General features: G+C 70.1%; 49 protein-coding genes and 2 tRNA genes (2 of these 51 cut by a window edge). 8 read left to right on the top strand and 43 right to left on the bottom strand.

All coding sequences use genetic code 11. The features are described from left to right. From OG254_RS09280 to OG254_RS09330, 11 genes are all read right to left on the bottom strand, one after another. Positions 1 to 739, bottom strand: partial view of a Pro-rich N-terminal domain-containing protein gene (locus OG254_RS09280; protein WP_405579356.1) — the 5' portion only. 164 nt of this gene lie to the left of the window's left edge; only the first 739 of its 903 coding nucleotides appear in the window; it begins with the start codon at positions 737 to 739; its stop codon lies off the left edge, out of view. Positions 740 to 936: 197 nt separating this feature from the next. Then, positions 937 to 2,028: a 3-dehydroquinate synthase gene (gene aroB / locus OG254_RS09285; protein ID WP_405579359.1), complete on the bottom strand. Its 1,092-nt coding sequence runs from the start codon at positions 2,026 to 2,028 to the stop codon at positions 937 to 939. Beyond that, positions 2,025 to 2,543, bottom strand: coding sequence for a shikimate kinase (locus OG254_RS09290; protein WP_405579362.1), 519 nt, complete (start codon positions 2,541 to 2,543; stop codon positions 2,025 to 2,027). The genes aroB and OG254_RS09290 overlap by 4 nt, the downstream gene beginning before the upstream one ends. Next, a complete protein-coding gene (gene aroC, locus OG254_RS09295; RefSeq protein WP_351196975.1) occupies positions 2,540 to 3,724 on the bottom strand; it encodes a chorismate synthase in 1,185 nt (394 codons plus the stop codon). The genes OG254_RS09290 and aroC overlap by 4 nt, the downstream gene beginning before the upstream one ends. A 184-nt stretch (positions 3,725 to 3,908) precedes the next feature. Continuing rightward, entirely contained in the window at positions 3,909 to 4,307 is a 399-nt protein-coding gene (locus OG254_RS09300; protein ID WP_351196977.1) for a hypothetical protein, read from the bottom strand. 52 nt (positions 4,308 to 4,359) lie between these two features. Then, positions 4,360 to 5,199, bottom strand: a complete 840-nt coding sequence (locus OG254_RS09305; protein ID WP_405579366.1) for a shikimate dehydrogenase — start codon at positions 5,197 to 5,199, stop codon at positions 4,360 to 4,362. Beyond that, positions 5,180 to 6,895 carry an endolytic transglycosylase MltG gene (gene mltG / locus OG254_RS09310; protein WP_405579369.1) on the bottom strand — a complete coding sequence of 572 codons (1,716 nt, stop codon included), beginning with the start codon at positions 6,893 to 6,895 and terminating at the stop codon, positions 5,180 to 5,182. Before mltG ends, OG254_RS09305 begins: the two co-directional genes overlap by 20 nt. Positions 6,896 to 7,019: 124 nt before the next feature. Then, positions 7,020 to 7,484 (bottom strand): Holliday junction resolvase RuvX, encoded by a 465-nt coding sequence (gene ruvX, locus OG254_RS09315; RefSeq protein ID WP_351197175.1) that lies wholly within the window; start codon positions 7,482 to 7,484, stop codon positions 7,020 to 7,022. A 35-nt stretch (positions 7,485 to 7,519) separates the two neighbouring features. Beyond that, complete coding sequence (gene alaS / locus OG254_RS09320) at positions 7,520 to 10,192, bottom strand: alanine--tRNA ligase (protein ID WP_405579372.1); 2,673 nt, start codon at positions 10,190 to 10,192, stop codon at positions 7,520 to 7,522. Further along, a complete protein-coding gene (locus OG254_RS09325) occupies positions 10,192 to 10,539 on the bottom strand; it encodes a hypothetical protein (protein ID WP_405579374.1) in 348 nt (115 codons plus the stop codon). The genes alaS and OG254_RS09325 overlap by 1 nt, the downstream gene beginning before the upstream one ends. Positions 10,540 to 10,555: 16 nt before the next feature. After that, positions 10,556 to 10,993 (bottom strand): DUF948 domain-containing protein, encoded by a 438-nt coding sequence (locus OG254_RS09330; protein WP_126898339.1) that lies wholly within the window; start codon positions 10,991 to 10,993, stop codon positions 10,556 to 10,558. 164 nt (positions 10,994 to 11,157) lie between these two features. Here OG254_RS09330 and OG254_RS09335 point away from each other — a divergent pair, with 164 nt between their 5' ends. Beyond that, positions 11,158 to 13,314 carry an ATP-binding protein gene (locus tag OG254_RS09335; protein ID WP_405579378.1) on the top strand — a complete coding sequence of 719 codons (2,157 nt, stop codon included), beginning with the start codon at positions 11,158 to 11,160 and terminating at the stop codon, positions 13,312 to 13,314. Between the two features lie 29 nt (positions 13,315 to 13,343). On the opposite strand, the gene rpsD is transcribed toward OG254_RS09335, so the two are convergent. The 5 genes from rpsD to OG254_RS09360 all read right to left on the bottom strand — a co-directional run bounded on the left by rpsD (position 13,344) and on the right by OG254_RS09360 (position 18,537). Next, the gene (gene rpsD, locus OG254_RS09340) at positions 13,344 to 13,958 is read right to left on the bottom strand and encodes a 30S ribosomal protein S4 (protein ID WP_147997166.1); all 615 of its coding nucleotides are present in this window, start codon (positions 13,956 to 13,958) and stop codon (positions 13,344 to 13,346) included. A 309-nt stretch (positions 13,959 to 14,267) separates the two neighbouring features. After that, positions 14,268 to 15,623 carry a replication-associated recombination protein A gene (locus tag OG254_RS09345; protein WP_351196990.1) on the bottom strand — a complete coding sequence of 452 codons (1,356 nt, stop codon included), beginning with the start codon at positions 15,621 to 15,623 and terminating at the stop codon, positions 14,268 to 14,270. Positions 15,624 to 15,703: 80 nt separating this feature from the next. Continuing rightward, the gene (locus OG254_RS09350) at positions 15,704 to 16,360 is read right to left on the bottom strand and encodes a vitamin K epoxide reductase family protein (RefSeq protein WP_405579381.1); all 657 of its coding nucleotides are present in this window, start codon (positions 16,358 to 16,360) and stop codon (positions 15,704 to 15,706) included. Between the two features lie 196 nt (positions 16,361 to 16,556). Continuing rightward, positions 16,557 to 17,819, bottom strand: coding sequence for a histidine--tRNA ligase (gene hisS / locus OG254_RS09355; protein ID WP_405579384.1), 1,263 nt, complete (start codon positions 17,817 to 17,819; stop codon positions 16,557 to 16,559). A 10-nt stretch (positions 17,820 to 17,829) separates the two neighbouring features. Next, positions 17,830 to 18,537 (bottom strand): MBL fold metallo-hydrolase, encoded by a 708-nt coding sequence (locus tag OG254_RS09360; protein ID WP_405579387.1) that lies wholly within the window; start codon positions 18,535 to 18,537, stop codon positions 17,830 to 17,832. A gap of 180 nt (positions 18,538 to 18,717) precedes the next feature. Between OG254_RS09360 and OG254_RS09365 the strand changes: the two genes are divergently transcribed. Next, complete coding sequence (locus OG254_RS09365) at positions 18,718 to 19,566, top strand: peptidylprolyl isomerase (RefSeq protein ID WP_405579390.1); 849 nt, start codon at positions 18,718 to 18,720, stop codon at positions 19,564 to 19,566. Between the two features lie 135 nt (positions 19,567 to 19,701). Next, entirely contained in the window at positions 19,702 to 20,931 is a 1,230-nt protein-coding gene (locus OG254_RS09370) for a DUF349 domain-containing protein (RefSeq protein WP_351197000.1), read from the top strand. A gap of 100 nt (positions 20,932 to 21,031) precedes the next feature. Here the strand turns inward: OG254_RS09370 and relA are convergent, their stop codons facing one another. From relA to pgsA, 15 genes are all read right to left on the bottom strand, one after another. After that, a complete protein-coding gene (gene relA, locus OG254_RS09375) occupies positions 21,032 to 23,563 on the bottom strand; it encodes a GTP pyrophosphokinase (RefSeq protein WP_405579393.1) in 2,532 nt (843 codons plus the stop codon). 568 nt (positions 23,564 to 24,131) lie between these two features. After that, entirely contained in the window at positions 24,132 to 24,671 is a 540-nt protein-coding gene (locus OG254_RS09380) for an adenine phosphoribosyltransferase (protein ID WP_351197004.1), read from the bottom strand. Beyond that, positions 24,668 to 25,792: a protein translocase subunit SecF gene (gene secF, locus OG254_RS09385; RefSeq protein ID WP_405579397.1), complete on the bottom strand. Its 1,125-nt coding sequence runs from the start codon at positions 25,790 to 25,792 to the stop codon at positions 24,668 to 24,670. The genes OG254_RS09380 and secF overlap by 4 nt, the downstream gene beginning before the upstream one ends. Position 25,793: 1 nt before the next feature. Beyond that, a complete protein-coding gene (gene secD / locus OG254_RS09390) occupies positions 25,794 to 27,545 on the bottom strand; it encodes a protein translocase subunit SecD (protein ID WP_405579400.1) in 1,752 nt (583 codons plus the stop codon). A 132-nt stretch (positions 27,546 to 27,677) separates the two neighbouring features. Continuing rightward, positions 27,678 to 28,175, bottom strand: coding sequence for a preprotein translocase subunit YajC (gene yajC / locus OG254_RS09395; protein ID WP_405579403.1), 498 nt, complete (start codon positions 28,173 to 28,175; stop codon positions 27,678 to 27,680). A 198-nt stretch (positions 28,176 to 28,373) separates the two neighbouring features. Then, the gene (gene ruvB, locus OG254_RS09400; protein ID WP_147997153.1) at positions 28,374 to 29,444 is read right to left on the bottom strand and encodes a Holliday junction branch migration DNA helicase RuvB; all 1,071 of its coding nucleotides are present in this window, start codon (positions 29,442 to 29,444) and stop codon (positions 28,374 to 28,376) included. Positions 29,445 to 29,517: 73 nt separating this feature from the next. Further along, complete coding sequence (gene ruvA, locus OG254_RS09405) at positions 29,518 to 30,123, bottom strand: Holliday junction branch migration protein RuvA (RefSeq protein ID WP_405579407.1); 606 nt, start codon at positions 30,121 to 30,123, stop codon at positions 29,518 to 29,520. Continuing rightward, on the bottom strand, positions 30,120 to 30,662 hold the full coding sequence (ruvC, locus tag OG254_RS09410; protein WP_405579410.1) for a crossover junction endodeoxyribonuclease RuvC: 543 nt from the start codon (positions 30,660 to 30,662) through the stop codon (positions 30,120 to 30,122). Before ruvC ends, ruvA begins: the two co-directional genes overlap by 4 nt. A gap of 141 nt (positions 30,663 to 30,803) precedes the next feature. Beyond that, positions 30,804 to 31,556, bottom strand: a complete 753-nt coding sequence (locus tag OG254_RS09415) for a YebC/PmpR family DNA-binding transcriptional regulator (protein WP_351197015.1) — start codon at positions 31,554 to 31,556, stop codon at positions 30,804 to 30,806. Positions 31,557 to 31,604: 48 nt separating this feature from the next. Then, positions 31,605 to 32,213 (bottom strand): pyridoxal 5'-phosphate synthase glutaminase subunit PdxT, encoded by a 609-nt coding sequence (gene pdxT / locus OG254_RS09420; RefSeq protein ID WP_405579413.1) that lies wholly within the window; start codon positions 32,211 to 32,213, stop codon positions 31,605 to 31,607. A gap of 13 nt (positions 32,214 to 32,226) precedes the next feature. Further along, positions 32,227 to 33,132, bottom strand: coding sequence for a pyridoxal 5'-phosphate synthase lyase subunit PdxS (pdxS, locus tag OG254_RS09425; RefSeq protein ID WP_147997148.1), 906 nt, complete (start codon positions 33,130 to 33,132; stop codon positions 32,227 to 32,229). Between the two features lie 127 nt (positions 33,133 to 33,259). Continuing rightward, entirely contained in the window at positions 33,260 to 33,802 is a 543-nt protein-coding gene (locus OG254_RS09430; RefSeq protein ID WP_405579417.1) for a hypothetical protein, read from the bottom strand. A 109-nt stretch (positions 33,803 to 33,911) separates the two neighbouring features. After that, the gene (locus OG254_RS09435; RefSeq protein ID WP_405579419.1) at positions 33,912 to 35,087 is read right to left on the bottom strand and encodes a glycosyltransferase family 4 protein; all 1,176 of its coding nucleotides are present in this window, start codon (positions 35,085 to 35,087) and stop codon (positions 33,912 to 33,914) included. Beyond that, positions 35,084 to 36,013 (bottom strand): phosphatidylinositol mannoside acyltransferase, encoded by a 930-nt coding sequence (locus tag OG254_RS09440; protein ID WP_405579422.1) that lies wholly within the window; start codon positions 36,011 to 36,013, stop codon positions 35,084 to 35,086. Before OG254_RS09440 ends, OG254_RS09435 begins: the two co-directional genes overlap by 4 nt. Beyond that, on the bottom strand, positions 36,010 to 36,762 hold the full coding sequence (pgsA, locus tag OG254_RS09445; RefSeq protein WP_405594911.1) for a phosphatidylinositol phosphate synthase: 753 nt from the start codon (positions 36,760 to 36,762) through the stop codon (positions 36,010 to 36,012). The genes OG254_RS09440 and pgsA overlap by 4 nt, the downstream gene beginning before the upstream one ends. Positions 36,763 to 36,981: 219 nt before the next feature. Between pgsA and OG254_RS09450 the strand changes: the two genes are divergently transcribed. Together OG254_RS09450 and OG254_RS09455 are read left to right on the top strand one after the other, a co-directional pair. After that, a complete protein-coding gene (locus OG254_RS09450; protein ID WP_405579425.1) occupies positions 36,982 to 39,180 on the top strand; it encodes an elongation factor G-like protein EF-G2 in 2,199 nt (732 codons plus the stop codon). Positions 39,181 to 39,385: 205 nt separating this feature from the next. Then, a complete protein-coding gene (locus OG254_RS09455) occupies positions 39,386 to 41,047 on the top strand; it encodes a hypothetical protein (protein ID WP_405579427.1) in 1,662 nt (553 codons plus the stop codon). Between the two features lie 227 nt (positions 41,048 to 41,274). On the opposite strand, the gene OG254_RS09460 is transcribed toward OG254_RS09455, so the two are convergent. Beyond that, positions 41,275 to 41,823, bottom strand: coding sequence for an HIT domain-containing protein (locus tag OG254_RS09460; protein ID WP_351197029.1), 549 nt, complete (start codon positions 41,821 to 41,823; stop codon positions 41,275 to 41,277). Between the two features lie 78 nt (positions 41,824 to 41,901). Between OG254_RS09460 and OG254_RS09465 the strand changes: the two genes are divergently transcribed. Next, on the top strand, positions 41,902 to 42,561 hold the full coding sequence (locus OG254_RS09465) for a potassium channel family protein (protein WP_405579431.1): 660 nt from the start codon (positions 41,902 to 41,904) through the stop codon (positions 42,559 to 42,561). 35 nt (positions 42,562 to 42,596) lie between these two features. Here OG254_RS09465 and thrS read toward each other — a convergent pair whose 3' ends face one another. From thrS to OG254_RS09480, 3 genes are all read right to left on the bottom strand, one after another. Then, positions 42,597 to 44,573, bottom strand: coding sequence for a threonine--tRNA ligase (thrS, locus tag OG254_RS09470; protein WP_405579433.1), 1,977 nt, complete (start codon positions 44,571 to 44,573; stop codon positions 42,597 to 42,599). Positions 44,574 to 44,694: 121 nt separating this feature from the next. Continuing rightward, positions 44,695 to 45,924 carry a hypothetical protein gene (locus tag OG254_RS09475; protein ID WP_405579436.1) on the bottom strand — a complete coding sequence of 410 codons (1,230 nt, stop codon included), beginning with the start codon at positions 45,922 to 45,924 and terminating at the stop codon, positions 44,695 to 44,697. Next, complete coding sequence (locus OG254_RS09480; protein WP_147997138.1) at positions 45,921 to 46,487, bottom strand: DUF4365 domain-containing protein; 567 nt, start codon at positions 46,485 to 46,487, stop codon at positions 45,921 to 45,923. Before OG254_RS09480 ends, OG254_RS09475 begins: the two co-directional genes overlap by 4 nt. 168 nt (positions 46,488 to 46,655) lie before the next feature. Between OG254_RS09480 and OG254_RS09485 the strand changes: the two genes are divergently transcribed. Further along, complete coding sequence (locus tag OG254_RS09485) at positions 46,656 to 47,381, top strand: 3'-5' exonuclease (RefSeq protein WP_351197037.1); 726 nt, start codon at positions 46,656 to 46,658, stop codon at positions 47,379 to 47,381. A 40-nt stretch (positions 47,382 to 47,421) separates the two neighbouring features. Here OG254_RS09485 and OG254_RS09490 read toward each other — a convergent pair. Next, positions 47,422 to 47,493 (bottom strand) — tRNA-Val (locus OG254_RS09490). A 39-nt stretch (positions 47,494 to 47,532) separates the two neighbouring features. Then, positions 47,533 to 47,991: an SRPBCC family protein gene (locus OG254_RS09495; protein ID WP_405579440.1), complete on the bottom strand. Its 459-nt coding sequence runs from the start codon at positions 47,989 to 47,991 to the stop codon at positions 47,533 to 47,535. Positions 47,992 to 48,091: 100 nt separating this feature from the next. On the opposite strand from OG254_RS09495, the gene OG254_RS09500 reads away from it, so the two are divergent. After that, entirely contained in the window at positions 48,092 to 50,527 is a 2,436-nt protein-coding gene (locus tag OG254_RS09500; protein ID WP_405579443.1) for an SCO7613 C-terminal domain-containing membrane protein, read from the top strand. A gap of 89 nt (positions 50,528 to 50,616) precedes the next feature. Here OG254_RS09500 and OG254_RS09505 read toward each other — a convergent pair whose 3' ends face one another. The 6 genes from OG254_RS09505 to OG254_RS09530 all read right to left on the bottom strand — a co-directional run. Further along, positions 50,617 to 53,352: a Tat pathway signal sequence domain protein gene (locus tag OG254_RS09505; protein WP_405579446.1), complete on the bottom strand. Its 2,736-nt coding sequence runs from the start codon at positions 53,350 to 53,352 to the stop codon at positions 50,617 to 50,619. Positions 53,353 to 53,458: 106 nt separating this feature from the next. Continuing rightward, entirely contained in the window at positions 53,459 to 54,058 is a 600-nt protein-coding gene (locus OG254_RS09510) for a hypothetical protein (RefSeq protein WP_405579448.1), read from the bottom strand. Between the two features lie 13 nt (positions 54,059 to 54,071). Then, complete coding sequence (locus tag OG254_RS09515; RefSeq protein WP_351197046.1) at positions 54,072 to 54,968, bottom strand: carbohydrate ABC transporter permease; 897 nt, start codon at positions 54,966 to 54,968, stop codon at positions 54,072 to 54,074. Then, positions 54,965 to 55,966 carry a carbohydrate ABC transporter permease gene (locus OG254_RS09520; RefSeq protein ID WP_405579451.1) on the bottom strand — a complete coding sequence of 334 codons (1,002 nt, stop codon included), beginning with the start codon at positions 55,964 to 55,966 and terminating at the stop codon, positions 54,965 to 54,967. Before OG254_RS09520 ends, OG254_RS09515 begins: the two co-directional genes overlap by 4 nt. After that, on the bottom strand, positions 55,966 to 57,255 hold the full coding sequence (locus tag OG254_RS09525; protein WP_405579454.1) for an ABC transporter substrate-binding protein: 1,290 nt from the start codon (positions 57,253 to 57,255) through the stop codon (positions 55,966 to 55,968). Before OG254_RS09525 ends, OG254_RS09520 begins: the two co-directional genes overlap by 1 nt. Before the next feature lie 350 nt (positions 57,256 to 57,605). Next, a tRNA-Val gene (locus tag OG254_RS09530) sits at positions 57,606 to 57,671 on the bottom strand (it continues 6 nt past the right edge of the window).

Genomic DNA, 57,671 nt, shown 5'->3' on the forward strand with positions numbered 1-57,671 from the left:
GGTTGCCCATGCGTTCGGCGTTGCGCTCCAGGACGATCTCCAGGCCCGGCAGCAGCACCACGGGCAGCAGCCCCGGGCCGACGTGGCGCTTCCAGCCGCCGAGGCCGACCACCGGGCGGTCGGGGAACACCGCGTCGTCGAGGATGCAGGAGATGCCGTTGGCCAGGAAGTTTCGCGCGGCGAAGCCACAGGTGCGGCGGGCCAGGCGGTACTGCGCCTCGGAATGGTCGTTCCACCCGGACTGGGGGTCGGCGAAGCCCGAGCGGACCCATTCGCGGACGTCGTCGAGGCTGATGTGGGCCGTGGGGACCCGGCGGTGGTCCGCCCAGTACTTGGCGACGCTTGTCTTACCGGCCCCCGCCGGGCCGATGAGCAGCACCGCGATGGTCGTGCTCCCCATGTCGGGTGCCGCGGTGGCGGGCGGGACGCTCGGCATGCCGACGGGGCCGCCGGGCGGCAGCGGTACGTGCCCCGTGGTCTCGGGGGTCGGCGGCGCCGGGACCTGTGGGGGTGTGTGCTGGACCGGTCCGGGCGGTGCGAAGCCCGGTGCCGGAGGCGGCGGGGGCACCGGGGCGGATCCCTGGTGCGGAGCAGATCCCTGATGCGGGGCGGGTCCCTGGTGCGGCGCTGGTCCTTGGTGCCCACCCGGGTGGTGCGCACCCGGGGGCTGTCCGGCCGGCGACCAGCCGTGCCCCGACTGGTGGGGCGGCGGCAGCGGAGAACCCACTGCGTGCTGCATCCGGTGCCACTCCGTCTCGTCTTCCATGGCCATTGCCGCTGGCAGCGGGCACGACCCGCTCTCCCCCACTGCCCGAAAGGCGTGGGGGCACCCCCACCGAACGGTACCGCCCCCGGCCGCCGTTTGGTGAACGGCCGGGGGCGGTCTGAAGTGCCCATCGCCACAGGTGAATCGGACGGAACGGTGAATCGGAGGACTTACTGGCCGACTTCGCCGTACGCGGCGAGCAGCACGGCCGGGTCCGGCCCCTCCAGCACAGTGGGCTTGGCCAGGCCGTCCAGGACGATGAAGCGCAGCAGATTGCCGCGGGACTTCTTGTCGACCTTCATCGTCTCGAGCAGCTTGGGCCACTGGTCGTAGCGGTACTGCAGCGGCAGGCCCACCGACTCCAGGATGGTGCGGTGCCGGTCCGCCGTGGCGTCGTCCAACCGACCGGCGAGACGGCCGAGTTCGGCGGCGAAGTGCATACCGACGGCCACCGCCGCTCCGTGCCGCCACTTGTAGCGCTCGTTCTTCTCGATCGCGTGGCCGAGTGTGTGGCCGTAGTTGAGGATCTCCCGCAGACCCGACTCCTTCAGGTCGGACGAGACGACCTCGGCCTTGACCCGGATCGAGCGCTCGATCAGCTCCGCGGTGTGCGGGCCGGCCGGGGTGCGCGCGGCCTCGGGGTCGGCCTCGATCAGCTCCAGGATCGCCGGGTCGGCGATGAAGCCGGCCTTGATGATCTCCGCGAGTCCGGAGACGTAGTCGTTGACCGGGAGCGAGTCCAGCGCGGCCAGGTCGCACAGCACGCCGGCCGGCGGGTGGAAGGCACCCACCAGGTTCTTGCCCTCGGCGGTGTTGATGCCGGTCTTGCCGCCCACCGCCGCGTCCACCATGGCCAGCACGGTGGTCGGGACCGCGATCCAGCGCACCCCGCGCAGCCAGCTGGCGGCCACGAAGCCGGCCAGGTCGGTGGTCGAGCCGCCGCCGACACCGACGATCAGGTCGGAGCGGGTGAACCCGGACTGGCCCAGCGCCTTCCAGCAGTAGGCGGCCACCTCGGCGGTCTTGGCCTCCTCGGCGTTCGGCACCTGGATGGCGACCGCCTCGTAGCCCTGCTCGGCCAGATCGGCCCGCAGCGCCTCGCCGGTCTCGGCCAGCGCCTCCGGGTGGATCACGGCGATCCGCTGGGCCTTGCCGCCGATCAACCCGCCCAGCTCGCCCAGGAGCTGACGGCCCACCAGGACCTCGTACGGTTCGCTGCCCGCGGTACCGCCGACCTGGATCCGCGTCACTGCCTCAGTCATGCGTCCTTCAACTCCAGTGCGTCCAGGGCGGCTTGAGTCACCTCTTCGGGTGTCCTGCCGTCGGTGGCCACGACAGCCGTGGCGATCCCCTCGTACAGATGGCGGCGGGCCTCCATCAGGTCCCGCCACTGCTTGCGCGGATTGACCGCGAGCAGCGGGCGGGCGGCGTTCAGGCCGGTGCGCTTGACCGCCTCCTCGACGTCCATCGACAGGTAGACGACCTGCTGCCCGAGCAGCAGCGCGCGCGTGTCCTCGTCCAGGATCGAGCCGCCACCCAGCGCCAGGACGCCGTCGTGCTCGGCGAGCGCCCGGTGCACGGCCTGCTTCTCGATCGCCCGGAAGGCCGGCTCGCCCTCGTCGACGAAGATCTCCGCGATCGTCCGGCCCTGCTCGGCCACGATGTCGTCGTCGGTGTCCCGGTAGCCGACGCCGAGCCGCTCGGCCAGCAGCTGCCCGACCGTGGACTTGCCCACGCCCATCGGTCCGACCAGCACCACCACAGGCACTGCGCTCATCGGATGGCCAGGTTGTCGAGGTACGACTGCACGTTCCGGCGGGTCTCGACGACGCTGTCGCCGCCGAACTTCTCCGCCACCGCGTCCGCGAGGACGAGCGCCACCATGGCCTCGGCGACGATGCCGGCGGCCGGGACCGCGGAGACGTCGGAGCGCTGGTGGTGGGCCTGCGTCGCCTCACCGGTCGTCACGTCGACCGTCTGGAGCGCCTTGGGCACGGTCGCGATCGGCTTCATCGCGGCGCGGACCCGCAGCAGCTCACCGGTGGTGAGGCCGCCCTCGGTGCCGCCGGAGCGCCCGGACACGCGCCGGATGCCCTCCGGCGTGTTCACGATCTCGTCGTGCGCCTTGGAACCCGGCACCCGCGCCAGCTCGAAGCCGTCGCCCAGTTCGACGCCCTTGATCGCCTGGATGCCCATGAGGGCACCGGCGAGGCGGGCGTCCAGCTTGCGGTCCCAGTGCACGTGCGAGCCGAGGCCCACGGGGACGCCGTAGGCGAGCACCTCGACCACACCGCCGAGGGTGTCGCCGTCCTTGTGGGCCTGGTCGACCTCCGCGACCATCGCCTTCGAGGTGTCCGCGTCGAGGCAGCGCAGCGGGTCGGCGTCCAGCTTCTCGACGTCGGCCGGCGTCGGGTACACACCCTGCGGGGCCTTCACGGAGCACAGCTCGACGACATGGCTGACGATCTCGATGCCGGCCGTCTCCTTGATGTACGACCGGGCCACCGCGCCCAGCGCGACACGCGCCGCCGTCTCACGGGCGGAGGCCCGCTCCAGGATCGGCCGGGCCTCGTCGAAGCCGTACTTCTGCATGCCCGCGAGGTCGGCGTGGCCGGGGCGCGGGCGGGTCAGCGGCGCGTTGCGGGCGAGGCCGGCGAGGATCTCCGGGTCGACCGGGTCGGCCGCCATGACCTGCTCCCACTTGGGCCACTCGGTGTTGCCCACCATGATCGCGACCGGGGAACCGAGGGTGAGGCCGTGCCGGACGCCGCCGATGAAGGTGACCTCGTCGCGCTCGAACTTCATGCGCGCACCGCGTCCATAGCCGAGCCGGCGCCGGGCCAGGTGGTCCGCCACCATCTCCGTGGTGATCGGCACGCCGGCGGGAAGGCCCTCCAGCGTCGCCACGAGTGCGGGACCGTGGGACTCCCCCGCGGTCAGCCAGCGCAACCTGCTCAACGGTGCTCCTCAGTGCTCGCGCCCTGGTACTGCCCTGCGTACGCGCGTCCTCGCGTACGTCGACGGCGCGACCAGGTGCGCGGCCCCGGCCCGCCACCTTCGATCCTCCCACGTCCGGCACCGGTCCCCGGCCGCCGGTCCACCAGGCGGACGGAAAATGAACGGTGCCGGGCGCCGGCGGGGATCACGCGGGGCTGTTGCCCTGGGGCTGCTGCGGGGCGTACGCACCGAGGTAGTCGGCGCCGCTGCCCTGCGGGTTCGGCTGCGCGGTCTGCGCCTGCTGAGGGGCGTAGGGGCCGAGGAAGTCGGCGCCGCTCGGCTGCTGGGCCTGCTGCTGCGGGGCGTACGGGCCCAGGTGGTCCGCGCCGCTCCCCTGCCCCTGCTGCACCGCCACCTGGACGGTCTGTCCCTGGCGCCGCGCGCGCCGCCGGTCGATCTTGCGCTTCAGCTTGAAGACCCACGACCCGACGACGAGCAGCACGATCAGGACGAGCACAGGGATCTGCACCCAGTCCGGCATGAACTGCAGGACAACCTCGAATATTTCGCTCTTGCCGGACGCCAGCGGCACACCAGTGGACACTGCTTGTACTCCCCCTAGATCCTCTCCGCCCCCCGGCGGAACTCAGCGGATCTTAGCGGTTCGCGAGAGCCCGCTCTCCCGCTTTTCGCATGGCTTCCACTGGGGCGGGGGCACGGCCGGTCATCTGCTCCACCTGCAGCACCGCCTGATGCACCAGCAGGTCGAGTCCGCTGACCACGGCTCCGCCGAACATGGACCAGCGGGCCGCGAGGGCGGTCGGCCAGGGGTCGTACAGCACGTCGAACAGGGTGGCGGGGCGCTCCGGTACGGCGGAGGCGAGCGCGTCCGTGGTACCGGCGGGGGTGGTCGCGATGACCAGCGGCGCGTGCAGCGCCCGCTCCGCTTCCGCCCAGTCGGCCGTACGGACCTCCACGTCGAGCCGCTCGCCCCACTGCCGCATCTCGGCGGCGCGTGCCTCGCTGCGTACGTACGCCACGACCTCGCCGGTGCAGATGCGGGCGAGCGCGGCCAGCGCGGAGGACGCCGTGGCGCCGGCGCCGAGGATCGCGGCCGAGTCGACCTGTTCGATGCCGCGTTCACGCAGGGCGGCGATCATGCCGGGGATGTCGGTGTTGTCGCCGAGGCGACGGCCGTCCTGAGCGAGGACCACCGTGTTGACCGCCTCCACCGAGGCCGCCGTCTCGCTGATCTCGTCGAGCAGCGGGATGACCGCCCGCTTGAGCGGCATGGTCAGCGACAACCCCGCCCACTCCGGACCGAGTTCGGCGACGAACCCGGGCAGCGCGGCCTCGTCGATCTCGAACCGGTCGTACGACCAGTCGGTGAGCCCCAGTTCCTCGTAGGCGGCGCGGTGCAGCACCGGCGAGAGGGAGTGGGCGATGGGCTTGCCGAGTACGGCGGCCCGGCGGGCGTCAGTTGCCCGTGCTCTCATTGAACTTGTCCTTGAGCTTCTGGAAATCGTCGTGTGTCTTGGCGAATTCGGTCTTGCTCACGCCGTCGACCGCGACGAAGTAATACCAGCCCTGGTCGGTCGGATTCAGCGTTCCGGTGATCGCGCCGTCGCCCGGGTTCCCGATCGGGCCGGGCGGCAGACCCTTCTGGGTGTACGTGTTGTACGGGTCCTGGTTCTTGTTGATCTCGGACTCGCTGATATTGATGTTGCTCTCGCCCTTCAGGTAATTGAAGGTCGAGTCGAACTGCAACATGCCGTAGGTCTCGGGGTTCGCGCGATCGAGCCGGTTGTAGACCACTTCCGCCATCTTGCGGTAGTCGTCGGCGGTCTTGCCCTCGGCCTGGACGAGGCTGGCGACCGTGATGACCTGCAGCGGGCTGTCCAGCTTGAGCGCCTTGGCCTTGGCCTCCAGGTCGAGCGCCTTGTACTTGTTCGCGGCCTGGGTCACCATCGCCTTCAGGACCGACTCCGGCTTCATGCCCTTGGCGGCGGGATAGGTGCCCGGGTAGAGGAAGCCCTCCAGCGGATCCTTGATATCGCTGTCGTCGTTCGCCCAGCTCGGCAGTCCGAGGCTCTTGAAATTCTTCTCGGCGATCTTCTCGGTGGCGCCGGACGACAAATCGAGCTGTTCGTCGATCGCCTTGTAGACGGCCTTATTACGCTCGCCCGGCCGGACCAGGACGTTGTTCTGGCTCTTCGGGTCGAGCATCATCTCGACGGCGCTCTCCGCGGACATCTCCTTGTGCAGCAGATAGGCGCCGGCCTGGATCGACTTCCCGTCGGGGTTCTGTGACTGGGCGGCGACGAACGCGTCGACGCTCTTGACGACACCGGCCTGCTTGAGCGCCTGGCCGATCTCGTTGCCGAGCGCGCCCTTCGGGATCTCGACGGTGACGGTCTCGCCCGTGCCGCCTCCGGCGTAGTCGGGCGCCGCGCCGAAACGATCCTGGTAAAACTGGTACCCGAAATATCCGACTCCGGCGACGGTTCCGCCGAAGATGACCACGACCACCAGACAGGCGAGCCCGCTGCGGCGCTTCTTGGGCTTGCCGCCCCGGCCCCGCCCCTTGCCTCGTCCGCTCCCGTCCCCTGACTCGTCGTCGTCGACGTCGTCATCGTCGCCACCGGCGAAGAAGGCGTGTTCGCCCTGGTCAGGGCCCGGGTCCCAGTCGGTCTCGGGCGGCTCGGGCTCGGCCTGCCGGCGGCTCGGCGGCTGCGGCGGCGGGTAGGCGTCGGGCGTGCCGTAGTAGTCGGACTGTCCACCGCCGTACGTCGCGGCCTGCTGCCCATAGGGGTCCCCGGGATCGGGGTACTGGACGTGCTGGTGGTTGCCGGTGGCCCAGCCGTTGTTGTCGTACGCCTGCTGTCCGTGACCCGGGTAGTGCTGCTGGTCGTACTGCTGCGGGTACTGCTGACCCTGCTGCGGATACTGACCCTGCTGACTCTGCTGACCCTGCTGCTGGTACTGCTGCGGGTGACCGTATGCGTCCTGCCGGCCGTTGCCCCAGTCGCCGTAGTTCTGCTGCTGCGGCTGCTGCGGATAGTGCTGCGGCTGGCCGCCGTAGGCAGCCTGCTGGCCGGTGTGGGCCTGCTGCCCTTCCCATCCGCCGTCCCCGTACAACGGGTCCTCGGGATGCCACGGTTCGGAGCCTGGGCCCCGGCCATACTCAGTCATCGATCCCCTAGAGCCGCGAGGCGGCGGTCACGCGGCTGCTGAAGATCCGGCTCCCGTCCCGCCTCTCTTTGTGCGCCAGCTGTTCGAACACCGGCGCATCGCGCGGAACGTTACCGTATCGCGATCAGATAACCACTTCGACGCTCTCGCCCGGAGCTTTACCTGACACCCGTTCGGATTCGAGCGCCTGCTGCAGGATGATCACAGCGGCTGCCTGATCGATCACGGCCCGCCCCTTCTTGGACTTCACCCCCGAGGCGCGCAGTCCCTGACTGGCCGTCACGGTGGTCATGCGCTCGTCCACGAGCCTGACCGGTACGGGCGCGATCATGCGTGCCAGCTCCTGGGCGAAGCCCCTGACCTTGACCGCAGCCGGGCCCTCGCCCCCCTTCAAGGAGCGGGGCAGGCCTACGACGACCTCGATCGGCTCGTACTCCTCGACGAGCTGCTTGAGGCGACGGTGAGCTGCCGGGATGTCCCGGCCGGGGACCGTCTCCACCGGTGTAGCGAGGATCCCGTCGGGATCGCACGAGGCGACGCCGATACGGGCGTCCCCGACGTCGATCGCCAGACGACGGCCGCGGCGCATGCCCCGGCCGTCGCCACTTGCGTGTGTGTCTTCGCTCACTTGGCGGTTTCCGCCACGAGCCGCTCGACGGCGTCGACGGCCTCGCCGATGGCGGCCGGGTTCTGGCCGCCGCCCTGGGCGACGTCCGGCTTGCCGCCACCGCCGCCGCCGAGGGTCTTGGCGGCCGTACGGACCAGGTCACCGGCCTTGAGACCGCGCTCACGGGCGCCGTCGTTGGTGGCGATGACCGTCAGCGGCTTGCCGTTGTTGACGGTGAACAGGGCGACCACGGCGGCGCGTCCGCCCTGGATGCGGCCGCGCACGTCGAGGACCAGCTTGCGCAGGTCGTCCGGCGTTGTTCCGTCCGGGACCTGGCCGGTGACGACGGCGATGCCGTGCACGTCCCTGGCGGACTCGGCGAGACCGGCGGCTGCCTGGAGCACCTTCTCGGCGCGGAACTTCTCGATCTCCTTCTCGGCGTCCTTCAGCTTGCCGAGCATGGCGGAGACCTTCTCCGGCAGTTCCTCCGGACGGCCCTTGATCAGCTCCTGGAGCTGGGCGACGACCGTGTGCTCGCGGGCGAGGAAGTTGTAGGCGTCCACTCCGACCAGGGCCTCGATGCGGCGCACACCGGAGCCGATGGAGGACTCGCCGAGCAGCTTCACCAGGCCGAGCTGGGAGGTGTTGTGCACGTGGGTGCCACCGCACAGCTCCTTGGAGAAGTCGCCGATGGTCACGACGCGGACCCGCTCGCCGTACTTCTCGCCGAACTCGGCGATGGCGCCCTGCTTCTTGGCGTCGTCGATGCCCATGACCTCGGCGTGCACGTCGAGGTCGCGGGCGAGCACCTCGTTGATCTTCTGCTCGACGTCGGTCATCACGGCCGTCGGCACGGCGGACGGCGAGCCGAAGTCGAAGCGGAAGCGGCCCGGCTGGTTCTCGGAACCGGCCTGGGCGGCCGTCGGGCCGAGGGCGTCGCGCAGGGCCTGGTGGGTGAGGTGGGTGGCCGAGTGGGCGCGGGCGATGGCCGTGCGGCGGCGGGCGTCGATGGAGGCGTGGGCCTTGGCGCCGACGGTGACCTCGCCGACCTGGACGACACCCTTGTGGACGTAGACGCCCGGGACCGGCTTCTGGCAGTCGCGGATCTCGATGACGGCACCGGTGTCGACCTTGATCCGGCCGGTGTCGCCGATCTGGCCGCCGCCCTCGGCGTAGAACGGGGTGCGGTCGAGGACGATCTCGACCTCGTCGCCCTCGGTGGCGGCCGGGGACGAGGCACCGTCGACGAGGATGCCGACGATCGTGGACTCGCCCTCGGTGTCGCCGTAGCCGATGAAGTCGGTCTCGCCGGTCCTGTCGGCGATCTCCCGGTAGGCGCCCGTGCCGGCGTGGCCGGTCTTCTTGGCCTGGGCGTCGGCCTTGGCGCGCTCCCGCTGCTCCTTCATCAGGCGGCGGAAGCCGTCCTCGTCCACGGACAGCCCCTGCTCGGCGGCCATCTCCAGGGTGAGGTCGATCGGGAAGCCCCAGGTGTCGTGGAGCAGGAAGGCCTTGTCGCCGGGCAGCACCGCGGAGCCGGAGGCCTTGGTGTCGGTGACGGCCGTGTCGAGGATGTTGGTGCCGGCCTTCAGCGTCTTGAGGAAGGCGTTCTCCTCGGCGACGGCGACCTTCTCGATGCGCTCGCGGTCGGTGACCAGCTCCGGGTACTGCTGGCCCATCATCCCGATCACGGTGTCGATCAGTTCGAGGACGACCGGGCCGGTGGCGCCGAGCAGGCGCATGTTGCGGATGGCGCGGCGCATGATGCGGCGCAGGACATAGCCGCGGCCCTCGTTGCCCGGGGTGACGCCGTCGCCGATGAGCATCACGGACGTACGCATGTGGTCGGTGACCACGCGCAGGGAGACGTCCGAGCCGTGGGCTTCGCCGTACTCGACGCCGGTCAGCTCGGTGGCCTTCTTGATGACGGCCATGGAGGTGTCGATCTCGTACATGTTCTGCACGCCCTGCAGAATCATGGCGAGTCGCTCCAGGCCGAGGCCCGTGTCGATGTTCTGGCTCGGGAGGTCGCCGAGGATCTCGAAGTTGTCCTTGCCGATGCCCTCGCCGCGCTCGTACTGCATGAAGACGAGGTTCCAGATCTCGACATACCGCTCGTCGTTGACGGCGGGGCCGCCCTCGACGCCGAACTCGGGGCCGCGGTCGTAGTTGATCTCGGAGCAGGGGCCGCAGGGTCCGGGGACGCCCATGGACCAGTAGTTGTCCTTCATGCCGAGGCGCTGGATGCGCTCCTTCGGCACGCCGACGACGTCGTGCCAGATGCGCTCGGCCTCGTCGTCGTCCTTGTAGACGGTGATCCAGAGCTTCTCGGGCTCCAGGCCGTAACCACCCTTGTCCTGGGGGCTGGTGAGCAGCTCCCAGGCGTACTTGATGGCGCCTTCCTTGAAGTAGTCGCCGAAGGAGAAGTTGCCGCACATCTGGAAGAACGTGCCGTGCCGGGTGGTCTTGCCGACCTCTTCGATGTCCGGCGTGCGCACGCACTTCTGGACACTGGTGGCACGGTCGAACGGCGGCTTGACCTCACCCAGGAAGTAGGGCTTGAAGGGCACCATGCCGGCCGGGACGAGGAGCAGAGTCGGGTCGTCCGCGATGAGCGACGCCGAAGGGACGACGGTGTGCCCGCGCTCCTCGAAGAAGCTCAGCCAGCGGCGGCGAATCTCGGCCGACTCCATCAGTGGTCCTCATTCCGGTTGTACGAGTACGTCGGGTCGTCGACGTACTTCGGGTTGCTGCGGTTGTTCTCGAGGGCGGCGAGCCGCCGGGGCGCGGGGAGTTCGGGACTCTCCTGGATGCCGAGCGCGTCCTCCAGCTCGGCCTCCCGCTGGGCCATGTTGTGGCGGACGTCGAGGGCGAAGCCCACCGCGCGGTCCTTCAGCCGATGGCCGGTCTCCAGGGCCTTGTTCGCCGCGGTGGCGGCGAGGCTCTCCGGGGTCAGCTGCTTGAGCTTGCGATTGACCTTGGTGGTGGCCCACACACCTGCGGCGACACCCGTGGTGAACCAGAACGTACGGCGGAACATCGCTCGGTCTCAGTCCTTACTTCCGCTTGCGTCGTGCGGCAGGGACCGTCCGGCCCACGATCACCGTACGCCGGGGCGACTTCGCGGGCACGTCCTCCTGTTTGCGGCCGCCGAGGGCCCGGCGCACGCCGTAGCCGAAGGCCGCGACCTTGACCAGGGGGCCGCCGAAGGTGGAGGCCACGGTGGTCGACAGCGCGGAGGCGTTCGACGTGACCTCCTGGACGTCCGAGGCGATCGCGTCGACCCGGTCGATCTGGGTCTGTGCGGAGCGCACCGCCGAGGAGGCGTCTGCCAGGAGCGGGACGGCCTGGTCGGTCACATCCGCGACGAGCTTGGTGGTCGCCTTGAGCGTCTGGGCCAGCCTCGCCAGCGCGACGGCGAGGAAGGAGACCAGAATCGCCCAGAAGACGGCCACCAGGATCCCGGCAACCTCTCCACCGGACACTGTGTGCACCCGCTCCCTGAAACGTGCCTCTACATCGGTCTACATCGAAAAAGTCGTGCACCGAGCCTATCGCGCCGGGGGCGCCGCTCCGCACCGGATTAACGCCCGCGCGGGGGCCGGGTCGCGAGAACCGATTGTACGGACCGAACACGCTTCAGTACGCTCCGTGAACCATGCGGGATCAACGGCGCCCCCACTCCCCCGACTCCGGCCATCTGCCTCTGGAACTCAGCACGTTCGTGGGCCGTACGGCCGAACTGACCGAGCTGGGCCAGGCCCTCGACGCCGCGCGGCTGGTGACGGTCACCGGGGCCGGCGGCGTCGGCAAGTCGCGGCTGGCGGCCCGCGCGGCCTCGCGATACGCGGCGCGCGACGGTGTGTGGCACGTGGAGTTGGCGCCGGTACTCGATCCGGAGTTCGTCGACCACGCGGTCGTGGAGGCGCTGGGGCTGACGGACCACACGACCCGCCTCCCTCACGAGACGCTGCTGGCCCATCTGGGCGAGCGCGAACTCCTGCTGGTCCTGGACGGATTCGAGCATCTGGTGGACGCCTGCGCGGGGCTGATGACGGACCTGCTGCGCCGGGTGCCCGGCCTGCGGGTGCTCGCGGTCGGGCGCAGACCGCTGGGCATCGCGGGCGAGCGGCTGCTCGCGCTGGAGCCGCTGGGCGGGGACGACGCCGTGGAGCTGTTCGTGCAGCGGGCGGCGCAGCACGGGGTGATCGTGCGGGACGACACGGACGTACAGGAGCTGTGCCGTCGCCTGGACGGGATTCCGCTCGCGATCGAGCTGGCCGCGGGGCGGCTGCGGATGCTGTCGCCGAGGCAGCTGCTGCAGCGGCTCGACGACCGGTTCCGGCTGCTGACCGGCGGCGGGCAGGACGGGCCGGCGCGCCATCGGACGCTGCGTACGGCCGTCGGCTGGAGCCATGAACTGTGCACGCCCGAGGAGCGGTTGCTGTGGGCGCGGCTGTCGGTGTTCGCGGGCCGGTTCGACCTGGAGGCGGTCGAGTACGTGTGCGGCGGCCAGGGGCTGCACTCCGACGACGTGTTCGAGGTGCTCTCGGAGCTGCTGGCGCAGTCCGTGGTCGCGCGTGAGGAGACCGAGGCCGGTGTGCGCTACCGCATGCTGGACACGATCCGGGCCTACGGCGCCGACTGGCTGGAGGCGACCGGTGACGCGGCCCGGCTGCGGCGGCGCCACCGCGACTGGTATCTGGGCCTGACGACCTGGTGCGAGCTGGAGTGGTTCTCGCCGCGGCAGAACGAGGTGGCCGCGCGCGTGGAGGCGGAGCTGCCGAATCTGCGCGGCGCCCTGGAGTACTGCCTGAGCGAGCCGGGCGAGGCGCATCTGGGCCACTACCTCGCGGGCTCCCTGTGGTTCTACTGGGTCGGCTGCGGCCGGCTGTCGGAGGGGCGGCACTGGCTGGAGCAGGCGGTGGCGCTGGACGGCGGTCATGAGCGCTCGCGTCTGAAGGCCCTGTGGGTGCTCGGCTATGTGGCGATCCTGCAGGGCGACTCGGTGCCCGCGCTCGGGGCGCTGGTGGAGTGCCGGGAGGAGGCGGAACACGCCGGCGACCCCACGGCGGTGGCGTACGCCGAGCACCGCACGGGCTGTCTGGCGCTGCTCTCGGACGACATGGAGCGCGCCGAGACGCTGCTGAGCTCGGCGCTGGCCCGCTATCAGGAGATCGGCGAGCTCAACAGCAATGTGCTGATGGGGCAGGTCGAGCTGGCGATGACGCGGGCGTTCCAGGGCGATCTGCCGGACGCGGTGCGGTTGTGCGAGGACGTCCGCCGGGTGTGCGAGGACCACGGCGAGCGCTGGGCGCGCTCCTACGCGCTGTACGTCCTGGCGTACGCCGCCTGGGCCGACGGCGACCTGCCCGGCGCCCGCGCACTGCTGACCGAGTGCCTCGGCAACGCGCACTCCTTCCGCGACCTGCTCGGCTCGGTGCTGGCCGTGGAGCTGCTGGCCCTGGTCACGGGGGCGCAGGGCGAGGTAGCGGAGGCTGCGGTGCTCCAGGGCGCGGCGGCCGGGATGTGGCCGTTGGTCGGGCTGCCGCTGTTCGGTTCGGCCTGCTTCAACGCACCGCACGAGCTGTGCGAGCGGGCGGCGCGGGAACGGCTCGGCGACGGGCGGTACGACGAGTGCTTACGGGAGGGAGCGGCGCTCGGCCGGGAGGAGGCGGTGCGTCGGGCGCTGGGGCAGCGGCCCGCGCAGGCCGTGCCGTCGGCGCGGGGGTCGGTGCGGCCGGCCAAGGCCACCCCGAGCAGGCGAAAGCCCGCCGCCTCCCCCACCCGCAAGGGCGGGGAGACGACGGGCTGAGGCGCAGAAGTCCTACGACCGCTGAAGGATCAACGGGCGTAGTACTCGACGACGAGCTGCTCGTCGCAGATCACCGGGATCTCCTTGCGGTTCGGCTCACGGTCCAGGCGGAACGCCAGGGCCTTGAGGTTCACCTGGAGGTAGCGCGGGGTCTCACCGTCGGGGGCGAAGCCGCCCTCGCGGGAGATCGAGAAGAGGGTCTTCTCACGGCTGCGCTCGCGGACCATCACGACGTCGTCGGGCTTGACGCGGAAGGACGGCTTGTCGACCTTCTGGCCGTTGACCTCGATGTGGCCGTGCACGACCATCTGACGGGCCTGGTAGATGGTGCGGGCGATGCCCGAACGCAGGACCAGGGCGTCGAGACGACGCTCGAGCTCGATGATCAGGGCCTCACCGGTCTTGCCCTGAACCTTGGAGGCACGCTCGTAGGCGCGGACGAGCTGACGCTCGGACACGTCGTACTGTGCACGCAGACGCTGCTTCTCCAGCAGACGGACCTTGTAGTCCGAGTTCTGCTTGCGGCCACGGCCGTGCTCACCCGGCGGGTAGGGACGGGCCTCGAAGTACTTGACGGCCTTCGGGGTCAGCGCGATGCCGAGGGCACGCGACTTCTTGACCTTGGGGCGGGACTGGTTCGCCACTGCTTCTCATTTCCTAGTGTTCGGCTTGTCAGGGTGTTGAGAGAGGTCGCATCCGCAGCCGGGGAAACCCTCCTCGTCCTTGCGGACGTGGTGGGCAGCCGCTCCCCTGGTCTGGGCACATACGTGCAGCACGCGAGTGGCCCACCGACCGGTCCCGTCCTGCGACGAGTGGTGGTGGGCTGCCCGCGACACCGATCGACGGTGCGCGACGCTCCTGGAGCCGGTCTTTCCGAGGAGGACCGGGGCTCCGGCTGACTGTCCCGTTCTGACTGCACGGGACGCAGCACTCCGATCGAGTTTACAGGGTGCTCAGGACCGCTTGCGACCGAGGTGCTTTCTGGTCCACTCCACGGCGTCCGCGTAGCGGGCCTCGGCGCCGTGCCGGGTCGGGCTGTAGTACTCGCGGTCCTTGAGGGCGTCCGGGGCGTACTGCTGCTCGGCGATGCCCTCGGCCCGGTCGTGGGGATACACGTACCCCTGCGCGTGCCCGAGCTTGGCGGCGCCCTTGTAGTGCCCGTCGCGCAGGTGCGGTGGAACGGAGCCCGCCAGTCCCTTGCGTACGTCCTCCAGGGCGGCGCCGATCGCGGTGGTCGCGGAGTTGGACTTGGGTGCCAGCGCGAGGGCGATGGTGGCGTGGCTGAGGGTGAGGGCGGCCTCGGGGAAGCCGATCATGGCGACGGCCTGGGCGGCGGCGACCGCGATCGGCAGGGCGTTCGGGTCGGCGAGGCCGATGTCCTCGCTGGCGGAGATCATCAGGCGGCGGGCGATGAAGCGGGGGTCCTCGCCGGCCTCGATCATCCGGGCCAGGTAGTGCAGGGCGGCGTCCACGTCCGAACCGCGGATGGACTTGATGAGGGCGCTGGCGACGTCGTAGTGCTGGTCGCCGTCGCGGTCGTACTTCACCGCGGCGCGGTCGACGGTCTGCTCCAGCGTCTGGAGGCTGATCTCGCTCTCGTCCTGGTCCAGGGCGGCCCCTGCTGCGGCCTCCAGCGCCGTCAGCGCCCGGCGGGCGTCGCCGCCGGCGATCCGCAGCAGGTGTGCCTCGGTGTCCTCGGGGAGGCCGACGGCGTCCTTCAGGCCGCGCTCGTCGCTCAGCGCGCGCTTCAGCAGGCTTCGGATGTCGTCGTCGGTGAGGGGTTCGAGGGTGAGCAGGAGGGAGCGGGACAGCAGCGGGGAGATGATCGAGAAGTACGGATTCTCGGTGGTCGCCGCGATCAGGGTCACCCAGCGGTTCTCGACGGCCGGGAGGAGGGAGTCCTGCTGGGCCTTGCTGAAGCGGTGGATCTCGTCGAGGAAGAGGACGGTCTCCTTGCCGTAGCCACCGGTGGCGCGGCGGGCGCCGTCGATGACCGCGCGGACCTCCTTGACGCCGGCGGTGATCGCGGAGAGCTCGACGAAGCGCTTGTTGGTGGCCTTGGAGACGACGTAGGCCAGGGTGGTCTTGCCGGTGCCGGGCGGGCCCCAGAGGATCACGGACGACGGGCCCGCGGGGCCCTTGGCCCCCTCGCCGACCAGTCGGCGCAGGGGTGAGCCGGGCTTGAGCAGGTGCTGCTGGCCCACCACCTCGTCCAGGGTGCGCGGGCGCATGCGCACGGCCAGGGGACTGCCGGCTGGGTCCTTCTCCTGGCGTTCTTCGGCGGCGGCGGTGAACAGGTCGGGCTCCACGTTCAGAACCCTAAATCACCGCACTGACAATCCCGCCGGGCCCCGGGGGTCCGGGGCTCGACTCGGCCGGAATTGCGCGGTCAGCTGGTCCAGAAGTCCCACCAGCGGGTCAGGACCAGCATGCCGATGATGCCGATGTGCAGCACGGGCAAGACCCAGGTGAACTCGCCGAAGAAGCTCTTGAGCCAGTTCGGCGCGGGCAGGAAGCCGTTACGGACGTTGAACGAGGTCACGTACCAGAACATGATGATCGTCGCGACCCAGGCCAGCGAGCACCACAGGCACAGCGCGTTGATCCGGTACAGCGACTGGAACATCAGCCAGGCGCAGAAGACCACGCCGAAGAGGGTGCCGGCGTTGAAGGTGAGCCAGTACCAGCGCGGGAAGCGGGCGCGGCCGAGCAGGCTCATGCCGACGCAGATGACGATGCCGTAGGCGACGAGGCCGAGCATCGGGTTGGGGAACCCGAAGGCGGCAGCCTGCTTGCTCTCCATGACGCTGCCGCAGGAGACGACCGGGTTCAGGCTGCAACCCGGGGTGAACGTCTTGCCCTCGACCTTGGCTTCGAGCAGCTTGAACTTGTCGATCGTGATGACCCACGCGGCAAGCAGCCCGGCCGCGCCGGTGATCACCAGCATCAGGGCGAGGGCACGGCTGCCGCCCACCGCCCGCGGTGCCGCCTCCGCCGGCTCCGACTCGGGCTCGGTGGAGACGTCTTTGACTGTCGTCTTGCTCATCACGCCGATTCCGTCACTTGAGACTTGGAGTTTCTCCGGACACGGCACATTGTGCCGTACACGCACGCGTGCCCACCGTTCGCTGCGTATAAGGAAATACGCGCAATCCGGTAAAGGCGCTCAGTTCAAGTCAGGGACGGAACGGACAGGGCGGGGACCGTCCGGTCCCCGCCCTGTGTACGGACTGTGTACGGAATCAGCCCAATCGGGCTTCCAGCTCCGCCACGATCTCGTTGACGCCGACGGCCGACTGCTCGCCGGACTCCATGTCCTTGAGCTGGACGACGCCCTCGGCGAGGTCGCGCTCGCCGGCGACGATCGTGTAGCGGGCACCGCTGCGGTTGGCGTTCTTCATGGCGCCCTTGAGGCCCTTGGCCCCGTAGGAGAAGTCCGCCGCGACGCCGAGCTTGCGCAGCTCGGTGACCTTGGCGAACAGCACCCGGCGGGCCTCCTCGCCGAGCGGCACCGCGAACACGCTGGTGGACGACGGGAGTTCAAGCTCCACGCCCTCCGCCTCCAGCGCGAGCACGGTGCGGTCGACGCCGAGCGCCCAGCCGACGGACGGCAGCGCGGGGCCGCCGATCATCTCGGACAGCCCGTCGTAGCGGCCGCCGCCGCCCACCGCGGACTGGGAGCCCAGACCGTCGTGGACGAACTCGAACGTCGTGCGCGTGTAGTAGTCCAGGCCGCGCACCAGCTTGGGGTCGTCCTCGTAGGAGACGCCGGCCGCCGTGATCAGCTCACGGACCTCCTCGTGGTACGCCTTGCAGGCGTCGCACAGGTAGTCGCGCAGGAGCGGGGCGCCGGTCAGCTGCTGCTGGACCGACTCGCGCTTGTCGTCGAGGACGCGCAGCGGGTTGATGTCGATGCGGCGACGGGTGTCCTCGTCCAGGTCCAGGCCGCGCAGGAAGTCCTGCAGGGCCGCTCGGTAGACCGGGCGGCACTCCTTGTCGCCCAGGCTGTTGAGCAGGATCCGGAACTTGCTGAGGCCGAGCGAGCGGTAGGCCTGGTCGGCCAGGATGATCAACTCGGCGTCCAGCGCCGGGTCCTCGGCGCCGATCGCCTCGGCGCCGACCTGCGAGAAGTGCCTGTAGCGGCCCTTCTGCGGGCGCTCGTAGCGGTAGTACGAGCCGGAGTACCAGAGCTTGACCGGGAGGTTGCCCGCCTTGTGCAGGTTGGCCTCGAGGGCCGCGCGCAGGACCGAGGCCGTGCCCTCGGGGCGCAGGGCGAGCTGGTCGCCGCCCTTGGTCTCGAAGGCGTACATCTCCTTGGTCACGATATCGGTGGACTCGCCGACACCGCGCGCGAACAGCTCGACGCTCTCGAAGCCGGGCGTCTCGATGTAGCCGTAGCCGGAGTTGCGCAGCGGGGCGGCGATCGCCTCGCGGACGGCCAGGTACTTGGCGCTCTCCGGCGGGATCAGGTCGTACGTGCCCTTGGGGGCCTTGAAGGTGCTCACGGAAAGTTCGTCACATTCCTCGTCGGGGAGCTTCCTGGGCTCCCAGGCCGGCGGCCACCTGCCGCAGATAGGGGTTGGTGGCGCGCTCCTGGCCGATGGTCGTCTGGGGGCCGTGGCCGGACAGCACTACGGTCGAGTCGTCGAGCGGCAGGCACACGCGGGCCAGCGAGTCGAGGATCTCGGCCATGTCACCGCCGGGCAGGTCGGTGCGTCCGATGGAGCCGGCGAACAGCAGGTCGCCCGAGAACAGGATCGGCGGGATGTCCGCCGCCTCGGGCAGGCCGAAGGTCACCGACCCCTTGGTATGGCCGGGTGCGTGCGCGACGGTGAGCTCCATGCCCGCCAGCTCCAGCTTCGCGCCGTCGGTCAGCTCCTTGACGTCGTCCGGCTCCCCGATGGTCAGCTCGCCCATGAGCTGCATGCCGATGGAGCGGCCGAGCGCTTTCTCGGGGTCGCTCATCATGTACCGGTCCTCGGGGTGGATCCAGGCCGGCACGTCGTGCGCACCGCACACGGGGACGACCGAGGCCACGTGGTCGAGGTGGCCGTGGGTGAGGACGACGGCGACGGGCTTGAGCCGATGCTTCTTCAGTGCTTCCTCGACTCCAGGGGCCGCCTCGTGGCCCGGGTCGATGATCACGCACTCCTCACCGGCGGCGGGGGCGACGAGATAACAGTTCGTCCCCCAAGCTCCGGCGGGGAACCCGGCAATGAGCACGATCGTCCTTCGTTTGTGTCGACACGAGTGGTTTGTCGGCGGACTCCGCCTGTCGTCAGAGCCTACCGGCGCTGCCGATTCCTCAGCGAACCCATATACGGTACGGGGCACACGCAGGCGGTCGACTCGATCAACACACGCGTACCGGTCGACACATACGACGCATGAGGAGAGAACCCGGTGGTCAGCCAGGAACAGCGGCGACGTCAGCTCGCCCGGGAGAAGTTCTTGCGGCAGCAGCAGCGGCGCACGTCGGCCCGACGCAAGGCGCGCATGCGCAACTCGGTGATCGCGTCGGTCCTCGGAGTGGTCGTCATCGGCAGCCTCGCGCTGTACACGACGGGCGTCCTCAAGGGCGACGACGACAGCAAGGAGAACGCGGGCGCGGAGGTCACGCCGAGCGCGACCCCCAGCAAGGCCCCGGACCCTTGCGACAAGCCCGCCGCGGGCAAGGTCAAGACGGCGACCTGGAAGAAGGAGCCGGAGCTGACGGTCGACAAGTCGGCGAAGTACGCGATGAAGCTCGCGACGACGTGCGGTGACATAGACATCGACCTCAAGGCGTCGGCCGCGCCGCACACGGTGAACTCGTTCGCTTTCCTGGCCGGCAAGGGGTACTTCGACCACTCCAAGTGCCACCGGCTCACCGACAGCGGCATCTACGTGCTTCAGTGCGGCGACCCGCAGGGCACCGGGATGGGCGGTCCGGGGTACACGATCCCGGACGAGAACCTCAAGGACACCAGCCTCAAGGGCGGCGTGTACCCGGCGGGCACGGTCGCGATGGCCAACCAGTACAACGGACAGACCAAGGAAGGGCGCAACACCGGCGGCAGCCAGTTCTTCCTCGTCTACCAGGACAGTCAGCTGCCGGCCGACTACACACCGTTCGGTACTGTGTCCGAGGCCGGAATGAAGGTCCTGAAGAAGATCGCGGACGCCGGAGCCCAGCCCGCCGACCCCACGACCGGGAACACCGCGCCCAATGCGACGGTCGTGATCAACAAGGCGACGGTCAGCAAATCCTGACCGCCAACTGCGGAATTTCGGTCGCGCGGGATGCGGACAGGCAACCCGCCGGTCGCCTATGTTGGCCGTGACGAAACTGTGGACGATGCCCGGGGGAACACAAGCCCCTCGCAGGCATCATGTGGAGGAGGCGCTGTGAGCAGCGACCCGTGGGGCCGCGTCGACGAGACGGGGACCGTGTACGTGCGTACGGCCGACGGCGAGCAGGTTGTCGGTTCTTGGCAGGCAGGCACTCCTGAAGAGGCGCTGGCCTATTTCGAGCGCAAGTACGAGGGCCTGGTTGTCGAGATCGGCCTCCTCGAGAAGCGAGTAAAGACCACCGACCTGTCGGCGAAGGACGCACAGACCGCGATCGACCACATTCGTGAGCAGGTCGACGCCCATCACGCGGTCGGCGATCTGGCGGCCCTGCGGACCCGCCTGGACAAGCTGGTCGAGACGGTCGGCAAGCGCCGCGAGGAGCGCAAGCAGCAGCGGGCGAAGCAGTCCGACGAGGCGCGCCACTCCAAGGAGGCGCTGGTCGTCGAGGCGGAGGAGCTGGCGCAGTCCGACCAGTGGCGGGCCGCCGGTGAGCGGCTGCGGGCCCTGGTGGACACCTGGAAGGGCCTGCCGCGGCTGGACCGCAAGTCCGACGACGAGCTGTGGCACCGCTTCTCGCATGCCCGCTCGGCGTTCTCCAAGCGCCGCAAGGCGCACTTCGCGCAGTTGGACGCGCAGCGCGAGGAGGCCCGCAAGACCAAGGAGCGGCTGGTCGCCGAGGCCGAGTCGCTGTCCGGGTCGACCGACTGGGGTCCGACGGCCGCCCGCTACCGCGAGCTGATGTCGGAGTGGAAGGCCGCCGGCCGCGCCCAGCGCGAGCACGAGGACGACCTGTGGAACCGCTTCCGCGGCGCCCAGGACGTCTTCTTCGCGGCCCGCAGCTCGGTCTTCGCCGAGCGGGACGCCGAGCAGGCCGAGAACCTGAAGCTGAAGGACGAGCTGGCCGGCGAGGCCGAGAAGCTTCTCCCGATCGGCGACCTGAAGGGCGCGCGTGCCGCCTTCCGCTCGATCAACGAGCGCTGGGAGGCCATCGGCCATGTGCCGCGCGACGCCCGTCCGAAGGTCGAGGGCCGGATGCACGCCGTCGAGCGGGCCCTCCAGGAGGCCGAGGAGTCCGAGTGGCGCCGGACCAACCCGGAGGCACGCGCGCGTGCCGAGGGTCTGACCGGCCAGCTCCAGGCCGCGGTGGACAAGCTGAAGGGCCAGATCGAGCAGGCCCGCACCCAGGGCAACAACGCCAAGGCCGACAAGCTGGAGCGTGAGCTGGAGGGCCGCCAGGCCCTGCTGGACCAGGCGCTGAAGGGTCTGCAGGAGTTCGGCGGCTGACGCCGGTGGACACCGGTGGACATCGGTCGACATGAGAGAAGGGGCTCCCAGCGGGGAGCCCCTTCTTCGTTCCGGTAGGGCCTTCGTTCCGGTACGGCGGTTACGACCGGCTGCGCGCCGACGTCACGCGGTAGACGTCGTACACGCCCTCCACACCCCTGACCGCCTTCAGGACGTGCCCGAGGTGCTTCGGGTCGCCCATCTCGAAGGTGAAGCGGGAGGTGGCGACGCGGTCGCGGGAGGTCTGGACGGCCGCGGAGAGGATGTTGACGTGCTGGTCGGACAGCACGCGCGTGACGTCCGACAGGAGCCGGGAGCGGTCCAGGGCCTCGACCTGGATGGCGACCAGGAAGACCGAGGACTGAGTGGGCGCCCACTCGACCTCGAGGATGCGCTCGGGCTCACGGGACAGGGAGTCCACGTTCACACAGTCGGTGCGGTGAACCGATACTCCACTGCCTCGGGTGACGAAGCCCATGATCGGATCGCCGGGGACCGGCGTACAGCAGCGGGCCAGCTTGACCCACACGTCCTCGACGCCCTTGACGATGACGCCCGGGTCGGCGCTGGAGCGGCGCTTGCGGCTGCGGCCGCGGGTCGGCGGGACCGACTCGTCGATCTCCTCGGTGGCGGCCTCCTCGCCACCGAGCGCATGGACCAGCTTCTGCACGATGTTCTGTGCGGAGACATGGCCCTCGCCGATCGCCGCGTACAGCGCCGAGATGTCGGCGTAGCGCATCTCGTGGGCGAGGGTGACGAGGGAGTCGCCGGTCAGGATGCGCTGGATCGGCAGGTTCTGCTTGCGCATCGCGCGGACGATGGCGTCCTTGCCCTGCTCGATCGCCTCGTCGCGGCGCTCCTTGGAGAACCAGGCCCGGATCTTGTTGCGGGCACGCGGCGACTTCACGAAGTTCAGCCAGTCGCGGGACGGGCCGGCCCCGGGTGCCTTGGACGTGAAGACCTCCACGAGGTCACCGTTGTCCAGGGTCGATTCCAGCGGCACGAGGCGTCCGTTGACGCGCGCTCCTATGGTGCGGTGGCCGACCTCGGTGTGCACCGCGTACGAGAAGTCCACGGGTGTGGCGCCGGCCGGCAGCGCTATGACGTCGCCCTTGGGGGTGAAGACGAAGACCTCGTTGCGCGAGAGGTCGAAGCGCAGGGACTCCAGGAACTCGCCGGGATCCTCGGTCTCCTTCTGCCAGTCGAGGAGCTGGCGCAGCCACGCCATGTCGTTGAGATGGTCGTCCTTGCCGGTGCTCTTCGGCGCGTCCGAGCGCACCTTGGAGGCGCCGGCGACGGCCTCCTGCTTGTACTTCCAGTGCGCGGCGATGCCGTACTCGGCGCGGCGGTGCATGTCGAACGTGCGGATCTGGAGTTCGACCGGCTTGCCGTTGGGGCCGATGACCGTCGTGTGCAGCGACTGGTACATGTTGAACTTGGGCATCGCGATGTAGTCCTTGAACCGGCCGGGGACCGGGTTCCATCGCGCGTGCACGGTGCCGAGGGCGGCGTAGCAGTCGCGGACCGTGTCGACAAGTACACGAATACCCACCAGGTCGTAGATCTCCGCGAAGTCTCGGCCGCGGACGATCATCTTCTGGTAGACGCTGTAGTAGTGCTTCGGCCGGCCCGTGACGGTCGCCTTGATGCGGGCGGCGCGCAGGTCCTGCTGGACCTCGTCGGTCACTATGGCCAGATACTCGTCACGCTTCGGTGCCCGCTCGGCCACCAGCCGTACGATCTCGTCGTACATCTTGGGGTAGAGGATCGCGAAGGCGAGGTCCTCCAGTTCCCACTTGATGGTGTTCATGCCGAGGCGGTGAGCGAGCGGCGCGTAGATCTCCAGCGTCTCGCGCGCCTTCTTCTCCTGCTTCTCGCGCTTGAGGTAACGCATGGTGCGCATGTTGTGCAGGCGGTCGGCGAGCTTGATGACCAGGACGCGCGGATCCTTGGCCATGGCGACGACCATCTTGCGCACGGTCTCGGCCTGCGCGGCCTCACCGAACTTGACCTTGTCCAGCTTGGTCACGCCGTCGACGAGCAGGGCGACGGAGTCGCCGAAGTCGCGGCGGAGCTGGTCGAGGCCGTACTCGGTGTCCTCGACGGTGTCGTGCAGCAGGCCCGCCATCAGGGTGGCCGGATCCATACCGAGCTCGGCGAGGATCGTGGTGACGGCGAGCGGGTGCGTGATGTACGGGTCGCCGCTCTTGCGCTTCTGGCCTCGGTGCCAGCGCTCGGCGACCTGGTAGGCCTTCTCGATCTGACGCAGAGTGGCGGTCTCGATCTTCGGGTCGTTGCTGCGGACTATGCGCAGCAGCGGCTCAAGGACCGGGTTGTACGGGTTGGAGCGCTGGACGCCGAGGCGGGCGAGGCGGGCACGGACGCGGTTGGAGGAGCCGGAGCGGGCGGGCTGGCCTGCGGACGGGCGCGCGGGCGGGTTGACCGGCCGCTCGGCCGGGGCAGGCTTGGGACGCGTCTGCTCGGCCGGCTTGTCGACGGGCGCGGACTGGGCATGCTCGACCGGCCCACGCGTGTCGTTCTTCGCGTGCGGCGCGCTGGGCGCGGGCTTCGCCGCGGGCGCCGAGGCGGACTCGGGCTTGGCGGCGGTCAGGTGCTGGGCCTCGTCTGGCAAGAGGACTCCTCGTGCGCGATCCGGGTCCCCCGGTCAGGCTCCGGAGACCCCATGGTAGCGATCCTGCGGCTCAGGATCGCCTTCAGGCCGATGTGAGGGCCGTCTACCGGAGAAACACGAGGGGCTCCCGCCGGATTCCGCCGGGCCGTCCGGCCCGTGTCCTGAGGGTGGCGGGAGCGTTTCCAGTGGCCGTCGCGGGGATTTGCGATACGTCACAAACGGGCGGCCTGCGCGCACGGTAAACCGGCACTTTCGGGCCATCTGGTTCGCCCTCGGGGTGACTGTGCGGGGGGCAGGCGAAGGCGGCGGGTGAGCTGTGGGCTCGGGACGTGCGGGGCGCGTGGGCGGAGTAGGGGCGCGCTCAGGCGCGTGCGCGTAGAGCAGCGGGGAGAGCGGAGAGAAAGGGCGCGCGAGGCACCCTCGTCCACCGGTTGCGCGCCTGCGCTGGGCCGAACCGCTCGCGCGCACCCTGAGACGCACGGATGCCGCGCACCTGTACGTCAGGTGCGCGGCATCCGGTGCTGCGACGAGGTGCCCCACGAGACGCTCGGGCCTCGGGTGGGGCGGTTCAGACGGTGAGCAGGGACTCCAGCGGGGCGCCGGCCAGGGCCGGCTCCAGGCGGGCCCGGCCGCCGAGGAAGCCCAGCTCCATCAGGACGGCCAGGCCTGCCACCTCGGCGCCGGCCCGGCGGATCAGCTGGATCGAGGCCTCCGCGGTGCCGCCCGTCGCCAGGACGTCGTCGATGACGAGGACGCGGTCGGCCGCGCTCAGGTCCTCGGCGTGGACCTCGATCTCCGCGGAGCCGTACTCCAGGTCGTACGTCTGGCTGAGGGTCGCTCCAGGGAGCTTGCCCGCCTTGCGTACGGGGATGAAGCCGACGCCCGCGCGGACGGCGACCGGTGCGCCCAGGATGAAGCCCCGGGCCTCCAGGCCGACGATCTTCGTGGCGCCGGTGCTCCCGACGACCTCCGCCAGCGCGTCGGTGAGCGCCGTGAACGCCGCCGGGTCCGCCAGGAGCGGGGTGATGTCCTTGAACATCACGCCCGGCTCCGGGTAGTCCGCCACGTCACGGATACGGCTGAGCAGGAGCTCCTTGATGTCGGTCATCGACGCTTCCCCGAGGGTCGGCCACGGCCGCGGCCACGGGACGCGGGCTGGTTGCGCGGGCCGACGACCGCGGGAGCGGCGTCCTCCGGCTCGTCGTCGTGGTGCTCGTCGCCGGCCGGGGCCTCCGGAGCCTCGCCCTGTGCGGCGGCCTGTGCCCGCTTGGCGAGCACACGCTTGCGCAGGGCCTTCATCTGCGGCTCGCGCTCCTTGAGGTCGGCGACGAGCGGCGTGGCGATGAAGATCGAGGAGTACGCACCGGCCGCGAGGCCGACGAACAGCGACAGCGAGATGTCGTTGAGCATGCCGGCGCCGAGGAAGCCGCCACCGATGAACAGCAGGCCCGCCACCGGCAGCAGCGCGACCACCGTGGTGTTGATGGAGCGGACCAGGGTGCTGTTGATCGAGCGGTTGGCGATGTCGCTGTAGGTCCAGCGGGTCTGTTTGGTGATGTCCTTCGTCTGCTCCTTGAGGCTGTCGAAGACGACGACCGTGTCGTAGAGCGAATAACCAAGGATGGTCAGCAGACCGATCACCGTGCCCGGCGTGACTTCGAAGCCGACGAGGGCATAGATGCCGACCGTGATGGTGATGTCGTGGATCAACGCGACGAACGCGGCGAGCGCCATGCGCCACTCGAACGCGATCGCCAGATAGATCACCACAAGGACGAGGAAGATCCCGAGACCCTGCCAGGCCTTGTTGGCGATCTGCTCACCCCAGCTGGGGCCGACCAGCTCGCCCGTGACGTCGTCCTCGTTGACGCCCAGCTTCTCCGCCAGCTCCGCCGAGACCTTGTTGGCCTGGGTGGTGTCGATGCCCGCGACCTGGATGCGCAGCTTGGCGTCGTCGCCGCCGCCGAGCTTCTGGACGATCGCGTCGTGGCCGGAGGCCTCTTCCGCGTACTCCTGCGCCTGGGAGACCGAGACGCTGGTCTTCGGGGTGTTGAAGACGGCTCCGCCCTGGAACTCGATGCCCATGTTCAGGCCGCGCACCGCCAGGCCGACGATGGCCGTGATGGTGATCAGGATCGAGAGGCCGTACCAGATCTTGCGGTTGCCGACGAAGTCATAGCCGACCTCGCCACGGTGCAGTCGGGCGCCGAGGGTGCCTAGCTTCGACATCTCACGCCTCCTTCATCTCGACGGGGGCGGAGGGACGGCGGTTGCGGCGCAGCGGCGGCTTGGCTCCCAGTCGCTTGGGATCGAGGCCGGACCACTTGTGGCCGCTCCCGAAGAACTTCGTGCGGGCCAGGAGCGTCAGCAGCGGCTTGGTGAAGAGGAACACGACGACCACGTCGAGCACGGTGGTCAGGCCGAGCGTGAACGCGAAGCCCTGGACCTTGCCGACGGTGACGATGAAGAGCACCGCGGCGGCGAGGAACGACACGAAGTCGGACACCAGGATGGTGCGCCGGGCGCGCGGCCAGGCCCGCTCGACGGCGGGGCGCAGGGTACGGCCCTCGCGGATCTCGTCGCGGACGCGTTCGAAGTACACGATGAACGAGTCCGCTGTGATGCCGATGGCGACGATGGCACCGCAGACGGCCGGCAGGTTCAGCGCGAAGCCGATGGTCGGGCCGAGCAGCGACATGATCGTGTAGGTCAGGGCCGCGGAGACCAGCAGCGAGAGGAGAGCCACCAGCGACAGGCCGCGGTAGTAGACCAGCAGGTAGATCACGACCAGGGCGAGACCGATCGCACCGGCGATCAGACCGGCCTTCAGCTGCTCACCGCCGAGCGCGGCGGTCACCGTGGTGACGCTGTCCTCCTGGAAGGACAGCGGCAGGGCGCCGTACGACAGCATGTTGGCGAGGCTTTGCGCCTCCTCCTGGGTGAAGCTGCCGGAGATCTGCGCTTTACCCCCGCCGATGGCGCCCTGGACGAACGGGTGGGAGACGACCTCGTCGTCCAGAACGATCGCGAACTCGTTCTGCGGGGTGGTCTGCTGCGCCAGCTTGCCGGTGATCTCGGCGAACTTCTTGGCACCGGCCGAGTTGAAGGTCATGTCGACCTGCCAGCCTGCGGCGCTCTGAGTGTCGAAGGTCGCCTGGGCCTTCGTGATCTCGGTGCCGTCGACGTCCACCGGGCCCAGCACGAACTTGCTCCACACCTTGTCGTCCTGGCCACAGGCGATGGTGGGCTCGTCCTGCTTGGCTCCCTTGCCGGCGTTGGCGCGCTGCTTCGGGTCGGCGCAGTTGAGCGCGGCGTACTGCTTCTCCAGCTCGCTGGACGAGGAGCCGGAGGTGCTGGACGGCGAAGGGCTGCCGGAGTTCTCGGGGCTGTTGCTCGCGGACGGCGTGGCGTCCGCCTTGAGCGCATCGGTGACGGCGCGGCCCTGCGAGGTGGCGCTGGCCGACGGGCTGCCGGAGCCGGACGTTGCGGAGTCCTTGGCCTTGTCGGTGGTGGACGCGCTCGGGGAGCCGCTCCCGCTGGAGCTTGCGCTCGGGGTGGGCGTCGCCGCACCGGTGGCGGCCTCGCGCTGCAGCACCGGACGGAAGTAGAGCTTGGCGGTGGTGCCGACCTGGTCCCGGGCTTCCTTGGAATTGGTGCCCTTGGGGATGTTGACGATGATGTTGCGATCGCCCTGGGTCTGTACTTCGGACTCCGAGACACCCAGACCATTGACACGGCGTTCCATGATCTCGACCGCGGTGTCCATGTTGGTCTTGTTGATCGCGGATTCCTGGCCGGGCTCGGCGACCGCGCGAAGCGTGATGCTCGTGCCGCCTGCCAGGTCGATACCGAGTCGCGGAGTGGTGTGCCCCGAGGCGAACATCCCTCCGGTGAGCGCCGCGATGGCGATCAGGATGAGGGCCAGCGAGCGCCCCGGCTTGCTTTGGGCGCTCGCGCTCCGGCCCTTCTTAGGTGCTGCCACCTTCTCGTACTCCCTCTCGGGCCGCCTCACTCCGGATCGACGGGCGGGCGGCCATGACATGGTGTCGGGATCCCCTGCGAAGTCGGCATGCCCGGGGGCGCGCAGGCGTGGCCCGCGCGCCCGGGAGCATGACTACTTCGCCTCGGAGTCGCCGCCGGACTTCTTCGGCTCGTCGTCCGCCTTCGCCTCGGCGGTCACGGCGTCGGTCGGCTCCTCGGCCTCGTCGCTCTCGTCCTTCTTACCGAGGTCGACGGGCTTCTCGTCGGAGTCGGCGGCAGCGGCGGACTCGTCGGTCCCGGTGAGGGAGGAGGCGTCGTCCGGGACGACGTCGGACTTCAGGTCGTGCTCGATGCCGTGCACGATGCGGTTGTACTCGTCGTCCGTGAGGACGGCACCGATCGCGTTCTTGGCGAAGAGGAGCTCCACGCCCGGTCCGGCGTCAACGAGGACCGTGTCGTCGCTGACCTCCTTGACGGTGGCGTACAGGCCCCCGATGGTGCGGATACCGCTGCCAGGCTGCATTTGGTTCCGCATGTCGGCCGCTTGCTGCTGCTTCTTCTTGGCCGACCGGGTCATCAGGAACATGGCCCCGATGAGCACGATGAACGGGAGGAGGGTCACGAGACTCACGGGTCGGAACTTCCTTCACACGACCGCGGTGGTGAACGGCCTGATGGTTGGGGGATTGTGCGCCGCCGACAGAGGCGGCATCGGCGGAGTCTAAGCGAGTCTCCGCGCATGGAACAACGCTCAGCATGGCACCGGGGTTCCTGCTCCGGCCACTGAGCTCGCCGTCACGGTGCCATCACGCTCGCCGTCACCGCGCCCTCACGCCCCGAACAGGTCCTGTTGTCCGTTTCCGGCAGCTGACGAGCGGGGCGGGGTGAGGCCGAGATGCGCCCAAGCGGCGGGCGTCGCGACGCGCCCGCGGGGGGTGCGGGCGAGCAGACCCTCCCTCACGAGGAAGGGTTCGGCGACCTCCTCCACGGTCTCACGCTCCTCCCCCACCGCGACCGCGAGCGTGGACAGGCCGACCGGACCGCCGCCGAACAGCTTGAGCAGGGCCTCCAGGACGCCGCGGTCCAGCCGATCGAGGCCACGGGCGTCGACCTCGTACACCGCGAGGGCGGCCCCGGCGATGTCCCGGGTGATGATCCCGTCCGCCTTGACCTGGGCGTAGTCGCGGACCCGGCGCAGCAGGCGGTTGGCGATACGGGGCGTGCCGCGGGAGCGGCCGGCGATCTCGGCGGCGCCGTCGGCCTCGATCTCGACGTCGAGGAGGTTCGCCGAGCGGTGGATCACACGCTCCAGCTCGACGGGCTCGTAGAACTCCATGTGCGCGGTGAAGCCGAAGCGGTCGCGCAGCGGCGGCGGCAGCAGGCCCGCCCGGGTGGTCGCGCCGACCAGGGTGAACGGGGGCAGCTCCAGCGGGATGGCGGTGGCTCCGGGACCCTTGCCGACGATCACGTCGACGCGGTAGTCCTCCATCGCCATGTACAGCATCTCCTCGGCGGGCCGGGACATGCGGTGGATCTCGTCGAGGAAGAGGACCTCGCCCTCCTGGAGGGAGGAGAGGATCGCGGCGAGATCGCCGGCGTGCTGGATGGCGGGGCCGCTGGTGATGCGGATGGGGGCGCCCATCTCGGCCGCGATGATCATCGACAGGGTGGTCTTGCCCAGGCCGGGGGCGCCGGAGAGCAGCACATGGTCGGCGGTGGCGCCACGCGCGCGTGCGGCGCGCAGGACCAGGTCGAGCTGTTCGCGGACCTTCTCCTGGCCGATGAACTCGCCCAGGTCCTTCGGGCGCAGCGCTGCCTCGACGGCCTGGTCCTCACGGTCGGCGGACGCACCGACGAGCCGCTCGGGGGCGGGGGTGTCGGTGGTGTCGTCCCAGTTCATTGCGTGTGCCTCGCGGGTCGCGGTGGATGTCGTACGAGGGTGAGCCGTACGCCGGTGTCGTCAGGTCTGTCGATCAGCGCGCTCTGTTGAGGGTCTGCAAAGCGGCCTTCAGCAGCTTGCCCACCTGCGGGGTGCCCTCGGTGGCCTCGGCCTGGGGCGCCACGGCGGCGACCGCTTCGTCGGCCTCGCGGGTCGCGTAGCCGAGGCCGATCAGGGCGGCGTGCAGTTGATCGCGCCAGCCCTGAGTGACCGGGGCGCCGATCGCGGGCGCGCCGATGGGCTCGCCCAGGCGGTCCTTCAGCTCCAGGAGCAGCTTCTGGGCGCCCTTCTTGCCGATGCCGGGGACGGCGGTGAGCGCCTTCTCGTCGGCGGTGGTGACCGCTCTGCGCAGGGCGTCGGGCGAGTGGACCGCCAGCATCGCCTGGGCCAGGCGCGGGCCGACGCCGCTCGCGGTCTGCAGCAACTCGAAGGTCTGACGCTCGTCGTCGTCGGCGAAGCCGTACAAGGTGAGTGAGTCCTCACGCACGACGAGGGAGGTGGCCAGCTTGGTCTGCTGGCCCATCCGCAGACCCGACAGAGTGTTCGGCGTGCACTGGACGGCGATGCCGATCCCGCCCACTTCCACCACCGCGGAGTCGGGGGCGAGGGCGGCGACCGGGCCGCTGACGAACGCGATCATGCGATACGGCCTTTCGATGAAGCCTTGGCGGTGTGCAGGGCGACCGCCTGCTGGAGCCGGTTCTGTGCGGGAGCGCGCCAGATGTGGCAGATGGCGAGCGCGAGGGCGTCGGCGGCGTCGGCCGGCTTGGGGGGCGCGTCCAGCCGCAGGAGCCGGGTGACCATCGCGCCGACCTGGGCCTTGTCGGCGCGGCCGCTGCCGGTGACGGCGGCCTTGACCTCGCTGGGGGTGTGCAGGGCGACGGGGATGCCGCGGCGGGCGGCGCAGAGCATGGCGACGGCGCTGGCCTGGGCGGTGCCCATCACCGTACGGACGTTGTGCTGGCTGAACACCCGCTCCACGGCGACGAATTCGGGCCGGTGCTCGTCGAGCCAGGCCTCGATGCCCTGCTCGATGGCGACGAGGCGGTGTCCCAACTCGGCGTCCGCGGGCGTACGGACGACTCCGACGCCGAGCATGGTGAGCGGCCGTCCGGCGACGCCCTCGACCACGCCGACACCGCATCGCGTCAGCCCCGGGTCCACCCCCAGTACGCGCACCCCGCGCCCCCCCTCCCTCGATCGCCTGTTTGTGCAGGCTATCCGGTGCCACCGACAACGCCGGGCAGCAACTCCCGACAAAGCGACGGGCCGACGGGGATCCCCCGTCGGCCCGTTGAGCCCGTGCAGCTCGCGGCGGCGCTACGCGTCGACCTTCTCCATGATCTCGTCGCTGACATCGAAGTTGGCGAAGACGTTCTGCACGTCGTCGCTGTCCTCGAGCGCGTCGATCAGCTTGAAGATCTTCTTGGCGCCTTCCTCGTCGAGCTCGACCTGGACGGACGGCACGAAGCTGGAGTCCGCGGAGTCGTAGTCGATGCCGGCCTCCTGGAGGGCGGTGCGGACCGCGACCATGTCGGTGGCCTCGCTGATGACCTCGTAGGACTCACCGAGGTCGTTGACCTCCTCGGCGCCCGCGTCCAGGACGGCGGTGAGGACGTCGTCCTCGCTCAGCTCGCCCTTGGGGACGATGACGACGCCCTTGCGGCTGAACATGTACGACACCGAGCCCGGGTCGGCCATGTTGCCGCCGTTGCGGGTCATGGCGACGCGGACGTCGGAGGCGGCGCGGTTGCGGTTGTCGGTGAGGCACTCGATCAGCACCGCGACGCCGTTCGGGCCGTAGCCCTCGTACATGATCGTCTCGTAGTCGGCGCCACCGGCCTCGAGACCGCCGCCGCGCTTGACCGCGGAGTCGATGTTCTTGTTCGGCACCGACTGCTTCTTCGCCTTCTGGATGGCGTCGTAGAGAGTCGGGTTGCCCTCGATGTCGACGCCGCCCATGCGCGCCGCGACCTCGATGTTCTTGATCAGCTTCGCGAAGAGCTTGCCGCGCTTGGCGTCGATCACGGCCTTCTTGTGCTTCGTCGTGGCCCATTTAGAGTGGCCGGACATCTGCCTGTCTCCTTCGCGTAACCCATCTATGAACGAACGCCAGAGATCCTACAAGGACTCCGCTGTCCGGTTCGCGCGCACCAGGTCGACGAACAGGCCGTGCACGCGGTGGTCGCCGGTCAGTTCCGGGTGGAACGACGTGGCCAGCGCGTTGCCCTGGCGGACCGCGACGATGTGGCCTTCGTGCTCGGCGAGGACCTCGGTCTCGGCGCCGACGGACTCGACCCAGGGGGCGCGGATGAAGACGCCCTCCACAGGATCGCCCGCGATGCCCTTCACGTCGAGAGCGGCCTCGAAGGACTCGTTCTGGCGGCCGAAGGCATTGCGGCGCACGATCATGTCGATGCCGCCGATCGTCTCCTGGCCCGAGCGCGGGTCGAGGATCTTGTCGGCGAGCATGATCATGCCGGCGCAGGTGCCGTAGACGGGCAGGCCGTCCCGCACGCGCGCGCGCAGCGGCTCCATCACGCCGAAGAGGACGGCCAGCTTGGAGATGGTCGTGGACTCGCCGCCGGGGAGGACGAGACCGTCGACCTCGGCGAGCTCCTCGGGGCGCCGCACCGGCCTGGCCACGGCGTCGGCCGCGGCCAGGGCGATGAGGTGCTCCCGTACGTCGCCCTGGAGGGCCAGGACGCCTATGACGGGGGTGTTGCTCATGGGATGTGGTGCCTTACCAGCCGCGGTTGGCGTAGCGCTCGGTCTCGGGGAGGGTGTCGCAGTTGATGCCGACCATGGCCTCGCCGAGGTTGCGGGACGCGTCCGCGATGATCTTCGGGTCGTCGTAGAAGGTGGTCGCCTTCACGATGGCGGCGGCGCGCTTGGCCGGGTCGCCGGACTTGAAGATGCCGGAGCCGACGAAGACGCCCTCGGCGCCGAGCTGGCGCATCAGCGCGGCGTCGGCCGGGGTGGCGACACCGCCCGCAGAGAACAGCACCACGGGGAGCTTGCCGAGCTCGGCGACCTCCTTGACCAGCTCGTACGGGGCGCGCAGGTCCTTGGCGGCGGCGTACAGCTCGTTGTTGTCGTAGCCGCGCAGGCGGGCGATCTCGTTCTTGATCTGGCGCAGGTGGCGGACGGCCTCGACGACGTTGCCGGTGCCGGCCTCGCCCTTGGAGCGGATCATGGCCGCACCCTCGGCGATCCGGCGCAGGGCCTCGCCCAGGTTGGTGGCGCCGCAGACGAAGGGGGTCGTGAAGGCGAACTTGTCGCTGTGGTTGACCTCGTCGGCCGGGGTGAGGACCTCGGACTCGTCGATGTAGTCGACGCCGAGGGACTGCAGGACCTGGGCCTCGACGAAGTGACCGATGCGGGACTTGGCCATGACCGGGATGGAGACGGCGTCGATGATGCCCTCGATCATGTCCGGGTCGGACATCCGGGCCACGCCGCCGTCCTTGCGGATGTCGGCGGGGACCCGCTCCAGGGCCATGACGGCGACGGCGCCCGCGTCTTCGGCGATCTTCGCCTGCTCCGGCGTGACGACGTCCATGATCACGCCACCCTTGAGCTGCTCGGCCATGCCGCGCTTCACACGGGCGGTGCCGGTCTCGGGGGTCTGGTTTTCGGAGATGGACACGGGTGACCTCACACGGTGAAAAGTGGGTTACTGCAAGCACCGAGGAAACGTGAATGGACCAGGCCACTGCAAGGGCCAATGAGTACCCGGTGGATCCTTTTCCGGCCCGATGGCGTGAACGCGCTGGTCAGGCGGCCCTGTCGACCAATGCCGCGGGCGGCTCGTCGTCCATCTCGAACGCCATCGGGAACGGCGCGTGTCCGGCCAGCCGGAACCAGCGGACCTTGCGGTGCCGGCGCAGCGCCCTGGCGGCCCGTACGGCGTCGTTGTGGAACCGCCGGGCCATCGGTACCCGGCGCACCGCCTCGGTCAGCTCACGGGCCGCTTCCACGCCCCCTGGGGCCTCCCGTACCGCCTCCACCTGCTGGGGCTCGGCGAACACGGCGCGCAGCGCCTGGCTCAGCTCGCTCTCGGCGACCTCCCGCTGCTCCTCCTCGGCCTGGCGGGCGGCGTGGGCGGCCTCGTACAGGACGATCGACGCGGCCGGGTCGAGTACGCCGGAGGTGGCCAGCTCCTGGGCCACTGAGGCGCGGCGCAACAGCTGGGCGTCGAGCGCGGCGCGTGCCGCGTCGATCCTGGCGTGCAGCCGGTCGAGGCGGCCCGCGGTCCAGCTCAGGTAGAGGCCGATCGCCACGAGGGCGACGAGGATCCAGATCAGGGTTGCGGTCACGGGCGGCACACTAGCTCCGCCGGGCCGGCCGGGGTTCGTGCGGGGCGCTTGTGTTCGGTCGGGGCGTCGGCGCCGGTGTCGCCGTCACCGGGAGCCCGCAGCCACCCCGTCAGTCCCGCGCCAGCCCCAGCCGGGCCCGCAGCCCGCTCCCCCCGCCTCCGGTCCGCTCGTCCGCCGCCACCGCCGCCGCGCCGTCCGTCACCGTCTCGTACACCGACATGATGTCCGCGCCGACGGTCGACCAGTCGAAACGGCGTACGTGTGCGCTCCCGCGCTCCCGGAGCTCCGTCAGGCGGGCCGGGTCCTCCAGGAGGCGTACGGCGGCCTCGGCGAGGGCGTCGGCGTCCTCGTTGGCGAAGAGTTCGCCGGCCGAGCCCTGGTCGAGGACCTGGGCGAAGGCGTCGAGGTCGGAGGCGAGGACCGGGGCGCCGGCCGACAACGCCTCGACCAGGATGATCCCGAAGCTCTCGCCGCCGGTGTTGGGCGCGACGTACAGGTCGACGCTGCGCAGGAAGCGGGCCTTGTCGTCGTCGCTGACCATGCCGAGGAACTCGACGCGGGAGCGGAGCTCGGCGGGCAGGGACTCCACCGCCTCCTTCTCGTCGCCCCGGCCGGCCACCAGGAGCCGGGTCTGCGGGCGCGCGGCGAGGATCTTCGGCAGGGCCCGCATCAGGACCGGCAGGCCCTTGCGGGACTCGTCGATGCGGCCGATGAAGCCGATCGTGTCGCCCTGCCACTCGGGGTTGGGCTCGGCCTTGGCGAAGAAGTCGACGTCGACGCCGTTCGGGATGACGACCGCGTCGCCGCCGAGGTGTTCCACCAGCGTGCGGCGGGCGTACTCGCTCACCGCGATCCGGGCGCTGATCTTCTCCAGGGCCGCCTGAAGGATGGCGTACGCGGCGATCATGGCCCTGGAGCGCGGGTTCGAGGTGTGGAACGTCGCCACGATCGGGCCCTGCGCCGCCCAGCAGGCCAGCAGGCCGAGCGACGGCGACGCGGGCTCGTGGATGTGGATGACGTCGAACCGGCCGTCGTGCAGCCAGCGACGGACCCGGGCCGCGGAGAGGAAGCCGAAGTTCAGGCGGGCGACCGAGCCGTTGTACGGCACGGGAACGGCACGGCCCGCCGAGACGACGTACGGCGGGAGCGGGGTGTCGTCGTCGGCGGGGGCCAGGACGGACACCTCGTGGCCGAGCCGGATGAAGTACTCGGCGAGGTCGCGGATGTGGAACTGGACGCCGCCCGGGACGTCCCAGGAGTAGGGGCAGACGATGCCGATCCTCACGGACGTTCCCCGTCCCGGCCGTCGGCGGATGGTCGTGGTTCCAGGTCCTCGAGCCACAAGCGCTGGAGCATGTGCCAGTCCTCCGGATGTTCGGCGATCCCCGAGGCGTAGGCATCGGCCAGCGCCTGTGTCATCACAGACGTCTTCTCGGCCCGGGTACCTGACTCGGGTACCTCGACCGGGGGGTGGATCCGGCCCTGCATGACGGGTGAGTCGTCGTACCAGAGCGTGACGGGGAGCAGGAGCGCCCGGGTCTGCTGGGCGAGCAGGGCGGGGCCCGCGGGCATGCGGGCCGTGGCGCCGAAGAAGTCCACCTCGACACCGGAGGCGGACAGGTCGCGTTCGGCGACCAGGCAGACCAGGCCGCCGTCGCGCAGCCTGCGGGCCAGCGTGCCGAAGGCGGTGCCGCCGCTGTGCGGCAGGACCTCCATGCCGAGGCCCTCGCGGTAGGCGACGAAGCGGTCGTAGAGCGTCTCGGGCTTGAGGCGTTCGGCGACCGTCGTGAACGGCGTCTCCAGTTTGGTGGTGACCCAGGCGCCCGCGAGGTCCCAGTTGGCCAGGTGGGGCAGGGCGAGGATGACGCCCTGGTCCGAGGCCAAGGCGTCGGTCAGATGGTGGACGTCCTTGGGGTCGAAACCGTTCTTTATGCGCTCGGGACTCCAGGCGGGCAGCCGGAAGGACTCCATCCAGTAGCGCAGGTACGACCGCATGCCCGCGCGCGAGAGCTCGGCCAGGCGCTCCGGGCTCGCGTCGGGCACCACGCGCGCGTAGTTGCTCTCCAGCCGCTGAACGCCCTTGCCGCGCTGCTTCCAGGCGAGGTCGGCGATGGTGCGGCCGAGCCGGACGGCGACCGGTTCGGGGAGCTTCTTGACGGTGCCCCAGCCGAGTCCGTACAGCGCGTCCGTGAGGCGGTCCTGGGCACTCACTTGGCGGCCTCGCTCCCGTGAGAGGCGTTCTGCGGATCCTCCTGGGCGCCAGCCGCGGCCTCCGCCTCCGCCTCCGCGGACTCGCGGCGGACCGTGACGACGCGCTGGATCAGCGTGACGAGGCTGCCGACCGCGACGATCCACAGGGCGACCGGCAGCAGGTACTGGATGCCGGGCACCCCGAACTTGTGCAGACCCGCGAGACCGGCCGCGACGAGGGAGATGACCAGGCGTTCCGCTCGCTCGACCAGGCCGTTGACCGCGACCGGCAGGCCGATCGACTCGCCTCGGGCCTTGGTGTACGACACCACCTGGCCGCTGACCAGGCAGAAGATCGAGACCGCGCACAGGACGAGGTCGTCGCCGTCGCCGGCGTACCAGAGGATGAAGCCGCCGAAGATCGCACCGTCGGCGACCCGGTCGAGCGTGGAGTCCAGGAAGGCGCCCCAGCGGCTGGAGCGGCCGAGCTGGCGGGCCATGTTGCCGTCGACGAGGTCGGAGAACACGAACAGCGTGATCACGACCGTGCCCCAGAAGAACTCGCCCATGGGGTAGAAGACCAGCGCGCCCGCGACCACACCGGCGGTGCCGAGGAGCGTGACGGTGTCGGGGCTGACGCCCCGCCGGATCAGAAACGCGGCGAACGGGGTGAGGACACGCGTGAAGAATGCACGCGCGTACTTGTTCAGCATGGCCTTCCCGAGGGTCGGTGTGACGCCGCGGCCTCTGCTGGCCACCGGCTGGCCCATCGTAGCCACGCGCGCGTGAGTGCGACCGCCGGGCACTCGTACAGCGCGTGAGCGGGCCGGGTCCACCGGTCCCGGATGGCAGGATCGCGTCCGCCGTATGGACGCACCGTGACGGGAGTGGAAAGCTCGAAGGACCGCGGGCGTCACCGGAGCCGCCTCGCACGCGGAGCGGTATGTCCGCGCCCACAGTGACCTCACCGTGCACGGGAGGGCAGGATCATGGGCGACAAGGCAAACGCACACCCCGGAGCCGCCGGCAGGGCTACAGCGGCCGACCACCCCGCGTCCGTACGGAATGTGGTATTGGTCGGCCACTCCGGATCGGGTAAGACCACCTTGGTGGAAGCCCTCGCACTCACGGCGGGGGCGGTGAACCGGGCGGGCCGCGTGGAGGACGGCGGCACGGTCTCGGACTACGACGAGATCGAGCACCGGCAGCAACGCTCGGTACAGCTGTCCCTGGTGCCGGTCGAATGGGACGGCATCAAGGTCAACCTTCTCGACACCCCCGGATACGCCGACTTCGTCGGGGAGCTCAGGGCCGGTCTGCGAGCAGCGGACGCGGCCCTTTTCGTCGTCTCCGCCTCGGACGGCGTGGACGGCTCGACCCGCATGGTGTGGGAGGAGTGCGCGGCCGTCGGCATGCCGCGCGCGATCGTCGTCACGCACCTGGAGGCCGCGCGGGCCGACTACGAGGAGATGACGCGGATCTGCGCGGAGGCCTTCGGCGGGGACGACCCCGACGCGGTGCTCCCGCTGTATCTGCCGCTGCACGGTCCGCAGGGCCCGGACGGGCACGCACCCGTGACCGGGCTGATCGGGCTGCTGTCGCAGAAGCTGTTCGAGTACTCGTCCGGGGAGCGCAAGGAGTCCGAGCCGGGCGAGGACCAGCTGCCCGAGATCGAGGAGGCCCGCAACCGGCTGATCGAGGGGATCATCGCCGAGAGCGAGGACGAGACCCTCATGGACCGCTATCTCGGCGGCGAGCAGGTCGATGTCAAGACGCTGATCGAGGACCTGGAACGGGCCGTCGCGCGCGGCAAGTTCTTCCCCGTCCTGGCCGCCGCACCCGCCGTCGACGGTGCCCGGCAGGGCCTCGGCACGGTCGAGGTGCTGGAGCTGGTCACGGGGGGCTTCCCGACCCCGCTGGAGCGCGAGGCGCCACGGGTCACCACGGTGAACGGCAAGCCGCGTGAGCTGAAGCTGTGCGATCCGGACGGGCCGCTGGTCGCGGAGGTCGTGAAGACGGCGTCCGACCCCTATGTCGGCCGGGTGTCGATGGTGCGCGTGTTCTCCGGAACCCTGCGTCCCGACGAGACGGTGCACGTCTCCGGGCACGGGCTGGCCGACCGCGGGCACGAGGACCACGACGTCGACGAGCGGATCGGCGCCCTGTCCGCGCCCTTCGGCAAACAGCAGCGCACGCTCAGCCATGCCATCGCCGGTGACCTCGCGTGCGTGGCGAAACTCAGCCGCGCGGAGACCGGCGACACGCTGTCCTCCAAGGACGACCCGCTGCTGATGGAGCCCTGGCAGATGCCGGATCCGCTGCTGCCGCTGGCCATCCAGGCGCACAGCAAGGCGGACGAGGACAAGCTGTCGCAGGGCCTGTCCCGGCTGGTCGCCGAGGACCCGACCATGCGCCTTGAGCAGAACCAGTCCACCCACCAGGTCGTGCTGTGGGCCCTGGGCGAGGCGCATGCGGACGTCGCGCTCGAACGGCTGCGCAACCGCTACGGCGTGCAGGTCGACGTCGTACCCCACAAGGTCTCGCTGCGGGAGACGTTCGCGAACAAGGCGGCGGGCCGCGGCCGGCATGTGAAGCAGTCCGGTGGCCATGGGCAGTACGCGATCTGCGAGATCGAGGTGGAGCCGCTGCCGGGCGGCTCGGGCATCGAGTTCGTGGACAAGGTCGTCGGCGGCGCGGTGCCCCGGCAGTTCATCCCGTCGGTGGAGAAGGGCATCCGGGCCCAGGCCGCCAAGGGGGTCGTGGCCGGCCATCCGCTCGTCGACATCCGGGTCACGCTGCTGGACGGCAAGGCGCACTCGGTGGACTCCTCCGACGCCGCGTTCCAGACGGCCGGCGCGCTGGCGCTGCGGGAGGCGGCGGCGGACACGAAGATCCATCTGCTGGAGCCGGTGGCCGAGGTGTCCGTACTCGTCGGCGACGACTACGTCGGCGCCGTGATGAGTGACCTGTCCGGGCGGCGCGGCCGTGTTCTCGGCACCGAGCAGACCAGCGGTGGCCGCACGCTCATCAAGGCCGAGGTGCCGGAGATCGAGATCGGCCGGTACTCCGTCGACCTGCGGTCGCTGTCGCACGGCACCGCGCGGTTCAACCGGGTGTACGCGCGGCACGAACCGATGCCGGCGCAGATCGCGGAAAGGATTCGTGAAGAGGCGCGCGACGCCTCGTAGTTGGCGCCCGGCGCCACCAAGTGGCGCTTGTCCGCGCCCCTGAGAGCGGCTTTACGGAACGCTCCCCTCCGCGTCGGCGGGCGGCTTCGGCCGTCCGCCGACGAATGTCGGTGGCGGAGGATACTCTGATCATTGATCAACAGGTGTGCGCAGTACGGAAGTCGGGAAGGCCGCAGAAGCGACAGTGCGGCGATCGGGGGCGGGAATGACCGTTGAGGGCGGTTACGCGGACATCTTCGGTCCGCAGGTGCCTCGCACGGCCGGCGAGGGGCAGACGGCGACGTTCGCGCTGGCCTCGGCGGCCTACCGGGACAACCCGTACGAGGACATCAAGAAGGCCGACAACGAATGGCACAAGACCGACGTCAAGGCCGGCCGCAAGTGGGCGAAGATCTTCCGGCCCAACCTGGGTGAGGCCTACTCACGGGCCGTCGTCGACCGCATGCTCGGCAGTGGCCGCAAGCCCCTGATCCAGTCCTTCGGCACCGAGCCGCAGGTCGTCGTCGAGCACGCCCTGGCCGCCAACAACATCCGCAAGGCACGCGACCGGATGCTCAGCGCCGTCATGGTGATCTGCGGCGTGCTGTTCCTGCCCGGGCTGCTGATGTGGCTGCTGGTCTTCCAGCTGCGCACCACCATCGCCAAGCGGGACGCGAAGCGGGGCGGCGCGCTCGCCTCCGTGCTGCTCGTCGCGGCGGGAGCGCTGGCGGTGATCTTCCTGGTCCGCATGCCGTTCACCGGATTCTGGGCCTTGTATGCGCGGGCCTCGGTCGTCATGCCCGTGCTCGGCTGGTTCTGGGCGAAGCAGATCTGCGAGCGCACCGCGAAGGACCTGCGGGGCCGCTGGGACAGCCTGTTGGCCGGCAGCAGCGTCGGCGCGAAGGTGCCGGAGGCGGTGCCGACCAGCCCCACCGAGACCCAGGCCGAGCAGCTGCGCCAGTCCCTGGCCAAGCTGAGCGCCGAGCAGCAGTCCAACTCCGTGTTCTACGCCGGGCCCAAGGGAATACTGGGCATGGGCACGCGCTGGGGCAGCTGGCAGCTCGCCGAGGACCTGGTGGCCGCCGACCCGACCCGGGAGATCCACCCGTTCCGCAGCTGGGACGTCATCCGGTCGATCCATGACCAGTTGCGGATGCTGGAGCGCGGTCCGCTCAACACCGGTGGTTTTCCCAAGCCGTCGATACGGCACTGGGTCGTCACGCCGATCGCCGAGGGCGCGAAGGCCGTGTCCCGGCCGGAGGGCACGGACGTCGAGGCGTACCAGGTCAAGACGCACGCGATCCAGGACATCTGCAACAAGCAGCAGTTCGGCAGCGGTGACCGGCACTACCTGGGCGTCCAGTGGACGCTGTGGGACGGCCAGTTGATCATCACGATGCTGATCACGGTGACCGTGCTGCACGAGACGTTGCGCATCGAGGTGACCGGGCACGCCCTCGGTCCCGTGAACGGGCTGTTCCAGGAGAAGCCTGAGGCGCCGACCAAGGAGGTCACCAAGTCGTTCAAGCCGTGGGAGACCCGCAAGGTGAAGCTTCCGCTGGTGAACACCGACGAGGTGGTACGGCTGGCGGTGCGGGCCCCGATCTCCTGGTATCCGCCGCTGCTGAACTGGCTCGGCGGGACGATAGGGCTGCCCGAGCCGTTCGGACTGCGGCACGCGTGGGCGGATCAGCCGTGGCGGCACCGCTTCATGGCCGACGACGCGCTGCGGGCCGCCACGCCGGTGCTGCGCGTGGTGCACGCGGCGGCGATCAAGGTGCTGGGTGAGAACGGCGTGGACACGGAGAAGTTCGGTGCGCGGTCGTCGTTCCTGAGCACGTCGGTGCAGGATCCTATGCCGCGGAAGGCGGACGTCTACGACGCGTAGGCCTCCGGCGGTTTGGCCGTGAGGTGGGTCTGGGGTGCCGTCCCCTGGGGGCTGCCGCCCCCAGACCCCCGCTTCGGCCCGAAGGGCCTCGTCCTCAAACGCCGGACGGGCTGACATTGCCTGGGCGGGCACCTGGAAGGACCCGCCCCCAGCGGGTGGGCGGGGGCTCGGGACGGCGAGACCTCGACCTCAAACACCGGACCGGCTGACATTGCCTGGACCGGCGCTCAAGCGGTCGGCCAAGCCTCCGCCAGCATCTTGCGCGTGTCCCCCAGCAGCTGCGGCAGCACCCGCGTGTGCCCCACGACCGGCATGAAGTTCGTGTCGCCGCCCCAGCGCGGGACGATGTGCTGGTGCAGGTGGGCCGCGATGCCGGCGCCGGCGACCGTGCCCTGGTTCATCCCGATGTTGAAGCCGTGGGCGCCCGAGGCGGTGCGCAGGGCCGTCATCGCCTGCTTGGTCAGCGCCGCGAGCTCGATGGTCTCCGGCTCGGTGAGGTCGGTGTAGTCGGCGACGTGACGGTAGGGCACGACCATCAGGTGGCCGCCGTTGTAGGGGTACAGGTTGAGGACCGCGTAGACCTGCTCCCCGCGCTTGACGATCAGACCGTCCTCGTCGGACTTGGCCGGGATGGAGCAGAAGGGGCAGCCGTCGTCGGCACCAGGACCGGTCGGCTTGTTCTCACCCTGGATGTAGGCCATCCGATGGGGCGTCCACAGGCGCTGGAACGCGTCCTGGATCCCCACTCCCCACTGCTGCTCCGGCTCACTCGTCATGCGTGAAGCATATTGCTTCGTCCGTTCGCGGCGTGTCGCCGGGGCGACGGGACAGCCGCCACCGGCCAAGCTGGGGCGGTGGACGACGACAGCCCCTACAGCCGCTGGGAGCAGCGCACCGAGATCCCGCTGTTCCTCGCGTCGCTGCTGTTCCTGGCCGCCTACGCCGCCCGCGTCCTTGCTGTGAGCATGCCGTCCTTCTGGAAGGAGGTGTGCTTGTACACGATGATCGCGCTCTGGCTGCTGTTCGCCGTGGACTATGTGGTGCGCTGGCGGCTCATCGGCGGGCGCTTCCTGCGCTTCGCCCGGACCCACTTCCTGCACACGGTCGTGGTCATCCTGCCGCTGCTGCGGCCGCTGCGGATCGTGCCGCTCTACGACGTGATCCAGCGCCGGCAGGGGCAGCCCCGGCTCTCGCTGCACGCGCGCGTGATCGCGTACGCGAGCCTGGCGACCCTGCTGCTCGGCTTCGCCGGTGCCCTCGCGGTCTATCAGCAGGAACGCGGCGCGCCCGGCGCCAGCATGCGGACGTTCGGGGACGCGCTGTGGTGGGCCTCGGCGACCCTCACCACGGTCGGATACGGCGACATTACCCCGGTGACCACGGGCGGCCGGGTGATCGCGACCGGGATGATGGCCGGCGGGCTCGCCCTGCTCGGCGCGGTGACAGGGTCGTTCTCCTCGTGGCTGCTACAGATCTTCTCCCGCGAGAGCGACACGAAGCCCCCGGAGAGCTGAGCCTCCCGGGGGCCTCGTGATCGTGTACGGCCGGATCAGATCTGCGCCCGCTCCTCGACGACCTGCGCGATCTTCGCGATGGCGTCGTCGAAGGGAATGCCGTTCTCCTGCGAGCCGTCGCGGTAGCGGAAGGAGACGGCGTTGTTGGCCATGTCCTCGTCGCCGGCGATGACCATGAAGGGCACCTTCTGCTTCTGGGCGTTGCGGATCTTCTTCTGCATGCGGTCCGAGGAGGAGTCGACCTCGACGCGCAGGCCCTTCTTCTTGGCTGCCGCGGCGAACTTCTCCAGGTAATCCACGTGCCCGTCGCCGATCGGGATGCCGATCGCCTGGACCGGGGCCAGCCACGCCGGGAAGGCACCCGCGTAGTGCTCCAGGAGCACCGCGAAGAACCGCTCGATGGAGCCGAACAGCGCGCGGTGGATCATGACCGGGCGCTGCTTGGTGCCATCCGCGGAGGTGTAGTCCAGGTCGAAGCGCTCCGGCAGGTTGAAGTCGAGCTGGATCGTCGACATCTGCCAGGTGCGGCCGATGGCGTCCTTGGTCTGGACGGAGATCTTCGGACCGTAGAAGGCGGCGCCGCCCGGGTCGGGCACGAGCGGCAGGCCCTGCTTCTCGGCGACCTGGCGCAGGGTCTCGGTCGCCTCCTCCCAGACCTCGTCCGAGCCGACGAACTTCTCCGGGTCCTTGGTGGACAGCTCCAGGTAGAAGTCGGTCAGGCCGTAGTCGCGCAGCAGCCCGAGGACGAAGGTGAGCGTCTTGTCGAGCTCCTCCGACATCTGCTCGCGCGTGCAGTAGATGTGCGCGTCGTCCTGCGTGAAGCCACGCGCACGCGTGAGGCCGTGCACGACGCCCGACTTCTCGTACCGGTACACGGTCCCGAACTCGAAGAGGCGCAGGGGCAGTTCACGGTAGGAGCGGCCGCGCGCGTCGAAGATCAGGTTGTGCATCGGGCAGTTCATGGGCTTGAGGTAGTAGTCCACGCCCTCGTCGAGCTGCATGGGCGGGTACATGCCCTCGGCGTACCAGTCCAGGTGGCCCGACGTCTCGAAGAGCTTCCCCTTCGTCGCGTGCGGGGTGTAGACGAACTCGTAGCCCTCCTCCTCGTGCCGGCGGCGCGAGTAGTCCTCCATCACCCGGCGGATGATGCCGCCCTTGGGGTGGAAGACGGCGAGGCCGGAGCCGATCTGCTCCGGGATGGAGAACAGGTCGAGTTCGTTGCCCAGCTTGCGGTGGTCGCGCTTCTCGGCCTCGGCGAGGAAGTCCAGGTAGCCCTTGAGCTCGTCCTTGGACGGCCAGGCGGTGCCGTAGATGCGCTGGAGCATCGGGTTCTTCTCGCTGCCGCGCCAGTAGGCGGCCGCGTTGCGCATCAGCTTGAACGCCGGGATCGCGCGGGTCGACGGCAGGTGGGGACCGCGGCAGAGGTCCTTCCAGCACAGGTCGCCGGTCTTGGCGTCGAGGTTGTCGTAGATCGTCAGCTCACCGGCGCCGACCTCGACGTCCGCGCCGTCGTCGGAGGAGGCGGAGCCCTTGAGGCCGATCAGCTCCAGCTTGTACGGCTCGCCGGCCAGCTCCTCGCGGGCGGCCTCGTCGGTGACGACGCGGCGGGCGAACTTCTGCCCCCGCTTCTGGATCTCCTGCATCTTCTTCTCGATGGCCTTGAGATCCTCGGGCGTGAACGGCTTCTCGACGTCGAAGTCGTAGTAGAAGCCGTCCTTGACCGGCGGGCCGATGCCCAGCTTGGCATCGGGGAAGAGCTCCTGCACGGCCTGCGCCATCACATGCGCGGTGGAGTGGCGCAGGATGTTCAGGCCGTCCTCGGAGGAGATCTCGACGCCCTCGACCTCCTCGCCGTCGGCGAGCACGTACGACAGGTCCCTGAGCTCGCCACCCACGCGCGCGGCGACGATCGAGCGCTCGCCGGCGAAGAGGTCGGCGGCTGTAGTGCCCGTCGTCACCACGCGTTCTTCCCGCTCGGAATCGCGTTGGATGATCACACGGACGTCTGACACCGGTCTCTCCTGACTGAAGGTGGGCTGCGGCGCCATACCAGGAGCGCGCGCATTACGCGATCGTACCGACCTCGGACGGCCGACCGCGAAACGGTCACCCTCGGCCTACCGGCTCAGCCCGTCAGTCCTCGCGCTCGTCCCCGCCGCACGCCTCCTCGAAGAAGTCCAGATCCTCCTGGAGCGACTTCATCAGCCGGTCCCGCTCGGCCTCGTCCACCTGTACCGGCACGACCCCGGTGGCCCCGGTGATCTTGCGGAAGCCGCCCCGGCTCTCCAGGCGCCCGTGCACGCGTACGGGCAACCCGACCAGGTGGGCGTGGCCGGCTATGCGGTACGCCTCCTCGTCGAGGGTCAGCCGGACGTGCGGCACCTCGGCGCCCGCGATGACCCGCAGCCGTACGGTGCCCTCTCCGCGAGGCCCCGACCGGCGCATGCGGACGACCGCGCCGGTGATCCTGACCGGCACGGACGGCTCCTCGCGCAGATAGCGGGCCCCGGCCTCGCGCAGCACGGGCAGGTCGCCCGGCGAGAACTCGACGGCCTCGACCCCGGCCGCGCAGTCCGCGGGCACCCCGGCCGCGGGGGCCCAGTCGACGGCGATGCGCGCGCCCTCGGTGCCGCGCACCAGCGCCACCAGCGCTTCGGTGAGCTCGCGGCTGACGCCCGCTTCGACGGCGCCGTCGAAGGCGTCCATGCCGCCGGTGGCCCGCTGGTAGTCGATGGCCTCGCGGGCGGCGTACAGCGCCTGGTGCAGACGGACGGCGAGCGGGCGCCCCGCGCCGACGGGCACGAACGCGGCGAGGTGGTGGCCACCGGCCCCGGAGCCGACGAGGACGCTCTCCAGCATGGCGGCGGCCGAGCGGCGGTGCCGGGCGCCGTAATAGCCGGCACGCGCGCGCGTGGCGAGCGCGGCGGCGAGGAGCATCTGGCGGGCGGCGGTGCGCAGTTCCTCCTCGACCGTCCAGGGCGCGGCACCGGCCGGCCCGCTCGGCGCGTCCCGCCACCAGCGGACCTCGTCGCTGGGCACGGCCAGTCCGACCAGCACCTCGCGTGCGGAGGGCATGCCGCTGCGGGACAGGGCGACGAGCGCCTCGCCGAGCAGGTCGTCGCTGTCCGGGAAGGCGCGGGATTCGGGGACGAGCAGGCTGGTGCCGTTGCTCCCCGGGCCGGGCGGGGTCCAGCGGCCGTAGCGCCCGGCCGCTCCCCCGCGCCGCTGCCAGCCGTGCCGGTGCAGCAGGGCGCTGAGCACGGCGGGGTCGACCTCGCCGGGCTCGGGGGGACGCTCCCACGACGCGTCGACCGGGTGCGGCCTCGCTGGTCGTACCGGCTCCTCCAGGGGGCGATGCGTCATGGTTTGCCTCCCGTCCCGACCCGCGTCATGATCTCGCAGAGCGCCCGGTCGTCGAAAATGCGTGAGGTCGGTACCCGCACGGTGGTGCGGCGCCGCCCGGTGATCGGGTGTCCGGCCAGGTTGACCCAGTAGCAGCAGTGCCGCAGGTCGAGCCGGTCGTGGCCGGCCCGCAGCCACTGCTCCTGCGACCGCGGGACGATCATCACGACCATGATCTTGTGCACCGAGACCGGGGTGCGGGCGAGCTTCGCCAGATGGTCGTTGTCGAGCGTGAAGGAGAAGAAGCGGCCCGGCGGGTTGGGTGCGATCTGATAGGTGGCCTTGAGCTGCACCTTGATGGTGACCTCGTCGTCGACCGTGTGGCCGGGCGCGCTGTGGCTGACGTGCCAGTCGATGCCGTTGTCCGGAAATGGCTGGGACAGTGAGCAGCCGGCCGCCGCCGCGACGGCGTGCAGATAGCCCACCTGCAGTGTCTCCATGCAGGCGGTAGTGGCGAGTGAACCGCGATGGGGGCCCGTGCGTTCGGGCAGCAGCCCGCCCCGCTCGGGCTGCGCTATCGCCATGACCAACAGCCTTCCACGCCAAGTGAATCCCCGTACCGGGCCGCTGAACTGCAAAGACCCGCACTCCTGTTGTGTCCTCCCGGCGTACGCCGCAAACGGCCCGGGTATCACCAAACGGGCAGAAGACGGTACGTCAGCTGCCGTGGGTGAACGAGGGGTTGTGTAGGTATGGCGTGCTGGTATGAAGGCCCGCTGGCGGCATTCGACACGGAGACAACAGGCGTGGACGTCGAGACCGACCGGATCGTTTCGGCGGCCGTCGTCGTCCAGGACGCCCCGGGCGCCCGGCCGCGGGTGACGCAATGGCTGGTGAACCCGGGTGTGCCGGTGCCGGAGGCGGCGACGGCAGTACACGGACTGACGGAGGATCATCTCCAGCGCAACGGCCGCTGGCCGGCGCCGGTGATGCAGGAGATAGTCGAGGAACTGGCCGGACAGGCAGCGGTGAGCCGGCCCATAGTCGTGATGAACGCACCGTTCGATCTGACACTGCTGGACCGCGAGTTGCGCCGCCATCGTGCGTCGTCCCTGGACCACTGGTTCGAGACGACGCCCATGCTGGTGCTCGACCCGCGTGTCCTCGACAAACATCTGGACCGCTACCGCAAGGGCCGCCGCACACTGACGGACCTGTGCGCGCACTACGGCGTCACGCTGGACGGCGCGCACGACGCGGCGGCCGACGCAATGGCCTCGCTGGAGGTCGTACGGGCGGTGGGCCGGCGTTTCGCGGCCCGGCTGGAGCGCCTGTCCCCCGCGGAACTGCACACGCTCCAGGCGGTGTGGCACGCGGCACAGGCACGCGGCCTGCAGGCGTGGTTCGCCCGCAGCGGCAACGAGGAGGCGGTGGACCCGGCGTGGCCACTGCGCCCCGACCTGCCGGCGGCGGCATGAAGAAGGCCGGTCCGCTACGGCGGACCGGCCTTTTTCCCGGTGGGCGATACTGGGTTCGAACCAGTGACCTCTTCGGTGTGAACGAAGCGCTCTCCCACTGAGCTAATCGCCCGGGAACGCAGTGAACAATACAGGTCCCTTCGCGTTTCCTTCAAACCGCTTGCCGGCCACCGGCCAGGTACCCGGCCAGTCCGCGCCGCCCGGAGCGCATCATCAGCCAGTGGTTGGCACGGAAGACGGGCCGCCCGGGTACGGCGAGGCGCCGCAGCAGCGGCTTGTTCACGTCGACGACCTGGTCGTAGCGAGCCAGGGTCCCGTCGCCGTGCGCGGTGACGGTCCAGCGCGCCCAGCCGTCGACGTCCCCGCTCATGGCGATCTCCAGCACCCCGGCCTCGCGGTCCCGGCGCACCTCGCGCACGGTGAAGGTCATGGCGTACGGCAGGACGGAGCGGATCGTGATCACACCGCTGGTGTCGTCGAGCCGGTTCACCGCACGCACCTGGGGCCACCAGCGGGGGTAGTCCTCGGCCTGCTGCAGTGCGTCGTAGACGGCGGCGGGCGGCGCGGGCAGGGCCCACAGGCTGCGGAAGCGGTAGCGGCTCCAGTCCATGGGCCGAGTCTGCCCCCGTCAGCGGGTTTGTGCCCTGTCTGAGTACGTTCTGAGTACGCGCACTCATGCCGTACGGCGTGACGCGGACCACACTCCAGGCATGACGCACTTTCCGCCCCCGGCCGAGGAGTTGCGGCTCCTCGACCTCGAGCTGCGCCAACTGGACGCCCGCCGAGCCCAGTTGCTGCACCGTCGAGCCTGGCTGGTCACCGCGCTGCAAGCGGCGGCGCCCAGGACCGCTTCGGCTCCTGCGCCCGTCGCACCGCACCGCCCCGAGGCCTCGGCCCCCCGCGTGCAGAACGTTCTGCTGGTGCTGGGCGGCGTCCTGCTCACCATCGCCGCGATGGCGTTCACGCTGGTCAGCTGGGGGCACATGGGGATCGCCGGGCGGGCCCTGGTGCTCGGCGGGGTCACCGTGGCGGTGCTCGCCGCGCCGGTGCCGCTGCTGAAGCGCGGGCTGCGCTCGACGGCCGAGTCGGTGGCGGGGCTGGGCCTGGCCCTGACCGTGCTCGACGCCTACGCACTGCACGAGGCCGCGCTGGCCGACGTGGACGCCACGGGCTACCTCGCCGCCGCTTCGGCGGTCCTCGCGGCCCTGTGGACGGCGTACGGTCTGCTGCCGCGCACCTCCGAGCTGCGTCTGCCCCTGCCCGCCGCACTGGTCGCCGCCCAACTCCCGCTCACCCTGTGGGCGGTGGCGGCCGACGCCGGCCTGTTCGCGATCACGGCCGCCGTGCTGGTGACGGCCGGGTTCGACGCGGGTGTGGCGCTCCGGGTGCCCGCCGGGTCCGTACGGATCACCGCCGTGATCGGTGCGTACGGCATGGGCGCGTGGGGCGTATGGGCCGCCGGCTGGCTGTCCTGGACGGCCACCGGCCCGAGCGCCGCCGCCCGTGCGGCGGCGCTCCTCCTCTTGGCCGCGGGTATCGCGGTCACGGCGGCGTGGCAAGAGGTCGCCGCGAAGCAGGCGCTCGGCCTGTCCGTCGCCGCCGGTGCCCTCACGGTCGCCGCGCTCGGCGGCACGGCCCGCTCCGCGCTGCCGGTGGCGTGGACGGTTCCGGCGTATCTGGTGTGCGGGATCGCCCTGTTGGCGGCGGTCCGGGTGGACCGGCTGCCGGAGGCGGTGCGGGCCGGGCTCGCGCGGGCCTCGGCGGCCTTGGCGGGGCTCTCCCTGCTGTGGACGCTGCCGCTGGTGGGGGTCGCGCTGGTGGGCCCGGTCGCCTGGGCGGAGCAGGTGTGGTCCGGGGTGCCGGGCGGCATGCGCGAGGCGGTGACGGTCGACGCGCCGTGGCCGCCGGACGCGCAGACGGTGCCCGTCGTCCTGGCCATGGTCGCGGTCGTACTGCTCCTCGCGGTGCGTGACGCGGTGTGGCGGCCCCGGGCCCTGACCGGTGTGGCGACGCTGGCGTGGGCGACGGCGCTGGTCCTTCCGGCGGTGCTCGAAGTCCCCTATGCCGTGGGCCTGGTGGCTCTCGGGATCACGACGGCCGGCGCGCTGGCGGCAGCCATGTGGATACGGCCGTCCGAGCGGCCGGAGACGCAGGAGGAGCCCGCGGCGGCCTCCCCGGTCGTCTTCCCCACCCCACGCGCGACCGCCACGGTCCTCGCCCTCCTGACCTCCCTCCCCCTCTCCTTCCTCTCCCTGACCACCGAAGCCGCCACGCTCTCGGTGCTCTCCGCACTGACGGCACTCTTCGCGGCGGCCTCCTGGAAGCCGCACCTCGCCCCGGTCACGGCCCCGACCGCGCTCGCGTACGCCGCCGGGCTGGCGTGCGCGGCAGGTGCCGCGGCCGGCTGGGAGCCGCAGTACATCGCCCTGCTGGTCCTGGCGGTCCCGGTGGCGGCGGCCCTGCTGGCGGCGCGGCTCGGTGACGGGCCGGCGACGGTCCCGGTCGAGGTGACGGGCGCGCTCGCCGCGCTGCTCGCGGTCGGGCTGGCCGCCGCCTCGGCCGACCTGGCGATGGTGGCCCTGGTGCTGGCCCTGTGCGGTGTGATCACCGCCGGTACGGCGATCCGCCCCGACCGCAGGCCCGTCGCCTACGCCTCCGCCGCGCTGTTCGTGCTGGCCACGTGGGTGCGGCTGGCGGCCTGGGACATCGGGACGCCGGAGGCGTACACGCTGCCGGTCACCGTCCCGGCCCTGCTCGTCGGCGCCCTGCGCAGGCGCCGCGACCTCGAGGCCTCGTCCTGGTCGGCGTACGGCCCCGGCCTCGCCGCCACCCTCGTGCCGAGCCTCCTCGCGGCCTGGGGCGACGCGCACTGGACGCGCCCGCTGCTGCTGGGCCTGGCCGCCCTGGCGGTCACCCTGCTGGGCGCCCGCCACCACCTCAAGGCACCGCTGCTGCTCGGCGGCACGGTGCTCGCGCTGGACGCCCTGCACGAACTCGCCCCGTTCATCGCCCAGGTGACGGACGCACTCCCCCGCTGGGTGCCGCCCGCCTTGGCCGGCCTGCTCCTGCTGGCCATCGGAGCAACGTACGAGCAGCGCCTCAGGGACGCCCGAAAGATGCGGGACTTCCTGGGCAACATGCACTAGCGCCCCTAGGGGCGTGGGGCTGTATCGACATGCGGCTCCGCCGCGTGGGCGCGACCAGCCACAACGGACCCGCAGTTCCCCACAACCCGCTACGGCATCCTGCCCCCGAGCAGCGCCAGGTTCTCGATGGCCGCAAGCCCGTACAACGCGGTGTCATTCGTCGAGACCCACGCAGCCTCACTGCCCGGCACCAAGGCGGCCGGCCCGCGAAGCTCCTCCGTCTTCCAGGGCGCCGACTCCTTGTACCCGTCGGAGTTGTAGAACTTCTCCCACGCGCGCGTGGCGAGCTTCTCGTCCCCCGTCCGGACGGCGGCGTACGCATCGAGCCGCGAGTGCCCCTGGAAGAGCAGCAGGGAACCGAAGTTGGAGCCGTAACGCGCCGCCTGCTCGGCCTTGGTGGCGTTGAAGTAGCGGCAGTAGTCGAAGTACGCCTCGTTGAACTTCGGCATGTCGACGAGATCGATGAGCTCGGCGCACAGCTCGTTCAGCCCGAACACCGCGGACAGGTGGGAGACCCCGACCACTGGCGCCGCGGCGATCGCGAACCTGCCCGTGTCGAGGTCGTACAGCCCGCTGCCCTGCACGAACCCGTTCGGCTGGGCGGCGATCGTCTCCATCGTCGACAGGACCCGCGCCTTGGCCTTCTCCCACTTGGGGCCCTTGCGCTCCCACTCCGTCAGCCACGCCGAGACCAGCCCGCTCCAGTCCGTGCCGAAGCCGATCGACAGCGCGTGCCGGTCGGGCGTGTACGGCTCGGTGCGGATCTTGCGGATCGGGTCCAGCACCAGGAACGTCTCGTCGGAGTCGACGTTGGCGTGCATGAGGTCGCCGACGCGCTCGTCGGCGGTGAGGAAGTAGTAGTAGCGGCGATACGTCGTGTTGGCGATGCGCTGCTGCTTGGCGCTGTCGGCGTAGTGCTGGACACCGTGCCGGGTGCCGAGGCCGGCCCACTCGCCGAGGTGGTAGACGTCGACCTCGCCGGTGTGCCGGGTCATCGCCTCGGCGAAGCGGAAGATGTCGGCACGGCCGGAGCGCAGATAGGCGAACCAGAGCCAGAGGTCGGGCGAGAGCTCGGAGTTGTCCCAGGCGTAGCCGCCGATGTCGTACCGCCACTGGTGTCTGACGGTGTCGTAGGTGTGCATGATGTCGCCGTAGTCCCAGAAGCCGTACCAACGGCGCTGCTCCACCTGGTCCTTGTAGTAGGTGAAGAGGAAGTCGAGGTGGTCCTCGATCTTCGCCTTGGCGGGCGTGGAACGGTCCGGCTCGGAGTACAGCCCCGGCCCGAAGACACCCGCCTTGATGAGCTGCTTGGGCGGGGCGGCCAGCTGCGGCAACACCCGGACGGCCTCGACCTGCTGGGCCAGGGCTTCGGCCGAGGGCGTGGACTCGTTGGCCCAGAAGAGGAGTTCGGAGGTGCGGGCGATGCCGTAGGGGGTGCCGAACTCCGGCTCGTAGTCCTCGTAGGTGATGTTGAGGCCTTCGAGCTGCTCGGGGAAGGTGTCCTGGCCCATGCCGTCGTGGTAGAAGCGCAGGTCCATGGGCTGGGCCTCGGGCGACCAGAGCCACAGGGTGACCTCGGCCTCGTCGGTGTGGGCGTCTCGGATGTCGAGCTGGGCCGGGTACTTCTCCCAGAAGTCCCGCAGCCCGAACGACAGCCCGCCGCCGACGCCACCGACGTAACCGAATCCGGACGCCCGCCTGCCGCCGCCGGCGCCGATCCAGCCGTGGCCCTTCTTGGTGCGCTTGCGCAGGGTGAAGCCGTCGGCGCAGAGCTGGGAGAGGGTGTAGTCGCCCCACTCGGGGATGTACTGGAGGCGGGTGGTGACCCGCTGGTCCCAGGTGGCCGGGTCGGGCAGCTCCTCCCCCGCGAACTGCGCCGCCTGTACGGCCGCCCCCGGGTCGCGGCGCAGTCCGGTGATGCCCTTGACGGCCTCGCGGAGCATGCCGGTGCCCTCGCCGCCAATGCGGATGTGACGGTCGTAGGACTCGTCGCGCATCGGCACGGTGAAGCGGACGCCGATACCCCGGATGAAGTCGCCGCTCGCTTTGCCCGGCTCCTGCGTGCCGTCGAAGGTGACGGTGTGCACCATGCGGAAGGAGTCGGCGCCCGCGTAGAAGTAGAGGCGGATGGAGAAGGGGAGCCAGCTCCGGTTGCCCTTCCGGTGTTTGCCGTCGATGCGGACCACGGCCCGGACCGGGCCTTCCTGCTCGACGGTGACCTCGGAGATGGCGCCCTCGAAGCGTTCCGTCCTGACCGCGCCCTGGTCCTCGTCCTCGATCTCGGGCTGGCGGATCAGCACGAGCCGACCGTTTCTGGCGATCTCCGTGGAGCCTCGGGTGACCGACTTGATGAGGGTCGCGCCCGACTTGCCGATCCTCGCGGTGATGACGCCGGTCGAGACGTCGACGGTGGCGCCGCTCTTGTCGACGGTGACCTTCCTGGCGGGGGCGGTGGCCTCGCCGGGGCTCAGCGTGAGCTTGCCGGCGCCCGAACTCACGGCGTGGGCCGTCCACTTGAGGGAGCCGTCGGGCCAGTAGGCGATCGGCCACGACTGCACGGGTACGGCCTTGCCGTCGGCGTCCGTCAACGCGAAGGTCTGCTCCTGCTGGTACGCGCCCTTCGGCCAGGGGACACCGACGGTGGAGCCGGGTGCGGCGCCGAGGCCGCCGTCCTCCAGCCAGTCCAGGGTCACGGGGTCCGCGTCGACGGCCTCGGCTCCGGGCGCGGCCTGCGCGTCCTTTGCCCCTGGTGCCCAGCTGAAGTGCGCGGCGGCTCCGGCGACCGCGGCCGCCTTGAGAAGGGACCTGCGGGGGATGGGGGACATGGCCTTTCCTTTCCGTGCGGATGCGAGGAGGTGGTCAAGGGCATGACAGAGAGAGGTACGGCGCTCAGGGCGCCGACCTGGGAACTTCGTGTGGGGGCGCCGCCGCTCAGCGGTACCGGTACCGCTCCTCCACGGCGACGGCGGCCGCCGCCACGGCACCCAGGACGGGGACCGCCAGCGGCGCGGCGAACCAGGCGGAGGCGGCCACGACGGCCAGCCCGCCGATGATCAGGAAGGACCCGGGGAGGTCGAGCACGGTACGCCGTCCGGCGCCCGCGAGCAGCGCCCGCCAGCCGGCGTCGGGCGTCCAGGAGGCCGCAGCCCGCAACAGCGCCACGACGGCACCGATCAGCGCGAACAGCCCGATCGCCCCGACCAGCGGGCCCCCGGGAATCCCGGCCCGCGCGGCCTGCACGTCCACCCGGACCGCGGCCGCCACCGCCCACCCGGCGAGCCCGACGGCCCACCCGCCGCGCACGGCCACCCGGAAGTCGGCGACGAACTCCCGCAGACCCCCGCTCTCGTGACCGATTCGGCGCCGCAGATGCCGGGCGCCGGCGGCGAAGGCGGCCGGAAAGGTCACCACGCCGAGGGAGGCCACCGCGATCCACACACCGGTCAGCAGACACTCGGCGAACACGCCGAACCGCTCGGCGAAGACGGACTCCGTGGCCGGCGTACGGGCTTTCACGCGCGCTTGGCTCATCGTGACCGCCCCCTCAGCCCTTCAGTCCGGACGTCGCCATGCCGTCGATCAGATACCGCTGGAAGGCCAGGAAGAAGGCGAGGACCGGCAGCAGGGCGACGAGCGACATGGCGATCATGCCGCCGTAGTTCGCCACTCCTTCCTGGTCGACGAACATCTTCAGGCCGAGGGAGACGGTGTATTTGTCGGGCTCGTTGAGGTAGATCAGCGGGCCCATGAAGTCGTTCCAGGAGTTGATGAAGGTGAAGATCGCGCTGGTGATCAGGGCCGGCCGGCACAGCGGCAGCATGATCGACCAGTAGATCCTCAAGTGCCCGCAGCCGTCGAGCCGGGCCGCCTCGTCGAGTTCCTTGGGCAGGTTGCGCATGAACTGCACCATCAGGAAGACGAAGAACGCCTCCGTGGCGAGGTACTTCCCCAGCAGCAGCGGGGTGTAGGTGTTGATCATCTCCATGTTGCGGAACAGCACGTACTGCGGGATCAGCAGTACGTGGTACGGCAACAGGAGCGTGCCGATCATCAGCGTGAACAGCAGATTCCGGCCCGCGAACCTGATCCTCGCGAAGGCGTAGGCGGTCAGCGAGCAGGACACCACGATCCCGATCACGGAGCCGACGGCGAGGAAGAGCGAGTTGAGGAAGAAGGTGGAGATGGAGATGTCGGCGATGCCGTCGGTGAGGCTCGTGAAGTTGGACACGATCGGGTCGCCCGGGAAGAGGTCCAGGCTGCCGACGATGTCCTCGCTCTTCTTGAAGGAGCCGCCGATGACCCAGATCACCGGGTAGAGGATCACCGCGAGGACCAGCAGCGACCCGATGTGCCAGGCGACGGACCCGGGCAGTCTGCGGCGCAGCGCCCCGGCCCGCGCGGAGGGGGCCGGCTTGATGTCGGTGGCCGATGGGGAGGTCATCGGGCGCCCTCCTCGTAGTGCACCCAGCGCTTCTGGGACCAGAACAGCACCGCCGTCACCAGGGCGACCGCGACGAGCAGCATCCACGCCATGGCGGAGGCCAGCCCCATGCGGCTGTTCTCGAAGCCCTGAACGTAGAGGTAGCAGGTGTAGACCATCGAGCCGTCGGCCGGACCACAGGCGTTGCCTCCGGCGCCGCCGCCGACGATGTACGCCGAGCTGAAGATCTGGAAGGAGTGGATGGTCTCCAGCAGGACGTTGAAGAACAGGACCGGGGAGATCATCGGCAGGGTGATGCTCCAGAACCGCCGGAGCTTGCCGGCCCCGTCGACCTCGGCCGCCTCGTACAGCTCCCGCGGGACCTGCTTGAGACCGGCGAGGAAGATGACCATCGGGGCGCCGAACTGCCAGACGGTGAGCGCCACCAGGCTGTAGATGATCAGGTCCGGGTCGCCGGTCCAGCCGCCGACGTCGATCCCGAAGACCTTCTGCGTACGGTCGACGATCGCGTCGTCCGCGAAGATCGCCTTCCATACGATCGCGACGGAGACGCTCGCGCCGATCAGCGACGGGGCGTAGAAAGCGGCCCGGTAGAAGGCCTGCCCGCGCCGTTTCTGCGCCAGCAGCAGGGCCACGCCGAGGGCCGCGAGCAGCTTGAGCGGCGTGCCGACGACGACGTACCAGAGCGTGACCTGCACCGAGTGGCGCCAGCGGGGATCGCCGAGCATCTCGGAGAAGTTGTCGAGGCCGATCCACTTGGGCGCGTCGAAGAGGTTGTAGTCGGTGAAGGCGAAGTAGAGCGAGGCGACCATCGGGCCCGCGGTGAGCAGCAGGAACCCGGCGATCCAGGGGGACATGAAGAGATAGCCGGCCAGGTTCTCCCGGCGGACCCGCCGCTTGAGGGCGGCGGGTCGCTCGGGCTTCACCGGTCCGTGCCGCGGCTCGGAGTCCTGGGTCAGGCCCTCCCTCGCAGGGGCGTGTGTCACGGTCATTCCCATCAGACGACGAGCGCCGTCTTCGACTCGGTGAAGAACTGCTGGACGGCCTCGTCGACCGAGCGCTTGCCCAGGGCGAGTTCCTCGGCGATGCGCAGGAACGCCGCCTCGCAGATGTCGGCGCCGTTCGGGTGCGGTGTGATGGGCTCCAGGACGCCCGACTCGACGAGGGACGTCTCGTAGGCGGCGATCGCCTTGTTGACCTCGTCCGTCGGCTGGAACGCGTCGAACTGGGCCTGCGTGGCGGGCACACCCCGGTCGTAGCCCATGATCTTGGCGACCTCGGGGTCGTGCACCATGAAGTCGATGAACTGGGCGACCTCCTTGGGGTGCTCGGTGCGCTTGGAGGCGCTGAGCATGAGGGAGCCGAGGTACTGGCCGGTCTTCTTGCCGTCGGTGGTCGGGATGGGCGCGAGGCCGTACTCGCTCTTGCCCTCGGAGGTGTAGCGGATGGTGAAGTTGTCCCAGGTGAACTCACCGCCCGCGAGCTCGGCGGACACGGCCGACTTGGGCTTGATCTGGGCGACCTTCTTGGCGTCGGCGTAGAGGCCCTCCTTGACCCCCTTCTCGGCCTTGGTCCACCAGTCGGTCAGATCGGCGTCGGTGAAGCCGAGTCCGTCCTCGGTGAAGAAGGCCTTGCCGTTCTGGCGGAGGTAGAGGTCGTAGAGGTACATGACGCCGTACATGCCGCTGTCGCCGGCGCGGCCCGCCCTGTCGCGGATCTTCTTCATCGCCGCGTCGAAGTCGTCCCAGGTCCAGCCCTGTTCCGGCTTGACGCCCGCCTTGGTGTAGACGGGCTTGTCGATGACGAGGGCCATGGAGTTGGAGCCGACCGGGACACCGAGGAGCTTTCCGTCGATCTCGCCGAACTTGTCCAGGCCCGCGCGGAAGCCGTCCATGGAGAGGTTGCCGGCCTCGACCTGCTCACTGAGATCGAGCAGAACATTCTTCGCGTCGTATTTGCGCAGGAATCCAATGGCATTCTGGAACACGTCCGGCGGATTCCCCCCGGAGGCCTGCGTGTTGAACTTCTTCCAGAAGTCGGTGTACGGCTGAAAGTCGGTCTTGACCTTGATCTTCGGGTGCTTCTTGTGGAAGAGATCGATGGTCTTGTTGATCCGCTGGGCGCGGTCCTCGGCACCCCACCATGCGTAACGGATCGTCACCGTCCCGTCGGCGGAGGCTCCCCCGTCGCCCCCGCATCCGGTGGTCGCGGCCAGCCCGAGTGTGGCCGCCGTGGCGCCGGCCGCCTTCAGGATCGTGCGCCTGTCGACATTCCTGTTGGTTCCCACAGTCGGGCCCTCCCCGCAGCGTCGTTGCCGCCTGCATGAATCGTTTCAAGTAAGCGCTTGCTGGCACAAGTTACGGAGGGCCTCGGGGTGCGTCAATGATTCGGACAGGAATTTCTTGCGGGCCAGCCGGGCGAGTTGACGGACCGTGAGGGCGGGCGGACCGGGTCGAGGGTGCGATGCCGCAGGTGAGGGACGTGCGGTCACCGACGAGTTGACGGGGTACGGCCTCGCCCGGGGAGGGAACCGCGCCGGGCGGCCTCAGCCGGAGATGTCGCCGCTCCGAGACGGCGCACGACGCGCGAACGCCGACGGCCCGTCTGCACTTTCGCAGACGGGCCGTCGGATCCGGGTGGGCGATACTGGGTTCGAACCAGTGACCTCTTCGGTGTGAACGAAGCGCTCTCCCACTGAGCTAA

It is taken from the genome of Streptomyces sp. NBC_01092 (assembly GCF_045039535.1).
In the GTDB taxonomy this organism is placed as follows: Bacteria; Actinomycetota; Actinomycetes; order Streptomycetales; family Streptomycetaceae; genus Streptomyces.

What these genes read in the sequence shown, in the direction of transcription:
- aroB (WP_405579359.1), bottom strand. Translation starts at nt 2,028, where the DNA reads ATGACTGAGGCAGTGACGCGGATCCAGGTCGGCGGTACCGCGGGCAGC.
- OG254_RS09290 (WP_405579362.1), bottom strand. Translation starts at nt 2,543, where the DNA reads ATGAGCGCAGTGCCTGTGGTGGTGCTGGTCGGACCGATGGGCGTGGGC.
- OG254_RS09305 (WP_405579366.1), bottom strand. Translation starts at nt 5,199, where the DNA reads ATGAGAGCACGGGCAACTGACGCCCGCCGGGCCGCCGTACTCGGCAAG.
- mltG (WP_405579369.1), bottom strand. Translation starts at nt 6,895, where the DNA reads ATGACTGAGTATGGCCGGGGCCCAGGCTCCGAACCGTGGCATCCCGAG.
- ruvX (WP_351197175.1), bottom strand. Translation starts at nt 7,484, where the DNA reads ATGCGCCGCGGCCGTCGTCTGGCGATCGACGTCGGGGACGCCCGTATC.
- alaS (WP_405579372.1), bottom strand. Translation starts at nt 10,192, where the DNA reads ATGGAGTCGGCCGAGATTCGCCGCCGCTGGCTGAGCTTCTTCGAGGAG.
- OG254_RS09325 (WP_405579374.1), bottom strand. Translation starts at nt 10,539, where the DNA reads ATGTTCCGCCGTACGTTCTGGTTCACCACGGGTGTCGCCGCAGGTGTG.
- OG254_RS09335 (WP_405579378.1), top strand. Translation starts at nt 11,158, where the DNA reads ATGCGGGATCAACGGCGCCCCCACTCCCCCGACTCCGGCCATCTGCCT.
- OG254_RS09350 (WP_405579381.1), bottom strand. Translation starts at nt 16,360, where the DNA reads ATGAGCAAGACGACAGTCAAAGACGTCTCCACCGAGCCCGAGTCGGAG.
- OG254_RS09380 (WP_351197004.1), bottom strand. Translation starts at nt 24,671, where the DNA reads ATGACCGACATCAAGGAGCTCCTGCTCAGCCGTATCCGTGACGTGGCG.
- secF (WP_405579397.1), bottom strand. Translation starts at nt 25,792, where the DNA reads ATGTCGAAGCTAGGCACCCTCGGCGCCCGACTGCACCGTGGCGAGGTC.
- ruvB (WP_147997153.1), bottom strand. Translation starts at nt 29,444, where the DNA reads ATGAACTGGGACGACACCACCGACACCCCCGCCCCCGAGCGGCTCGTC.
- ruvA (WP_405579407.1), bottom strand. Translation starts at nt 30,123, where the DNA reads ATGATCGCGTTCGTCAGCGGCCCGGTCGCCGCCCTCGCCCCCGACTCC.
- OG254_RS09415 (WP_351197015.1), bottom strand. Translation starts at nt 31,556, where the DNA reads ATGTCCGGCCACTCTAAATGGGCCACGACGAAGCACAAGAAGGCCGTG.
- pdxT (WP_405579413.1), bottom strand. Translation starts at nt 32,213, where the DNA reads ATGAGCAACACCCCCGTCATAGGCGTCCTGGCCCTCCAGGGCGACGTA.
- pgsA (WP_405594911.1), bottom strand. Translation starts at nt 36,762, where the DNA reads ATGGGCCAGCCGGTGGCCAGCAGAGGCCGCGGCGTCACACCGACCCTC.
- OG254_RS09450 (WP_405579425.1), top strand. Translation starts at nt 36,982, where the DNA reads ATGGGCGACAAGGCAAACGCACACCCCGGAGCCGCCGGCAGGGCTACA.
- OG254_RS09455 (WP_405579427.1), top strand. Translation starts at nt 39,386, where the DNA reads ATGACCGTTGAGGGCGGTTACGCGGACATCTTCGGTCCGCAGGTGCCT.
- OG254_RS09460 (WP_351197029.1), bottom strand. Translation starts at nt 41,823, where the DNA reads ATGACGAGTGAGCCGGAGCAGCAGTGGGGAGTGGGGATCCAGGACGCG.
- OG254_RS09475 (WP_405579436.1), bottom strand. Translation starts at nt 45,924, where the DNA reads ATGACGCATCGCCCCCTGGAGGAGCCGGTACGACCAGCGAGGCCGCAC.
- OG254_RS09480 (WP_147997138.1), bottom strand. Translation starts at nt 46,487, where the DNA reads ATGGCGATAGCGCAGCCCGAGCGGGGCGGGCTGCTGCCCGAACGCACG.
- OG254_RS09485 (WP_351197037.1), top strand. Translation starts at nt 46,656, where the DNA reads ATGGCGTGCTGGTATGAAGGCCCGCTGGCGGCATTCGACACGGAGACA.
- OG254_RS09495 (WP_405579440.1), bottom strand. Translation starts at nt 47,991, where the DNA reads ATGGACTGGAGCCGCTACCGCTTCCGCAGCCTGTGGGCCCTGCCCGCG.
- OG254_RS09500 (WP_405579443.1), top strand. Translation starts at nt 48,092, where the DNA reads ATGACGCACTTTCCGCCCCCGGCCGAGGAGTTGCGGCTCCTCGACCTC.
- OG254_RS09505 (WP_405579446.1), bottom strand. Translation starts at nt 53,352, where the DNA reads ATGTCCCCCATCCCCCGCAGGTCCCTTCTCAAGGCGGCCGCGGTCGCC.
- OG254_RS09510 (WP_405579448.1), bottom strand. Translation starts at nt 54,058, where the DNA reads ATGAGCCAAGCGCGCGTGAAAGCCCGTACGCCGGCCACGGAGTCCGTC.
- OG254_RS09515 (WP_351197046.1), bottom strand. Translation starts at nt 54,968, where the DNA reads ATGACCTCCCCATCGGCCACCGACATCAAGCCGGCCCCCTCCGCGCGG.
- OG254_RS09520 (WP_405579451.1), bottom strand. Translation starts at nt 55,966, where the DNA reads ATGGGAATGACCGTGACACACGCCCCTGCGAGGGAGGGCCTGACCCAG.